This is a genomic window from Streptomyces sp. CT34 (genome assembly GCF_000805335.1).
In the GTDB taxonomy this organism is placed as follows: Bacteria; Actinomycetota; Actinomycetes; order Streptomycetales; family Streptomycetaceae; genus Streptomyces.
The window spans coordinates 4,734,501-4,789,182 of the sequence record NZ_KN708638.1; the positions used below are offsets into that span (position 1 = coordinate 4,734,501).

The following is a 54,682-nucleotide window of genomic DNA, read 5'->3' on the forward strand; positions in this document are numbered from 1 at the left end:
GTCCTGGCTGGTGCGGGCCCCGGGCGTGCCGGCGGCGGACACGGCACCGGCCGGCCGCGGCGGGGAGAGCGGCCCGGTGGTGGCCACGGAGCCGGCGGTGCGGCGGCACGACGAGGGGGACAAGGACCTGGCGGCCTGACGTCCGTTCGGTACGGGATGGCCTGATGGCCGCTCCGTACGGGAACGGCGCGGCGCAGACCTGGCGGACGCGGATGGCCCGGCCCCTCCCCTCCCGGAGGAGCCGGGCCATCCGTGTGCGCGGGTCCTCAGAGCGCCTGGGCGAAGGTGCTGAACAGCCGCTGCGGGTCGTAGGTCTGCTTGACCTGGGCGAGGCGGGTGGCGGCGTTGCCGTAGTAGGCGGACTTCCAGTCGGACAGACCGGGGTCGGTGTAGTTCTGGTATGCGGCGCCCGAGGAGTGGCGCTGCATCGCGCCGTGGAAGGCATCCAGCCAGGCGGTCCGCGCGCCGGGGGAGCCGTTGGCCGGCCAGGACGTCAAGTACTGGGCCAGGAACCGCGATCCGCGGTGGACGAAGGCGGTGTCCGAGGCGCCCACGCGGTTGATCGCGCCGCCCAGTGCGGTCAGCGCGACATTGCCGGCGACGCCCTTGCGCCCGCCGGTCTCGATCTGGGCGAGCAGGGTGTGGATGCCGTCCGCGGACAGCGAGCGGTCGAAGAAGTGCGAGCGGGCGGCGTAGGTCTCCCGGCCCAGCTTGCCGGATCCGGTGTGGCCGGGCAGCGAACCCGGCATGTGGCACTGGGCGTTCGACTTGGACGAGCAGCCCGCGTACGCCTCCATGGCGTCCAGGTAGCCGATCGGGGTGAGGTGCACGCTGGTGGCCCGGCCGGGGCCGCCCGGCTGGTCGGCGAGCTTGTCGACGGCGTTCTGGAGGTCGTCGTGGCTGCCGAGGGAGAAGGCCGCGACGGAGACGCCGGGGGTGCCGCCGGGCCGGGCATCGAAGTGGGCGGTGGACCATATCTCGTCGGCCTGCGCCGGGCCCCACTTCTGCCAGGAGCCCAGCACCGCCGCGGCCTTGGCCCACGGCCAGGTCATGTATGCCATGACCGCGCGGGGTGCCGGGTGGGTACGGAAGCGGAGTTCGGTGACCACGCCGAAGTTGCCGTTGCCGGCGCCGCGCAGCGCCCAGAAGAGGTCGGGGTGGTGGCTCTTGTCGCAGTCGACGGTCTTCCCGTCGGCCGTGACGACGGTGGCGCCGACCAGGCTGTCGCAGGTCAGTCCGTACGCCCGGGAGACCACGCCGTGGCCGCCGCCGAGGGTGAGGCCGGATATGCCGACGGTGGGGCAGGAGCCGCCGGGGACCGTCACCCCGTGCCCGGCCAGGCCCTGGTAGACGTCGATGAGCTTGGCGCCGGCGCCGATCCGGGTGACGCCGCCGGAGGGCGCGCCGACCTTGGCGAGCGAGGAGACGTCGATGATGAGCTTGCCGTTGCCGCTGGAGTAGCCGGCGTAGGAGTGGCCGCCGCTGCGGATGGCTATCGGGGCGTTGTAGCGGCGGGCGAAGGAGAGGCATTCGGCGATGTCGCCGGGGTGCTTCACATAGGCGATGGCGGACGGCTTGAGGCCGTCGTAGCGGGTGTTGTAGAGGCGCCGGGCGGTGGCGTAGGCCGCGTCCGAGGCACGTATCAACGGTCCGTCGAGGCTTTTGCCCAGTGCGCTCCAGGACGCCTGGGTGGCGGGGGCCTTGGCGGAGGCCGCGGTGTTCATGGTGCCCGCGGTGGTGCCGGAGGCGGCGTCGGCCTTGCCGGACGGGCCGTCGCAGCCGGTGGCCAGGGCGAAGGAGGTGGCCGCCAGGCCGCCGGCCGTGAGGAGTGTGCGCCGCTTCACTGGGATGAGTCCCCCTTGGTTGTCGTACGGTCCGGCCCCTGCCGGCCGGCGGGCGGCCGTGGTCGCGGGGGCGTCTGCCGGGACACCGCCCCCGGCGGGGCCGCGTTCCCCTGTGGCCGAAATCCGCCGGGGCACCACGCCGTCCGGATGCCGTGAGTGAAGACCGTTACCGCGCGGTGCTCTTGTGTCCCCCACCACTCAGATGCGGCACCGGGGGTGACGGGTTCCCGGAACGGACCGGCTCATTCCACGGGGCGCCCGGTGGCCGGTTCCGGACCGCCCCCGGCCGCGGCGAGATGGCGCTCGGCATCCGTACGCGCCTGGGAGCGGGCACGGCGGGCCATGCCGGTCCAGCCGCAGTCGCAGCGGGCCAGGCAGAAGGATCCGCGTTCGGTGGTGAAGACGCGGTGCGGGGGTCGGTCGGGCACCCCGCCACGGTACGCGCCCAAGGGGCGGTTGCGTGACGAGCCCCCGGAACGGTCGTTGAACGGATCGGTCGACGCACCGTCAGACGAGCGGAGCGGCGGAACGTCCGACCGTCCCGAGCGGACCGGCCGGCCCAGGCGGTCCCGGACACAGCGGCCGAGGGGGCTCGTACGCATGGTGGTACAGGACAGGCGAGGCGGCGGTGCGGTGGCCACGGCCGTGGTGTGCGGGACGGGACTGATGGCGGGGCTGCTGGCGACGGGCTGCTCGCCGAGCGGGGCCGCCGCGGACGACCAGGCGGCGCCTCCCCGGGCGGCAGCCGCCGAGGTGGTGCGGCACAGCGCCGACGCCCTCGCCAGGGCCGGCTCCGCCAAGGTCCGTACGGCGCTGGAGACGGTCAGCGGCGGCACCCGGGTGGCCATCCGGGGCGCCGGGAGCTACGACTTCGGGGCCGGCAGCGGGCAGCTGCGGGTGGTGCTGCCGGATCTGAAGGGCAAGCCGAGCGGTGGCCATCAGCCGATCACGGAAATCCTGGCGCCCGGTGCGCTGTTCATGAAGAACCGCGGTGCGGGGGTGCCGGCCGACAAGTGGGTGCGGGTGGACACCGCTTCGCTGGCCGACGGGAACCTGGTCACCGGCGGGGCGACCGATCCGCTGGCCGCCGCCGAACTGCTGCGCGGGGTGCGGAAGGTGACGTACCAGGGGCCGGAGCGGGTGGGCGGGGTCGCGGTGCGGCACTACCGCGGGACGACCGATCTGACCGCGGCGGCCGGCGGGGCGTCGGCGCGGTCCAGGCCGGCGCTGGTCGCGGCGGAAAAAGGGTTCACCACGGCGGTGGTGCCGTTCGACGCGTACCTGGACGAGGCCGGGCGGCTGCGCAGGGTGCGGGAGCGGTTCCGGTTCGCGAACGGTTCGCCGAAGGGGGCGTCGGTGACCTCGACGACCGAGTTGTACGGATTCGGTGCGAAGTCGGCGGTGCGGCTGCCGGACCGGCGGGACATCTACACCGGGAAGATCGCGGAGGCGAAGCCCTGAGGGTGCTGTCCGGGGGCCGCCTGCGGGCCCGTGGGCTTGCCGGGGGCATGCGCCGGCGGTCTTGGCCGGATGGCGGAAATGGTCCTTCCGTGCCATGTCGCGGAGCGTGCGGCCGTCCCTACGCTGGCGGGTAACCACCAGAGGCGTGGGAAGGCGCTCGAAAGAGGAGGTGTTGGACGTGCCCGCCCATCGCCACCCGACGGTTCAGGACCACGTGGCCCTCGCCGAGATCGACCTCACTGGTGAGTTGATGATCGCGGCGGCGGCTGCGAGCGAGGAACGGCTCAGTGCGGACCTGATCGACGAGGTGCTGCACGTGGAGGAGGCCGACCGCGAGGTGGCCGAGGCTCCCTGATCCGACCCGAATTGACCCGATCCGTCCAGACCGGACTCGAGCCGACCGGACTGACCGGACCGGCCGTCGGACGCTCAGGTGCGCAGCATCCGCTCGATGGCCTTGGTGGCCTCCTGGACCTTGGCGTCGATGGCCTCCGGGCCCTTCACGGCGCCCGGAGCGGAGCTCTCGATGACCGCAGCCGCGACGCAGTGCCGCAGGTGCTCCTCCAGCAGCTGGAGGCCGAAGGACTGCAGGCCCTTCGTGCTCGCCGAGACCTGGGTGAGGATGTCGATGCAGTAGACGTCCTCTTCGAGCATGCGCTGGAGCCCACGGATCTGGCCCTCGATGCGGCGCAGTCGCTTGATGTGCGCGTCCTTTTGCTTGGCGTAGCCGTGGGTGCCGTGCGCGGGGGTCTGCGCAGCGTTGTCGGTCACAGCGCCGGGGTCGTCGAGGGGGGCGGATGTGGGGCCTGGGCCGTGGCAGGCCGCGGCGGCTGCGGTGCTGCCGTTGGTGTCGGCGTCCGTGGTCGTCATGGCCATCTCCCGTGGTATTGAGGCGATCCGTATACCCCTGGTGGGTATATCGTAACGAAGTTCGCGAGGGTCCGAGGTACCCCGTGCAGAGCATGCTGCCCGATGGGCGACACTGAAGGAATGCCGGTTAGCTGTGGCTGGATGATGCGCCTAGCATCAACTCGACCGAATCCGATGCACCCCGAGGATTTCACGTGCGCTTTCGTCTGACCCCCAGGGAGACGAGCTTCTACGACATGTTCGCCGCGTCCGCGGACAACATCGTCACGGGCTCCAAGCTCCTGATGGAACTGCTCGGGGCGGACGCCTCCGGACGGGCAGAGATCTCCGAGCGGATGCGGGCGGCTGAGCACGCGGGGGATGACGCGACGCACGCGATCTTCCACCAGCTGAACTCCTCGTTCATCACGCCGTTCGACCGCGAGGACATCTACGCCCTCGCCTCGTCGCTCGACGACATCATGGACTTCATGGAGGAGGCCGTCGATCTGGTCGTCCTCTACAAGATCGAGGAACTCCCCAAGGGCGTCGAGCAGCAGATCGAGGTGCTGGCACGGGCGGCCGAGCTGACCGCCGAGGCGATGCCGAACCTGCGCACGATGGCGAACCTCACCGAGTACTGGATCGAGGTCAACCGCCTGGAGAACCAGGCCGACCAGATCCACCGCAAGCTGCTGGCCCACCTCTTCAACGGCAAGTACGACGCCATCGAGGTGCTCAAGCTCAAACAGATCGTGGACATCCTGGAGGAGGCGGCGGACGCGTTCGAGCACGTCGCCAACACGGTCGAGACCATCGCGGTCAAGGAGTCCTGAGCCCCGGCCATGGACACCTTTGCGCTCGTCGTGACCATCGCGGTCGCGCTCGGTTTCACCTATACCAACGGCTTCCACGACTCGGCCAACGCGATCGCGACCTCGGTCTCGACGCGGGCGCTGACCCCAAGGGCCGCGCTGGCGATGGCGGCCGTGATGAACCTGGCCGGTGCCTTCCTCGGCAGCGGCGTCGCCAAGACGGTCAGCGAGGGCCTGATCGCGACCCCGCACGGCAACAAGGGGATGGGCATCCTCTTCGCCGCGCTGCTCGGCGCGGTGGTCTGGAACCTCATCACCTGGTACTTCGGCCTCCCGTCGTCCTCCTCGCACGCACTGTTCGGCGGCATGGTCGGGGCGGCGCTGGCCGGCGGGACGCAGGTGATCTGGTCCGGCGTGATCGACAAGGTCGTCCTGCCGATGTTCATCTCGCCGGTGATCGGGCTGGTGCTCGGCTACCTCGTGATGGTCGTGATCCTCTGGCTGTTCCGTAAGGCCAATCCGCACAAGGCCAAGCGCGGTTTCCGTATAGCGCAGACCGTCTCGGCGGCGGGCATGGCCCTCGGCCACGGCCTCCAGGACGCCCAGAAGACCATGGGCATCGTGGTGATGGCGCTGGTCATCGCCGACGTCGAGAAGGCGAACGACGCCATTCCGCTGTGGGTCAAGCTGGCCTGCGCGATCACCATGTCGCTCGGTACGTACGCGGGCGGCTGGCGGATCATGCGGACGCTGGGCCGGCGGATCATCGAGCTGGACCCGCCGCAGGGCTTCGCCGCGGAGACCACCTCCGCCTCGGTGATGTACGTCGCGTCGTTCATGTTCCACGCGCCGATCTCCACCACGCATGTCATCACCGCCTCGATCATGGGCGTCGGCTCGACCAAGGGCCCGCGCGCGGTGCGCTGGGGCGTGGCCAAGAACATCGTGATGGGCTGGTTCATCACCATGCCGGCGGCGGCGCTGGTCGCCGGGCTCGCGTACTGGCTGATCCGGCTGGCCTTCGGCTGACGGGGCGTCAGCGCAGGCCGCCGGCCGCGGACAGCAGAATGGGCCCGCCCCCGGCAGGGGGGCGGGCCCTTCGTCATGCGGTGGCACCGCCATGCAGCACCGCAGGACGCGGAGGGGGCCGGGCGGGACCTCGCGGCCGGGCCCGGCGGTAGGCCGCCAGGGCCTGTTCTAGCCGAAGCGGCCGGAGATGTAGTCCTCGGTGGCCTGGACCGACGGGTTGGAGAAGATCCGCTCGGTCTCGTCGATCTCGATCAGCTTGCCGGGCTTGCCGACGGCCGCCAGGTTGAAGAACGCGGTGCGGTCCGAGACCCGCGCGGCCTGCTGCATGTTGTGCGTCACGATGACGATCGTGAAGCGCTCCTTCAGCTCGCCGATCAGGTCCTCGATGGCGAGGGTGGAGATCGGGTCGAGCGCCGAGCAGGGCTCGTCCATCAGCAGCACCTGCGGCTCGACCGCGATGGCGCGGGCGATGCACAGCCGCTGCTGCTGGCCGCCGGAGAGGCCGGAACCGGGCTTGTGGAGGCGGTCCTTGACCTCGTTCCAGAGGTTGGCGCCGATGAGGGACTTCTCGACGATGTCCTTGAGCCGGCTCTTCTTGTACGAGCCGTTCAGCCGCAGCCCGGCCGCCACATTGTCGAAGATCGACATCGTCGGGAACGGGTTGGGGCGCTGGAAGACCATGCCGACGGTGCGGCGGACCGCGACCGGGTCGACGCCGGAGCCGTAGAGGTTCTCGTCGTCCAGCATCACCTTGCCCTCGACCCGGCCGCCGGGGGTGACCTCGTGCATCCGGTTCAGGGTGCGCAGGAAGGTCGACTTGCCGCAGCCGGAGGGGCCGATGAAGGCGGTCACCGAGCGCGGCTCGATGGTCATCGAGATGTCGTCGATGGCCTTGTGAGCGCCGTAGTACGCGTTCAGGCCGCTGACGTCGATTCGCTTGGCCATGTCAATCACTGCTTCTTTCTCAGGCGGGGCGCCGCGGTTCAGTGCTTCGGTGCTTTCCAGCGGGCGATGCCGCGGGACACCAGGTTGAGGATCATGACGAAGGCGATGAGCACGAGTGCCGCGGCCCAGGCGCGGTCGTACGAGGCGTCGGAGCCCTGCTGCCACTGCTGGAACACATAGAGCGGCAGCGACTGCTGGGCGCCTTCGAAGGGGTCGTTGTTGATCGTCTTGGCGCCCCACACCAGGAGCAGCACCGGGGCGGTCTCACCGGTGATCCGGGCGATGGCGAGCATGACGCCGGTGGTGATGCCGCCGATCGAGGTGGGCAGGACGACCTTGAGGATCGTGCGCCACTTGGGGACGCCGAGGGCGAGGGACGCCTCGCGCAGCTCGTTCGGGACGAGCTTGAGCATCTCCTCGGTGGAGCGGACCACGACCGGCATCATCAGGATCGCCAGGGCCATCGAGCCGGCGAAGCCGGACGGGCCGAAGCCGAGGATCAGGATCCACACCGAGAGGACGAAGAGTCCCGCCACGATGGAGGGGATGCCGGTCATCACGTCCACGAAGAACGTGACGACCCGGGCGAGCTTGCCGCGGCCGTACTCGACCAGGTAGATCGCCGTCAGCAGACCGATCGGCGCGGCGATCAGGGTCGCCAGTCCGACCTGCTCCAGGGTGCCGATGATCGCGTGGTAGATACCGCCGCCGGGCATCGCGTCCGGGAGGGTGCCCATCGAGTGGGACAGGAAGTAGCCGTCCAGGACCTTGCTGCCGCGGGCGACGGTCTCCCACAGGAGGGAGGCGAGCGGTACGACGGCGAGCAGGAAGGCGATCCAGACCATGCTGGTGGCCAGCCGGTCCTTGGCCTGGCGGGTGCCCTCGACGGCGGCGGTCAGCAGGTACGTCCCGACGATGAAGACCAGCGCGGCGATCAGGCCCCACTGGACGGTGCTGTCCAGCCCGGCGGCCAGTCCGATGCCGCAGCCGGCGCCGACCGCGACCAGCGCGAGGACCGGCGAGGTCCAGCGGGGGAGCCGGGCCTGCTTGAGGGAGACGGTGCTGCGGGGCTCGGCGACCCGGCGGTGGCGGTGGCTTGTGGTGACAGTCATGCTGCGGCCCCCGAGTACTCCTTGCGGCGGGCGATGATCAGGCGCGCCGCGCCGTTGACGAGCAGCGTGATCACGAAGAGGACGAGGCCGGAGGCGATCAGCGCGTTCTGCCCGAAGGTGTCGGCCTCGCTGAACTTGCTGGCGATGTTCTGGGCGAAGGTGCCGCCGCCCGGGTCCAGCAGGCTGGCGTTGATCAGGAAGCTCGGGGAGAGGACCGTGGCGACGGCCATCGTCTCGCCCAGCGCCCGGCCCAGGCCCAGCATCGAGGCGCTGATGACGCCGGAGCGGCCGAAGGGGAGCACCGACATCCGGATGACTTCCCAGCGGGTGGCGCCGAGGGCCAGCGCGGCCTCCTCGTGCATCTTGGGGACCTGGAGGAAGACCTCGCGGCTGACGCTGGTCACGATCGGCAGGATCATGATCGCGAGCAGGATGCCGACGGTGAACAGCGAGCGGGCGGCCCCGTTGCCGTAGCTGAAGATCCCGGTCCAACCGAGGTAGTCGTTCAGCCAGCTGTAGAGGCCGCCGAGGTGCGGTACGAGGAAGAGCGCGCCCCACAGGCCGTAGACGATGCTGGGGACGGCCGCGAGCAGGTCGATGACGTAGCCGAGCGGCGAGGCCAGCCTGCGCGGCGCGTAGTGCGAGATGAAGAGCGCGATGCCGACCGCGACCGGGACCGCGATGAGCATCGCGATGACCGAGCTGACCACGGTGCCGAAGGCGAGCACCGCGATGCCGAACTTGGGCTCCAGGCCGGCGGCGTTCCAGTCGAGGGTGGTGAAGAAGTTGGCCTTGTCGCCGGAGATGGCGAGCACGGACCGGTAGGTGAGGAAGGCCCCGATGGCGGCCATGATCACCAGGAGGGCGATCCCGGAGCCCCGGGAGAGCCCGAGGAAGATCCGGTCACCGGGGCGGACCGCCTTGCCGGAGACCGAACTGGTCGCCGGTGGCGGCGTGTTGACTATCGGGGGCGCTGAGTAATCCATGGTTTCTCCGGTCTGCGGAGCCCGTGGGGGCTCCTGGCGCGGCGGTGCACCGGACGGGCGGCGGCCCCGTGGCTGTACGGACCGGAAGGCTCCGGTCCGTACGGGGGCTGGGGCCGCCGCCCGGGATGTCAGGAGAGCGAGGCGATGGTCTTGCGGACCTTGCCGATCGTCTCGTCGGGGATGGGGGCGTAGCCGAGGGCCTTGAGGGCGTCCTGGCCGTCCTTGCCGGAGATGTAGGTCAGGAAGGACTTGGTCGCGGCGAGGGTGTCGGCCTTGTTGCCCTTGTCGCAGGCGATCTCGTACGTCACCAGGGTGATCGGGTAGGCGCCCTCGGCCTTGGTTGCGTAGTTGAGCTTCACCGCCAGGTCGTTGCCCTGGCCGGCCGGCTTGGCCTCGGCGATCGCCTTGGAGGCGTTGTCGACGGTGGCCTCGACCGGGGCCTTGGCACCGGTGTTGATCTTGACCGTCGGGATCTTCTGGGACGTCGCGTAGGACAGCTCGAAGTAGGAGATCGCGCCGCTGGTCTGCTTGACCTGCGAGGAGACGCCCGCCGAGCCGGACGCCGCCTGGCCGCCGGTGCCCTCCCACTTCTTCCCCGGCTCGTGCTTCCAGGCGTCGGGGGCGGCGCCCTTGAGGTACTTGGTGAAGTTGTCGGTGGTGCCCGAGTCGTCCGAGCGGTGGAACGCCTGGATCTTGAGGTTCGGGAGCTTGGCGGCCGGGTTCAGCTTCTTGATCGCGGGGTCGTTCCAGTTGGTGATCTGCGAGTCGAAGATCTTCGCCAGGGTCGGCGCGTCCAGGACGAGGCTGTCGACGCCGGGGACGTTGTAGCCGACCGCGATCGGGCCGCCGACCATCGGCAGGTCGATCGCCTGGCCGCCCTTGCAGACGGCCTTCGACTTGGCGATCTCGTCCGGCTTGAGCGCCGAGTCGGAGCCGGCGAAGGCGGTCTGGCCCTGGAGGAAGGTGGTGACACCGGCGCCCGAACCCGTGGGCTGGTAGTTGATCTCGGTGCCCGAACAGGCGCCCGAGTATGCCTGCACCCAGACGTCCATGGCGTTCTTCTGCGCCGTCGAGCCGGACGCGAGGAGTTTGCCCTTGCCGTCGCACTTGATGTTGGCCGCCTTGGCGGAGCTGCCGCTGCCGCCGCTGGAGCCGCTGGTGTTGTCGGAGCCGCACGCGGTCAGGGCCAGGGCACCGGAGACGGCGAGAGCGCCAACGGCGAGGGCGCGAACCCGGTTCTTGCGCTGAAGCTTCACTGTCGAGAGTTCCTTCCTGGTGCGCGCCGTTTCCTCGGCGTGCGGTGGTGACGGGGTGAGGCGGCATCGCGCTGCCTGCCGGCGTGCCGCGCACTCGGTACGGCCGAAATTAGGCAGATCAGGTGAAGCGGCCGATGGAGCGGAGTGAACACGCGGTGAACCTCGGCCGTCGGCTGAGTGCGAGGCGAGAAGCCCTCCGTATCGAGGCGAGAAGCACTCCGTATCCCGTACGAAACGGCTCGTCGCTCTGTTGAAGTACCGGTCGGTATGGCAGCATCCGCGCCGAAGGAGCGCACACGAATCGGTGCGGAACGACCGGAGGTGACTGGTGGGGAGCCAGGGGGCACGGCAGGGCGTTCGGGACATGGGTGAGGATTGCGGCGCACGGGGCGAAACGTCGGTATCCGCCGTGCGGGCCGCGCGGGCGGTCAGGGGTGGCCGGCTGGCGGTCTGCATCGCGGTCGTCCTCTGCGCGACGGGGCTGCTCGGCGGCACGGCGACGGCGGCGCAGCGCAGCCCGGACCCGACCGGCGAGGCTCGGCACCTGGAGGACGTCCGCAAGGAGATCGACGGTCTCTACCGCAAGGCCGAGCAGGCCACCGACGCCTATGACGCCGCCGAGGAGCAGGTGCGGCTCCAGGAGAAGGAGATCGTCCACCTGGCCCGCACCATCGACGGCGCGCAGCGCAGGCTCGCCGCCCTCAAGCGCCAGGCCGGCGCGCTGGCCAGCGCCCAGTACCGCGCCGGCGGGATCCCCACCGAGGCGAAGCTGTTCCTCAATGCCGACCCGGAAGCCTTTCTCGACAATGCCGACCTGGCCCGCAAGGGGCAGCAGGCGGCCAAGGGCGTGATCGACCAACTCACGCACCTGAAGCGGGACTTGGAGGGGTACGCGCGGTCCGCCAGTGACCGGTGGGAGCGGCTGGAGGCCAACCGCGAGAAGAAGGACGCGGCCCGCAAGGAGATCAATAGCAAGATCGACGCGGCAAAAGCGCTGGAATCCCGGCTGGCCGCCAAGGAAAAGGACCGGCTGCAGAAACTGGAGGACGACCAGGCGCTGCTGGCCCAGCAGAAATGGCTCGACTCCGGCGTACTCAAAGACATCACCAACAAAGCGTCCGATCAGGGCAAGAAGGCGATTTCGTACGCGACCTCGCAGATCGGGAAGGATTACGTCTGGGGTGCGGTGGGCCCGGATACGTTCGACTGCTCCGGGCTGACCCTGCGGTCCTGGCAGGCCGCCGGCCGGACGATTCCGCGGACCTCGCAGGAGCAGTGGCGGCAGCTGCCGCGGGTCGCGCTCAAGGAAATGCGGCCCGGCGACTTGATCATCTATTTCTCCGATGCCAGCCATGTCGGCATGTATCTCGGCGACGGTGCGATCGTGCATGCGCCGCGGCCCGGACGGCAGGTGACGATCACCGGTGCCGGCTCGATGCCGATCCTCGGCGTGGTACGTCCCGACGGGGATTCCGACGGCGGTGTCAATAGCGGGGCGGAGTGATTCCGGACAATTTCCGTCGGCCGATATTCGCCGAATGACGGCACGAAGGACCGGATTGTTTAATTTCGGAGGACCGCCCACGGGGCGCGAACAGGTGCCCATCCGTAGTGGCGCCGTAGCTGAATGCGGTCGTCCGGGGTGATGTTCGTCATTCCGATTTCCGCCCGCCCCAGGTGAAATCGCTTATGGGGCGCGGCATATGACGTTGGCGGATTGCGGTGGCCCATTCCATGCCGGGCCGCAGTGACGCTATGGTCGCCATTCAATGCCCGGCAGCAACCCGCTCATTTGACCGACGAGCGGGGCCGATCCGGGCACGGTGAGGTGCCGGTCGGCGCATCACCGCACCCCTCGGGGGGAGGGAAGGAAGCAGACCCATGCCCGTACCCGTACCGCACCGGCGGGCGGTCGTGCTGCCGCATCAGGCGGCACCGGTGGACGACGGCTGCGCGGACGATGCCCGCGCGGCGGCCGTCGGCATGCCGGCGCACGGGGGCTGCCTCGGGGCTTCGCGCACGCCGCAGGACCCGCCGGAGGCGGCCGGTACGCCTCTGGAGGCGTCCCGTACGGCTGTCGGCACCTCCCCGCTGCCCAAGGACCTCCCGGAGTCCCGGCTTCCGCACCAGGACGCCGGGCGTCGACTTTCGGCCGAAGAGGCTGCTGCCCACGGGGGCGACGACCATGCGGCCGACCCCGCGACCGGGGTGGTGACCCGCGCCACGTCCGACGCCAAGGGCGCCGCCGGCGAGGAGCCCACCCGCGAGGAATCGGCCACCCCGGACTCCCGCCCCCAGGTGTCCACGCCCCAGGGCCTGACCCTGCTCCTCATAGGCGAGGACCCGAACAACCACGTCCCCGAGATGTGGGACTGGGCCGGCCGCAAGGTCCGGCTGCGCACCGCCCGCAACCTCACCGAGGCCGAGCGGCTGCTCACCGACGACGTGCACTGCATCCTGCTCGACCTCACCCCGGCCGACGGCGCGGAGCGAGCCACCGGCGCCGCCCCGGGCGACGAGCTGGGCGCGCTCCGCGACGTGCTGCGCATGGCCCCCGCGCACGCCGTCCTCGTCCTCACCTGCGAGACGGACGCCGAGCGGGCCGCCGACGCGGTGCGCGTCGGCGCCCAGGACTACCTCTTCCGCGACGAGCTGGACGGCGCGGTGCTCAGCCGCGCGGTGCGCTACGCCGTCGAACGCAAACGCGCCGACCTGGCCCAGCGCCAGCTCACCGAGTCCCGGTTGCGCGCCCAGGAGAACGCCCGTCTGGAGCGCGGCCTGCTGCCGACGCCCCTGCTGGACGGCTCCGACCTGCGGTTCGCCGCCTGCTACCGCCCCGGGCGCAGCCGTGCCCTGCTGGGCGGCGACTTCTACGACACCGTCCGCACTCCGGACGGCACCGTCCACGCCATGATCGGCGACGTCTGCGGCCACGGCCCCGACGAAGCCGCGCTCGGCGTCGAACTCCGCATCGCCTGGCGGGCGTTGACCTTCGCCGGGCTGTACGGCGACGAGCTGCTGGCCACCCTCCAGAAGGTGCTGGAGAACGAGCGCGCCGACGACGAGATCTTCGCGACGCTGTGCACCGTCGACATCTCGGAGGACGGCCGCCGCGCCGGCCTGTGCCTGGCCGGCCACCCCGCGCCCCTGCTGGCCCGCGCCGGGGAGCAGCCGCAGCTGCTGCCGTACGAGTTCGGCGGCCCGGCGCTCGGGCTGCTGCCCGACGCCCGCTGGCCGCGCCGTCAGGTCGAACTGGGCAGCGCCTGGAGCCTGATGATGTACACCGACGGCCTCATCGAGGGCCGTATCGGCGAGGGCAACCGGCGCCTCGGCCAGGAGGGCATGGCCGAACTCGTCACCCGCCAGCTGGCGGCCGGCCTCCAGGGAGAGGAACTGCTGGACGCCTCGGTCCAGGAGGTACGCGATCTGAACGGCGGGGAACTCACGGACGATCTGGCCGTGCTGCTGCTCGACCGCCGTTAGCCAGGTACCGGTGCTCGACCGCCGCTAGCCAGGCACCGGCCGGCGGACCGGTCCGGCAGCGGACGTACTGCCGACGTACCACCGCAGCATCGACAAAACCGGGCAGGTCCCTCGGGGGACTTGCCCGGTTTTGTTGTCAGTCGCCTGTTCCTGTCAGTCGCCCTTTGCCGTTGGCCGCCTTTTGCCGTCGGTCGCCGCGCTCGGGTGTGCTCAGCGGCGGCCGTTGTACGGCCCGTAGGGACCGTCCGAGCTGGAGCCGCCGCCGCGCCGCGGTCCGCGCCCGCCGCCGGTGACCTCGCGCAGCGCGGGACGGACGTCGACGGTGTAGACGATCACCGCGATCACGCCGATGATCGGCAGGAACGACATCAGCGGCAGCAGGAACAGCAGTGCCGTGGCGAGTCCCAGGAAGATCAGCCACATCCCCTTGTTCTGCTTGCTCGCCGCGCGATAGGCGTCCTCGCGGCGCACCGCCGCGTCGACGAGCATCACGGCGGCAAACACGCCGAGGGCGAGCTGCACCCAGTTCAGAATGCTGTGGAACCCGTAAATCAGCACGCCATTCACCGCCCGTTGGCCGTTCGCCAGGAATCTCGGTCTGTCACTCGGTCTCTCGGGGCCGCCAGAACTTCTGCCCGAACTTCTGCGCCCACCGTACCCGCACAACGGGCCGGACACGTGAGGAGTGCCCGGCCCGTTCGGATCCGTGGGAATCCACGACGCTCCGGGGGCGCCGCCGAGCGGTCAGCCGCGCGCAAGCGGCCGGCCGCTGCCGTTCCGTACTGTGCCGTGGCTCACTTCACTGTGCTGCGGCTCACTTCGAGGACGGCGGGGTGCTCTTCCGGGCCTGGCCCGACGCCGGCTTGCGCGGCGCGGCGGGCTTCTTGGTCCCGGCCGGCCGGGGCTGCGTCGACGCGGTGGCCTTGGCCTCGGGACGGGTCCCGTTGGCGGGCACGGTCTTCGGGCGGTCGGCGGACTCCGAGCCGTTCTTCGCGTCGCCCTTGTCCGCCTGCTCCGGCTCGATCGCCACCGGCCGCTCCTCGACCTGCTCGGCGGCCCCGCCGCGCCAGGTCTGCACGGCGCCCCGGCCGCGCTCGGCCAGTTCGTCGTACGTCTCGCGTGCCTGCACGGCGACCTCGGCGGCCCGGCCGACGCCGCGCAGCGCCAGCTCCTGGGCCTGGTCGCGGAACTTCTTCAGATCGCCGTCCAGCGAGCCCAGCAGCTCGGCGAGCCTGTCCTGGGCCTCCTTCGCCTGCTTGGCGACCAGCGCCTGGACTTCCTTGGGGTCGGTGCTGCGTACGGACTCGAAGCGCTTGGGCGCCTCGGCCCGGAACCGCTCGACCAGCTGCGGCACCTCGCCGAGCTTCTCGGCGGCGAGATCGGCGGTGCCGGCCAGCGCGTACAGCGGGGTCGCGTCGGTCAGGGCTTTGCGGAGGTCATCGGTGGTGATGGCCATGACGTGGTTCCTCCTGGAAACGAATGCGGTTGCTCAGGTGGCGTGCGGGCCGCCGTCGGCCTCTGCCTCATGGGGGTGTGCCGCGCCGGGGCCGTCCTCACGGCCGCCGGCGCCGCTGTCGTCCGCGCCGTCGCCGGCGATCCCGTTCTCCTTGCGGAAGGACTCGTAGATCTGGAGCAGCACCTGCTTCTGCCGCTCGTTCAGCGACGGGTCGGTGAGTATCGCGGTCTGCACCTCGACACCGTCCAGACCGCGCCGCTCGTCGAGGATCCCGGCCTGGACGTACAGCGTCTCCGCGGATATCCGCAGCGCCTTGGCCAGCTGCTGGAGGATCTCCGCACTCGGCTTGCGCAGGCCGCGCTCGATCTGGCTGAGGTACGGGTTGGACACCCCCGCGGCATCGGCCAGCTGCCGCAGGCTCAGCTGCGCGGTGCGCCGCTGCTCCCGCAGGAACTCGCCGAGATTGCCGACATTGAGTGATGCCATGCCTCGATGGTGCACGCTGGTGCTAACTTTTGCAAGCAAGCGCTAGCTGGAGTGCGTCCTGTGGCGTGTGACCTGTGGCGTGTGACCGAGCACGCTGAACGGCCACTGCCCACTTCGAGCAGCACGGCGGGCCGGGTCGGCCGGACTGCCCGACCTGACCCGGCTGCCGGATCTCGGCGGCCCGTTCGGCGCGGTCGCGGGCAGCATGGTGCTTCCGCCGTCCCGGGCCGAAAGCCCGTGATGCGGGCGGGTGTTCAGGCCCTGGCGCCGGTGCTGCTCGGCGGAGGGCGGACCCGTAGGGCCCGCCGCGCCTGCGCTACCCCTTTGCCGTCGGCCGGTACGTGCACACGTGGACGCCGGTGCTGCTGGTGACCGTGGAGACCAGCTCCAGCGGGCGCTGCGTGCCGTCGTCGGGGAAGATCGTCTTTCCGCCGCCGAGCAGCACCGGCATGATCACGAGCCGGAGTTCGTCGACCAGGTCCTCGCGCAGCAGGGTGCGGACGAGGGTGGGGCTCCCCATGACCAGCAGGTCGCCGCCCTCCGTGCCGCGCAGCTCCCGGATGCGGGCGACGGCCTCGTCACCGGGGATGCGGGTGGTGTGCTCCCACGTCAGCTCGTCGTCGCCGAGCGTGTGGGACACCACGTACTTCGGGATGCTGTTCATCCGGTCGGCGAACGGGTCGCCGGCCCGCTCGGGCCACGCCGCGGCCATCGTCTGCCACGTACGGCGCCCGAACAGCAGCGCCTCGGCCTTGGTGAGCGCCTCGGCGAAGGCGCCGCCCACGACCTCCGGGTCGAAGAACGGGTGCGACCAGCCGCCGTGGGCGAAGCCGCCGTCGGTGTCCTCCTCGGGGCCGCCCGGCGCCTGCACGACGCCGTCCAGGCTGATGAACTCGCTGATCACGATGCGCATGGACTCGCTCCTCGGGTCTTCGCTTCAGGTGACGGCAGGGGAGACTGCCGCGCCGCGCCGAAATCATCGCTCCTACGGGAACCCGCGGGTGTGCTGTGGCACACCCGCCCACCGGTCTCCTCGCACCACCACGTGTGCGCCGCCGCACCCGGCCTACCGTGGGCGGGTGAGAAGGGATCACCAACTCCGGCGGCTGACCGTCGGCGAGGAGTGCCGGCTGTGGTCGGTACGCCACGGGCACGACGGGCAGACCCCTGCCGCGAGGTCCTCTCGCTGCGCCGCGACGGCACCGGGCGGCGCTCCGTATCGTCTTCCGGGCCGGCCCGGGGCGATGGGTGCCCGACGGGCTGTTGCACTCCGGGGCGGCCAGGGACGATCGGCGCCGGGTGCTCAACCTGCACCAGCCGGGCGTCGTACGCCGCCTCCTCGACGAGGCACGATCGCGCGGCCGGCTGCCGACGACCCCTGGCGTGACGGAGCCCGTCGGTTGGCCGATGGTCGACGCGATCGCCGGAAGCAGACGCAACTGAGCGGTGAGGGAACGGAGTTGCCCGCATCGCACGCCCCGTCGCCCGCCACTCACTCCCGGAGCCAGAAGCCGGTGGTCTCCCGCCAGACGTCCAGCAGGCGCGTATCGCCGAGGACTTCGACGCCGTTGCCGCCGCTCCCGGCGGGAAGCCGGCTGTAGACGAGCAGGAGGAGGCCGGACAGCGGGCCGCGGACGGTGACGGTGGCGGGCCGGGCGGCGTCGGCCGGACGCTGCCAGGTGAGTGCATCGTCCCCGAGGGCGACCAGCCAGTCCGCCGCGGCCTCGGGGGCCGTGTCGGTGGCCTGGAAGCGGAGGGAGCGGCCACTGCCCATGAACTCCCGTATTTCGGGGCCGGATTCCAGTGTCACCGGCAGCGAGCCGAAGGACATCCACTCGTCGAGACCGTCGATGGCGAGGTCGTCGGCGACGGTGAACCGCTCGACGCGGGGGTGCGGGCCGGAGTCCGGGGCCGCCGCGAACGTCGCGTCCGCGCGGTGGACCACCGTCTCGTGCGCCATCCGGCGTGCCCAGAACACCGGTGTCCCACACGGGGCGACGGTCCACACCGCGGCGTGCGGTCCGGCGCCGCGCAGGGTGGCCGCCAGCTGCTCGGCGCCCTCGGTGAGCCAGGCGCAGAGCGCGGCCGGGTCCTCGTCCGGGTCGCCGGAGACGTCGTTGACCTGCTCCTCGGGGACGGGGGACGTCGCCCGGGTCCGTACGATCCGCTCCCCCCAGCGGTGGGCGCCGCCGATATGCCGTATCAGCTCGCGGAGCGTCCAGCCTGGGCAGCCGGGGACGGGCGCCGCGAAGTCCGCGCCGTCGACGTGGGACGTCAACAGCGCGGTCTGCGCGGTGATTTCGGCGCAGTGGCGGTCGAAGCTCAGCGAAGCCATGCCCCCACCGTAAATCGCGCCACTGACAGAGCTCAGCCGGTTTTCGCGGCTCCTGGGCCGTCCGGCTCCCGGCTGTCCGGCCGGGTGCCGATGACGACCGTGGCGTAGCGCTCGTCGCAGGTGGCCACCCTGGGGGGCAGGCCGTTGCGGACGAAGGTCTCGACGGCCCGCGGCGCCTGCAGTTCGCTGGTCTCGACCAGCAGATGGCCGCCGGGCGCCAGCCACTGCGGCGCCTCGGCGGTCACCCGCCGCAGCACATCGAGCCCGTCCGCGCCGCCGTCGAGCGCCACCAGCGGCTCGTACTCGCGTGCCTCCGGGGGCAGCAGCCCGACCTCCTCGGTGGGGACGTACGGCACGTTGGCCACCAGGACGTCGATACGGCCCCGGAGGCGGGCGGGGAGCGGAGCGAAGAGATCGCCCTCGTAGACCTGGCCGCCGGCCGCGGCCACGTTGCGGCGGGCACAGCGCACCGCCGCCGGCTCGATGTCGGCGGCGGACAGCTCGACCCCGTCCACCGCCGCGGCCAGCGCGGCACCCACCGCGCCGGAGCCGCAGCACAGGTCCACCGCGACCGTGCCGCGCCCGGTCCGTGCGGCGGACCGGCGGACCAGGTCGACGGCCTGGCCGAGCAGGAACTCGGTGCGCCGCCGCGGCACGAAGACCCCGGGGTCCACGGAGATCCGCAGCCCCCCGAACTCGGCCCAGCCGAGGACGTGTTCCAGCGGCTGACCGGCCGTCCGCCGCGCCACCATGGCGGCAAGGTCGGCCGGCGTGGCCGCGGTGGAGAACAGCAGCTCGGCCTCGTCCTCGGCGAAAACGCAGCCGGAGCCGCGGAGCGCGGTGACGACGGCGGAGCGGGAGAGACCGTCCGAGAGGGGCGGCGGAGAAGCAAGGTGTGATGACGAGGGTGACGACATGGGAAACCTTTCGGGACGCCGATGGGCGCTTCCCGGGTCACGTCTGTCGGTCGGTCACCTGAATCGGGTGAACACACGGACATGAGACGGGAGCACCTGCCTGGTCTGGCGGGGGATCGGTCTCACCTCCTCGGGTGGTGCGCTGCCGGCCTGCGAGTACCGGTGCGTGGCTGCACCGGTGGCCGGGGCAACAGTACCTGACCTGGGCAGTGTCCTCGTGTGCCGTTCGTGCAACGACCGGACCACGGCTGCTCCAACTCCCGCTATGCGCCGCTGTCCTGCGGAAGCACGTCCTGCAAAGTACGTCCTGCGAAAGTACTTGTCAGATTGGAAAGTACTTGGCAGCATGATGAGTGTCGGATGCGGGAGACCGCGACGAAGTAGTGAAGTAGTCAAGGGGAAGTGACATGGGGGAGTACGCCTCGAGCGACGCGGCAGCCGCGCTGGCCCGCGTGGAGGAGCTGGGTTCCACGGTCCGCAACGGCGGCAAGTGGTATGTGCGTTACCAGGTGATCTACGGTCTCGCCGCCGGCCTGGTGGTGCTGTCCATCGGTCTGGTGAAGCACCCGTACGGGGTCGCGGTCGGCGTTGGGTTCTGGTGCGCCACCGTCGCCGGGCTTTCGGTCTATGCGGCCCGGCAGCGCGTCTCCCGGCTGGGGTTCGGGAGGCGGCACGCAGCGATGATCATCCTGTGGGGGCTGCTCTATCTGGCCGTGCTGTTGCCCGGCACGTTCTGGTTCAAGGGAGCCGCGGCCTGGTGGGTGCCGGGAGCGGTGGTGGTTGCCCTTCCCGGCCTGATAGGCGGCTATCTGGAGGCCCGGCGGTGACGGAACAGCACCATGCGATCGACCCGCCGCCGGAGTCCGCGGCGCCGGACGGAGCGCCGGCCCCGCGCGCGGGAAGTGCCGGAAGTGCGGGAGGCGCGGGCAGCCATCCGCGTCATGGGCTCGACGAGGTCATCCACGCCCCGGTGCGCTTCTCCATCGTGGCGACCCTGGCGGCTGCCGACAAAGCCGAGTTCGCCTTCGTGCGGGACACGGTCGAGGTGAGCGATTCGGTCCTGTCGCGGCAGGTGGGCGTTCTGGAGAAGGCCGGCTATGTAGCGGTCACCAAGGGGTATGTGGGGAAGCGCCCGCGCACCTGGCTCTCCCTCACGGCGGACGGCCGGATCGTGTTCGCGGCACACTGCCAGGCGCTGCGGGCGATAGCCGGCGGTGACGGCTGACGGCTGACGGCTGACGGTTGCCGGGGCGGGGGTTCCGGTCCGCGGTTGACTTCGAGTGCTCTCCAACTCATACCGTCTGCAACGGAATGCGGAACACCCGCAGCCACAACGGAACACTCGCAGCCACAACACCGCGCTTTCGCCGTGGCCCTCGCCACCGCATGCGCAGCACGTGCCAGGAGGTAGCAGCATGCCGGAGATTTCCACCCGTCACCTCGGTGAACTGGCGGTTTCCGCCCAGGGGCTTGGCTGCATGGGGATGAGCCACGGGTACGGGTCCTCGGATGACGACCAGTCGATCGCGACCATCAACCACGCGCTCGACCTCGGTGTCAGCCTGCTGGACACCTCCGACTTCTACGGGGCCGGGCACAACGAAGAGCTGATCGGCCGGGCCATCGCCGGGCGGCGGGACGAGGTCGTGCTGGCGACCAAGTTCGGCTTCGCCAACCAGCTCGGCGAGCCGACCCTGATCCGCGGCGACGCCGCCTATGTACGCGAGGCGTGCGACGCGTCGCTGCGCCGGCTCGGCGTCGACTACATCGACCTCTACTACCAGCACCGCGTCGACCCCGACGTTCCGATCGAGGAGACCGTCGGGGCGATGGCCGAACTCGTCGCGGCGGGCAAGGTGCGGCACCTCGGGCTCTCCGAGGCGGGCGCGGAGACCATCCGGCGGGCGCACGCGGTGCATCCGATCGCCGCGCTGCAGAGCGAGTGGTCGCTGTGGACCCGGGATCTGGAGCGGGAGATCGCGCCGGTGTGCCGCGAACTGGGCATCGGCCTGGTGCCGTTCTCGCCGCTCGGCCGCGGCTTCCTGACGGGGCGTTATACCTCCGTCGAGGGGCTGGAGAAGACGGACGTGCGCCGCACCCAGCCGCGCTTCGCCGACGGCAACCTGGAGCAGAACCTCGCCATCGTGGCGAAGCTCAACGAACTCGCCGCCGAGAAAGGCGTCACCGCCGGGCAGCTGGCGCTGGCCTGGGTGCAGCACCGGGGCGACGACGTCGTTCCGATTCCGGGCACCCGCCGCCAGAAGTACCTGGAGGAGAACCTGGCCGCACTGGAAGTCACGCTGTCCACCGAGGAGTTGGACGCCATCGACGCCGCGGCCCCGCTCGACCGGATAGCCGGCACGCGCTATGACGAGGTGAACCTGACATTCGTCGGCCGGTGACGCACCGAGAGGAGTGAGCCCCGCGGGCGGCGGCCCGAGAGGCGATGCCCTCGCGCCATGGGCCGCCGGGCGTCAGTCCCTCGGTCCCAGGCGCAGAACTCGCGCAGAACCCGAGCCCGGTGCCCCGGCCCCGGACCGAGGCACCGGCTCCCGGACTGGAGGCGCCGCCCCCGGGACGGAGGCGCCGGCCCCCGACCGGGGCACCAGCTCCCGGACCGGAGACAGCGGTCCCCGGACTGGAGGCACCGGCCCCCGGACCGGAGACACCGGCACCCGGACCGGGGCACCAGCTCCCGGACAGGAGGCACCGGCCCCCGACCGGGGCACCAGCTCCCGGACCGGAGGCACCGGCCCCCGACCGGGGCACCAGCCCCCGGACTGGAGGCACCGGCCCCGGACTGAAGACACCGGCCCCCGGACCGGGGCCACCAGCCTCCCCACCCCCTCCGGCCCTCAGGCCGGGGACATCACTTCATAGAGATTGCGGTCGGCGTCGAGGAAGAACAGGCCGCGGGGGCACAGGGGGTGGTCGATGCGGTGGTTGTCCGGGTGGGCGGGGTCGTTGCCGTAGGGGATGCCCGCGGACCGGAGGCGGGCCAGGACCGCGTCGAAGGTTTCCGGGTCGACGTCGAAGGCCAGGTGATGCCCTTCGGGGTCCGGGACGGCCATGAAGTCGAGGGTGAGTGCCTCGTTCACCCGGACCGGGGCGAAGTGGCCGTTGCGGCCGGCCGGCGGGAGCTCCGGAAGGCCCATGACCGAGGCGAAGAAGCGGGCCGCCGCGCGGTGGTCGGTGGCCGGGACGATGGTGTGGTTCAGGGTGACGGCCATCAGTTGCCCCCGGGGCTCTTCAGGGTGCCGTGGAGGAGTACGGAGACGAGTTCCTGGGGGGTGAGCTGAGCGTCGGGCTCGTTCACCGGTGCGGTCCTGCGGGTGAAGAGCAGGCCCATAAACGCGGAGGCGACGCGTTCGGGGCTCAGGCGCAGCGCGTCCCGGTCGGCTTCGATCAGCTCGGCCACGGCCTCGCGCAGCGCGGCGAGAGACTCCGCCCGGCTGTCCTGCGGGGGGCGTTCACCGGGCCCGCCGTCGGGCGTACGGTCGCGGCCACGGCGGTACCCGGAGGCGTAGAGACTGCCGACGACGGCGCCCATCCGCTCCATATGGGCGCAGAGCGCCTCGGCGGCGTCGGTGAGCCGTACGTCCAGCGGTTCGTCGAGAGGGATGGAGGCCAGCTCGCGCAGCACGTGTTCCGTGCCGACCGCCTCTGCCACGCAGGCGTCCAACACCTCGTCCTTGTCCTTGAACGCGCGGAAGATGGTCGCCTCGCCGATACCGGCGGCGCGGGCGATCTGACTGGTGGTGACCGCCGCACCGAACTCCGCTACGAGGGGCAGCGTCGCCGCGACGATCATGGCCCGGCGCTGCTCGACGTTCATGCCCGGGGCACGGCGTCGGGGCGCAGGGGACTCCTGAGGAGCTGTGGGTGGTGTCATGCGTTCCACAGTACGGAGTGAGTGCTCACTCCGTCAATGGTTTTGCGCAGTGGGCGTGCCCACGCGCACATCCCTAAACTCTTTGCAGCGACGCTTTCCCGTGCGACTCCATCCCGCCCCCTGCGAGCCCCCGACCGAATGGGAGGACGGCACACCATGGACTGGAAGCTGGAGCTGGTGCCGATTCCGGTGAGCGATGTGGAACGGGCGAAGCGCTTCTACAGCGAGCAGGTGGGGTTCGTCGTCGACCACGACATCTCGCTCGGCGACGGTGTGCGCATCGTGCAGCTGACACCGCCGGGTTCCGGGTGCTCGATCGTCCTCGGCGCCGGCAGCGGCGTGGCCGGGTCGAGCCCCGGGTCGGTGCAGGGCGTGCAGCTGGTGGTGTCCGATGTGGCAGCGGCGCGGGGCGAGTTGATCGAGCGCGGGGTGGCGGTCGGGCCCGTACAGCACGTGGAGAATGGGGAGATGGCCGACGGGCCCGGCGGCGCGTGGAATACGTTCGTCTACTTCCGCGACCCGGACGGAAACGGCTGGGCGGTGCAGCAGCGGCCGTCCGAAGGGGAAGAGTGAGCGATCACGCGCCGCACAGTCCCTGAGCGGCCATCCAGTCCGGATCGGGGTCGATGGTCTGGAGTATCTCGATCAGGGTTCCTTCCGGGGCCCATACGTTGAAGCGGCGCTGACCCCAGGGCTCGTCCCGCAGGGGTTCGGCGATGGGGACGCCCTTGGCGCGCAGCGCGACCTCCTCGGCGACGGCGTCCGCCACCAAGAACCCCAGCAGCACCCCGCCGGTCTCCTGCGCGCGGAACCGCTCGGGCATGGACTCGTGCCCGCGCACCATGAAGTCCAGTGCGAAGTCGGCGTGTTGGGGGTGCTGAAGGCTGGCGTACCAGCCGAGGTCGACCAGCGGCTCGAAGCCGAAGTGGTCTACGTAGAAACGGACACTGGCGGCCAGGTCGTCGGTGAGCAGGGCGGTGCCGAGTTTGGTGAAGCGCATAAGGGTCCCCTCCGTCATGAGTGCCACACAACCGCAACAACTCCAGTTGTAGTACTCTAACTGTAGTGGTTGCAAGCCCCTTTGGTGCTTTGACGTGGCAAGAGGAGGTCCGCATGGTGCGAAACCCGGAGCGGCGTACGGCGTTGGTGGACGCCGCGATCGAGGTGCTGGCGCGGGACGGGGCGCGGGGGCTGACCTTCCGCGCCGTCGACGCGGAAGCGGCGGTGCCGGTGGGCACCGCCTCCAACTACTTCACCGGCCGGGACGATCTGCTGGCCCAGGTCACCGGGCAGATCCACCAGCGCATCGCGCCCGACCCGGCCGAGGTGACCGCGGTGATGCAGGCGCCGCCGACCCGGGCGCTGGTCGCCGAGTTGATGCGCTGGATCAATCGCCGGGTTGCCGAGAACCGCACCGGATACCTGGCGATGCTGGAACTGCGGCTGGAGGCGACCCGGCGGCCGGAGCTGCGGACGGCGCTGACCCAGGTCATCCGCGAGACGCTGGACGACGACATCCGCTTCCACCTGGAGGGCGGACTGCCGGGCGACCGTACGGCCGTGGTGCTGTTCTATCTCGCGATGACCGGACTGATGCTGGAGCAGCTCACACTGCCCGGGGTGGTGCCGGAGGCGGAGGCCGACGGACTGATCACGGCGCTGGTCGACCGCACGATCGGGGCCGACTAGGCAGCGTACGGGCGCACCGTACGAGCTTCCCTCAGGGCCACCGCCCACCAGGTCAGCTGGCGGAGCAGGGCGTCGGCGGCCTCGGTCACAGGCGCCGGGTCACGCAGCTGTCCCGCCTCGTCGAAGGGCTTGTCGGCGAGCGCGAAACTGACCGTCTCGCGAACCGTCGTGGCATGCAACTCGGCGAAAACCAGACGCAGTTGCTCGACCGCGCGGAGGCCGCCGGAAATCCCGCCGTACGAAACGAAGCCGACCGGCTTGGCCCGCCACTGCGCGTACAGCAGGTCGATGGCGTGCTTGAGCGGCGCCGGGAAGGAGTGGTTGTACTCCGGCGTGATCACCACGTAGGCGTCCGCCTGCTCGACGCGCTTCGCGAAGGACTCGAACTCCTCGCTGCCGGGCCGGAGTTCGTAGGGGCGGATGACGTCCAGGTCGATGACGTCGAGGTCGATCTCCGGGTGGGTCGAAGCGTGCCGGGCAAACCAGTTCGCGACAATCGGGGCGAACCGGCCCTCCCGGGTGCTGCCGACGATGACGGCGAGGGTGTAGCGGAGCGCGGACATGCAGGGCCCTTCGTCAGGAAGTACACGGCGCTGTCGCCGCGTCACACCCAGACGCTAAAACCCCAACTGAACTTGAGGTCAAGGGCGGGGATGCGGCATACCCGCCCCGCCCTCACTCCGCGCCGAACAGCTTCAGCAACTCCGTCTTCTGGAACATCCGGGCCGTGTCGATCGCCGACGGCGTCCCGGCCGCCGGATCCGCACCGTGCTCCAGAAGGACCCTGACGACCTCGTCCTCCCCCTTGAACACCGCGCCGGCGATGGGGGTCTGCCCCCGGTCGTTGGCCCGGTCGGCATCGCCGCCGCGTTGCAACAGGGCCTTCACGGTGTCGGGGTGGCCGTGGTACGCGGCGAGCATCACCAGGGAGTCGCCCTTGTCGTTCGTCAGGTTGGCGGGCACGCCCGCGTCCACGTACGCGGCGACGGTATCGGTGTCACCGTGCCGCGCCAGGTCGAACACCTTGGCCGCGAGTTGCAGCACCTCGGGGTCATGCGCGTGCTCGATCGCCTCGGGCCCCTGCGGCTCGCTGTTCGCGTCGCTCATGGTCGCCGGCCTCCTGCTGTGGTGGATGGTGCGCTGTCTCATCGCCACTTTATGCAGGTCACCACCGCCGCGGCAGCGGTGACGCAACGCCGTTTGCGCACACTGACACCACCATCGGTCGGAGCCACTGTCCGTCCGCCGGTCGAACGGCACCGGTGACGGAACGCCGTTTGCGCGTAACGCCCTGTGGGCGGTCGGAGCCACCGCCCGACGGTCGGCGACGGCGCAGGGCCGGAGGGATGTACCGGAGTGCGCCCGCAGGACCTGGAGCGAACGCCGGGGTATGCGTCATCCACGTACCAGATGCGCCCGCGCCGAGGACGTACTCCGGTGCAGCCCTCCGGCCCCCACGCACCGGGCGAAACCGAGGCCACGCCAGCCCCACCCACCGGCGACACCCGCAACGAGCCAAGCCCCCACCCGCCGGGCGCACACGAGGCCACGCCCGCCCCCACCAGTCGGAGCCCACAAGGCGCTCGCCCCACCCACCGGACACGACCCGCAACGAGGCCAGCCCCACCCACCGGCAGCAACCGAGGCCACGCCAGCCCCACCCACCGCACAGAACCCGCAACGAGGCCAGCCCCACCCACCGGGCGAACGGGGCAGCCACGCGCGGGCACCGCCCAACCGCAAGCGCGCCCCTCAGAACGCCGCGCGTATCTCCCCCACGCGCATGCCCCCGCCATGCAGCGGCACATCCTCGATGCGCGACAGCACCGGATCGTCGATCCCCAGGCGGCGCAGGACGCGGGCCAGCACCGGCCCCAGCGTGCGCGTGGCACCGTCGTCGATCTTGAACGCGAGGGCCCGCCCATCGGGCAGGGCCACCGCCTGAACGGCCTCGGCGCCCATCTTGGACAGGGTGCCCGGCAGCGCCTGCATCAGCCAGGTGTCCGGCCGGCGCGTCCCCGCGACGTACTCGGGATGGGCCCGCATCGCATCGGCGACCCGGCGCTCCGGCGTCCCCGGCTCCGCGCACACGAAGTACCGGAACGCTCGCGCCAGACCGGTGAGCGACAGCGACATCAGGGGCGCGCCGCACCCGTCGGTACCGATGTGCGCGACATCCTCGCCACCGGCCGTGCGCACCACGTCGAGGATCAGCTGCTGGAGCGGGTGCCCCTGCTCCAGGTACGTGTCCAGCGGCCAGCCGTTCAGCGCGCACGCGGCGAGCATCGCGGCGTGCTTGCCGGAGCAGTTCATCGTGAGCCGCTCACGGACGTTGCCCGCCGCGAGGTAGCGCTCCGCCTCCTCCGGATCCAGCGGCAGGTCCGGCGGCGTCCGCAGGTGCTCGGAGGCGAGGCCGTTCTCGGCGAGCATGGTGCGCACGAGATCGAGATGGAACGTTTCTCCAGAGTGGCTCGCGGCGGCCAGCGCGAGCCGCTCACCGGAGAGGTCGAGCCCCGCGCGCAGGACGGCCGCGGCCTGCATGGGCTTGTTCGTGGAGCGCGGGAAGACGGGCGCGGTGACATCGCCGAGGGACCAGTCCACACTGCCGTCGGCCGCCAGCACCACCAGCGAGCCGCGGTGCCGCCCCTCGACGAAGCCGGAGCGAAACACCTCGGCGAGCACCGGGGACGGCACGACCGGCACCGACGGCACGACCGGCACCGACGGCACCGACGGCTCGGGTATCGGGGTGGGCGAGGACGAGGTCATCGGCGGCCTTCCGGGGAGGGGACATGACCCACGCCCCGGAGGCTTGTGGCCCGGTCAGGACAGCAGGTCGTCGACTTGCGCTTCTCCTTCACGGTACCTGCGGGCGATTTCGGCGCTGCAATCGTCCGTGGTGCGCTGCAAGGACTGACGGCGCTGGGAGATCTGCCGCTCGTAGCGGATCAGCCGCCCCATCGCGTCGTGCAGCTCGTCGTCCGTTCGGGCCGTGAGGTCCGACAGCTCGACCTCGCCGAGCATCTCGTCCGCCAGCCGCCGGTACTCCTCGCTGTGCGGGGTGCCGAGCGTCACATGCCGGGCCGACGAGCGCTGCCGCGACGGGACGTCCGTGAGGATCTCCGGGAGCCGGTCGAGGACCGGCGAGTGCGGCGCCGTACGGCGGGCGATCTCCGCCCGGAGGATGTCGATCCGGCCCTGCAGCAGCCGCCGCAGATAGCTGAGGTCGGCCTCTTCCTGCTGGGAGTCGCGGCGCACGATGCGGAGCTCGGGCAGGCCCAGGCCGGACAGCTCCGGGGTGTCGGCCGGCCGGAAGCGGTCGCGCTGCTGCGGAGGGCGGGGTGGCTGCGCCTGGCCTGCCTGGAGCATGGGGCCATCCTTGGTGCGGGCGGGCTCGCCGCGAGCCGGCGCCGGGGTCGTAGTGGTGGTCGGGGCGGCCGGGGCCTCCGGGGCGGTCGGTCTCGTACGACCGGACGGCGGGGTGGCGTCGCCGGGCGCCGTACGGCCGGAGGATGGCGTGGCTCCGCCGGGAGTCGTACGGGCGGGTGGTACGGGGCCGGGTGTCTGTCCGGCGCCGATGGTGCTCATGAATCGTTCCGTCCCCTCGTCCGGTGCCGCATCCAGGGCATGTTGTCCGTGAAACGCACCGCGTGCACGCATCGTGCCACTCTGCGAGGTCCATGTGCAGGGCCATGGCACCCGAACGGCCCTTGTGGGGGTACCCGTCCCGGAGGCCCGGGGCCGCCCGGCATGATGGCGGGTATGCGAGCTGTGGTGCAGAGAGTGGATGGCGCGCGCGTCGTGGTGGCGGGCGAGACGGTCGGCGAGATCGTCGGAGAAGGGCTGTGCGTGCTGGTGGGGGTCACGCATGACGACACCCCGGAGAAGGCCGCGCAGCTCGCCCGCAAGCTGTGGTCGCTGCGGATTCTCCAGGGGGAGAAGTCCTGTTCGGACAATGGGTCGCCGCTGCTGGTGATCAGCCAGTTCACTCTCTACGGTGACGCCCGCAAGGGCCGCCGTCCCACCTGGCACGCCGCCTCCCCCGGGCCGGTCGCCGAACCGCTGGTCGACGAGGTCGTGGCGCAGCTGCGGGCGCTCGGTGCGCAGGTGGAGACCGGGCGGTTCGGCGCGGACATGAAGGTGTCGCTGACCAACGACGGTCCGTTCACGGTGCTGTTGGAGGTCTGAGAGGTCTGAGAGGTCTGAGAGGTCTGCGGGGTCTACGAGGTCCGGGGCCCGGCTACGACTCGCCGGACAGGCCCCACCCCACCCCACCCCGGCCTCCGAAGTCCCGCCCCGCTCGCGAGCCGCGCGACCCGGTTCCGGAGGTCCGTCCGCCCCTCCCGCGCCGGCCGCTACGGCTCGACGACGACCTCCTGGGCCGCCGCGGTACTGCCCGCCAGCAGCTGGGCGTCGGTCGGTACGTTCCGCTTGACCAGCGCCAGCGCGATCGGGCCGAGCTCGTGGTGGCGGGCCGAGGTGGTGACGAAGCCGAGCTGGCGGCCCTCCTCGCCGTCCGCGGCCAGCCGTACGGGCGTGCCGTGCGGCGGGAGATGGACCTCGCTGCCGTCCAGGTGGAGGAAGACCAGCCGGCGCGGCGGCTTGCCGAGGTTCTGGACCCGGGCGACGGTCTCCTGGCCGCGGTAGCAGCCCTTCTGGAGGTGCACGGCGACGCCGATCCAGCCCAGCTCGTGCGGGATGGTGCGGTGGTCGGTCTCCAGGCCCAGCCGCGGGCGGTGGGCCTCGACGCGCAGTGCCTCCATGGCCAGGATGCCGATCGCCGGGCCGTTGGCGGCGGCGAAGGACTCCAGCTGCTCGCGGGGGAGGAAGAGGTCGCGGCCGTGCGGGGTTTCGCGGACGACGGTGCCTTCGGGGGCGTCGGTGATGGAGCCGGCCGGCAGGTGCACCACGGCGATCTCGCCGGTGCGGTCGGCGATCTCGACGCGGTAGAAGAACTTCATGCTGTCCAGGTAGGCGAGCAGCGCCTCCTGGTTGCCGGGCTCGGTGTGCATCCAGGTCGTCTCGCCGTCGTCGACCAGGTAGAGCGCGTGCTCGATGTGGCCGTGCGCGGAGAGGATCAGCGCCTCGGTGGCCTGGCCGGGTGGCAGGTCGCTGACGTGCTGGGTGAGCAGCAGGTGCAGCCAGCTCAGCCGCTCGGGGCCGGAGACGGTGACCACGCCGCGGTGCGAGAGGTCCACGAAGCCGGAGCCGTCGGCGAGCGCACGTTGCTCCCGGAAGAGGTCGCCGTAGTGCGCGGCGACGCCTTCGTCGGGGGCCTCGGCGGGGACGGCGCCGGGCAGCGACAGCAGGGGGCTGGCGGATGAAGGTCGCAGCATGGGGCCAGCCTACGACCAGGGAGCGCGGGCGCTAGCCGGCGCCCTGGGCGGGCCGGGCGCCGTGCGCGGGCCGGGCGTCCCGGGCGGGCCGGGTGCCCTGGGCGGGCCGGGTGCCCTGGGCGGGCCGGGTGCCGTGCGCCGGCCGGTCGTCCTGGGCGGGGCGGGCCGCCTTGGCGGCGCAGTCCGTGCACCGTCCGAAGATCGCGAAGTGCTTCATGTCCGTCTCGAAGCCGAACTGCTCGCGGAGCGTGGCGGCGAACGGTTCGGCGACCGAGAGATCGGCCTCGATGACGTCGGTGCAGTCCCGGCACACCAGGTGGATGTGGTGGTGCCGGTCGGCGAGGTGGTACGTCGGGGCGCCGTGCCCGAGGTGGGCGTGGCTGACCAGGTCCAGTTCCTCCAGCAGCTCCAGGGTGCGGTAGACGGTGGAGATGTTGATGCCGCCCGCGGTCTTGCGCACCTCGTTGAGGATGTCGTCGGGGGTGGCGTGCTCCAGTCTGTCCACCGCCTCCAGCACGAGTTGCCGCTGCGGGGTCAGGCGGTACCCGCGCCTGCGGAGGTCGCTCTGCCAGTCGGTGGTCACCACACGGCCAGTGTAGGAGGGCGGTCAGTGCGGGTGCACGCCCCGCAGATAGCGGGCGAGGTCGCTGATGGCGGTGGGGTTGCGGGGGCTCTCGACGAGGTCGGCGTAGTCCATGACGTAGATCCGGTGGTGCCTGATCGCGGAGACGTTCGCGAGCGGCGGGTAGGACTCCAGGAACGCCTTCTTCTGCGCGGCTGAGGTCTCGCCGTAGTTGTTGATGACGATGACGTCGGGGTCGCGGGCGACGACGGTCTCCCAGCCGACGGTGGTCCAGGAGTTCTCGAGGTCCTTCATGACGTGGTCGCCGCCGGCCTTGGTGATGATGTCGTGCGGTCCGGCGTACTTGCCGGCGGTCAGCGGCTTGTCGCGGCCGTCGTCGTAGAGGAAGACGGAGGGGCGGTCGGCGGGGGCGGGGGCCTTCGCGGCGGCCTCGGCGACCTGGGCCTTGTACCGCGTGATCAGGGCGTTGGCGCGGTCCTCGACGTGGAAGAGCTTTCCGAGCGCCGCCAGGTCGGTGTAGAGCGCCTCCAGGGGCGGCATCACCCCGCGGGCGCTCCCGGCGGGGCCCTTGCGGCAGGACTCGGTCAGGACGTAGCTGTCGATACCGACCTTCTTCAGGGCGGCGGGGGTCAGGCCGTTGCCCTCGCCGAAGCCGTAGTTCCAGCCGGCGAAGACCAGGTCGGCACGGGCGTCCAGGGCCATCTCCTTGGTGATGGCCTTCTTGGACAGCCAGGGGACCCTGTCGTACGCGGCCTTCCACGGGACGTGGGTGAGATCGCCCTTGTCGTCGGGCATCACGTAGCCGGCCATCCGGTCCTCCAGGCCGAGCGCGAACATGATCTCGGTGATGCCGACGTCGTTGGTGACGACCCGGCGCGGCGGGCGGGAATAGGTCGTCTGCGTACCGCAGTTGGTGAGGGTGACGGGAGAGTCGTCCGAGGAGCGGTGAGCGGCGGTGCCGGTGTCGGGAGCCACATGCGCGCCGCAGCCGGTGAGCGCGAGGGCGAGGACGGCGAGCAGGGCGGCGGGGCGGCGGATGCGCATGACGCTCCTCATGACGGGGACGGGGACGGCGGCGGGGGCGTGTCCAGGCGGTCGAACAGCAGCTGGAGCGCGCCCGATTCGGGATGGCGTACGCGGTGCGCGCGCACGCCGAATACGCCGGCCAGCAGCTCCGGCGTGAGGACGTCGTGCGGCGGCCCGGAGGCGGCGATCCGGCCGCCGGCGATGACGTAGAGCTCATCGCAGTGCACGGCGGCCAGGTTGAGGTCGTGCAGCGCGGTCAGTACGGTCGGCCGTTCCTTGGGCTCCGTCCGGACGGCGGTCCCCGCAGCGGTAGTCGGGGGAGCGCCCCCGCCGCGGACCAGCGCCAGGATCTCCAACTGCTGGGCGATGTCCAGGTGGTTGGTGGGTTCGTCGAGGACGAGCACCCGCGGTTCCTGGGCGAGCGCGCGGGCGATCAGTACGCGCTGCTTCTCGCCGCCGGAGAGGCCGAGGAAGCCGCGGCCCGCGAGGTGGGCCGCGCCGACCCGGGACAGCGCCCGTGCGCAGATCTCGGTGTCCGCGGCGCTCGCCCGGCCCGAGCCGCGCTGGTGCGGCAGCCGTCCCATCGCGACGACCTCGGCCGCGGTGAAGTCGAAGTCGGTGCCCGCCTCTTGGGGGAGCGCGGCCAGCAGCCGGGCGCCCTCGCGAGCGGTCATGGCGTGCAGGTCGCTGCCGTCCAGCCGTACGGTCCCGGCCGCCGGGCGCAGCGCCCGGTAGACGCAGCGCAACAGGGTCGATTTCCCGCTGCCGTTGGGGCCGACGAGCCCGATGAGCCGGCCGCTGTCGGCGCTGAGGTCGATGTCGTGGACCAGGCGCCGCCCGGCCACCTCCACCGACAGGCCGGTGATGTCGATCCGCATCAGGCGCCGCCTCCGAAGGAGTAGCCGCGCCGCCGCATCAGCAGCACGAAGCAGGGCACGCCGATGACCGCGGTGATGACCCCGACCGGCAGTTCCACCGGCGCCAGCAGCACCCGCGAGAGCAGGTCGACCCACACCAGCAGCACCGCGCCGAGCAGCGGGGCGACGGCCAGCACCCGGCGGTGGTCGGCGCCGACCAGCATCCGGGTCACATGCGGCACCATCAGCCCGACGAAGCCGATCGCACCGCTGACCGCGACCACCGCGCCGGTGACCGCGGCGGCCGCCACGAACAGTTCGCGGCGCAGCCGCCCGGCGTCCACGCCCAGCGCGGCGGCGGTCTCGTCGCCCATGGCCAGCGCGTTCAGCCGGCCCGCGGAGAGCGAGAGGTGGGCCAGTGCCGCGGCGACCGCGACCGCGGCGATCGGCACCGAGGCCCAGCCGGCCCCGCTCAGGCTGCCGAGCAGCCACATCATCGCCGAGCGGGCCGCCTCGCCGCGGTCGGCGGTGAACACCATCAGCGTGGTGATCGCGGAGAAGCCGTAGTACATCGCGGTGCCGGTGAGCACCAGCCGCAGCGGGGTCAGCCCGTGGGCCGTGCGGGCGGCGGCGTAGACCAGGGCCATGGCGGCCAGTGCGGAGACGAAGGCCGACACCGACAGCGCCCAGACGCCGAGCGCGGCCAGCGCCCCGAAGAGGAGGACCGCGTTGGCGCCGACCGCCGCGCCGGAGGAGATGCCGAGGACGAAGGGGTCGGCGAGCGCGTTGCGGACCAGTGCCTGGACGGCGACGCCGATGGCGGAGAGGCCGGCGCCGACGACCGCGGCGAGCACGGCGCGGGGGAAGCGCAGCTCCCAGACGATGGTGTACGCGGAGACCTCGTCGGCGCGGATGGTGCCGCCGGTCAGCCCGGCGCCCAGATAGCGCAGCACCTGCGGCCAGCCGACGCCGGCGGCGCCGAGGCCGACCCCGCAGAGAACGGAGCCGATGAGGACGACGACGAGGGCGGCCACCAGAGGGGTGGTGCGGGCGGGAGGTGCCAAGGGGCGCACACCTTCGGCTCGGGCCGTGCGTACGGAGACCCGTACGGAAGGAGCGGCGGCCCGGAGCGCGAGGCAGGGCGGCGTCCCCTCGCAGTCCACGGCGAGTTGTCAGGATCCTGCGCCGCCGCGGGCGATCGGGCTTGCGGAAGGGGCTTCCGCTTACCGTTGCGGGTCAGCGCCGGACTCTCACCGGACTTCCCCCGCGGGGCGCGGCCACGGCCTGCCCGATGGGTCAGGCCGTGGCGGGTGGTGTCGGTCAGCCCTCGTAGGGCGTGCCGTCGGGGCGGAAGAAGGCGACCCCGTCCGGCATGTCGTCGGGCAGGCTCTCGGCCCACTCCTTGAGGTCGGTGACCTTCTTGAGGTGCGCGGACATGTACGGGCGCAGCGGCACGTCCGGGGTGGTCTTCTCGCCGACCCACATCAGGTCGCTGTTGACGTAGCCGTAGAGCCGCTTGCCGCCGCTGTACGGGCCGGCGACGGCGGTGCGCGCGACGGCATCGGTGGCCAGGTCGATCTGCGGCTTCTTGTCGGCGAGTTCGCCGTACCAGACCTCGGCCACGCCCTGGTCGCGGATCATCACGACCTCGACCTTGCGGTCCGCGTCGATGCGCCAGTAGCCGGTCTCGCTCTCCAGCGGGCGGACCTTCTTGCCCTCGCTGTCGAGCACCCAGCTGTGCGAGGTGTATTCGAGGAAGTCGCGGCCGTCGTGGGTGAAGGTGACCTCCTGGCCGAAGTTGCACTTCTCGGCGCCGGGGAAGTCGGAGACGCCCGCGCCCTCCCAGCGGCCGAGGAGGAAGGCCAGCGGCACGAGGGACGGGTTCAGGTCGGACGGGATCTCGATCATGAGCTCAGGCGATCTGGTAGGGGATCGGCGGGAGCGCGCGGGGCGCTCCCGTGAAGGGCGGGGTGGCCGGTCGGTCAGCGCTGGCCCTGGTACAGCTTCTTCCAGGTCAGGCCGGCGAAGGCGATCACGCCGACGGCGACCAGGACGAGCAGGGTGGTGAAGACTGCCTCAAGCACGAGCGCGCTCCTTGGGCGGAGTGACGTAATACGGACCGCCTGCGAGTCTAGTCGGCGCCGCCGACCGCGGCGCTGTGAGGTCCACCGCGCACGGTGCGGCCCCGTGACCGGCCCGGACCCACCCCGCAGACCCTAGTCTTTCCCCATGGCGAAGAAGCTCGTGATCAAGGTGACGGCGGGTGCGGACGCGCCCGAGCGGTGCTCGCAGGCGTTCACGGTGGCGGCGGTGGCGGTGGCCAGCGGTGTCGAGGTGTCGCTGTGGCTGACCGGGGAGTCGGTGTGGTTCGCGCTGCCGGGGAAGGCGGCGGAGTTCGAGCTGCCGCACGCCGCGCCGCTGCCGGAGCTGATCGACGGGATCCGGGCGGGTGGCGGGTCGATTACCGTCTGCACGCAGTGCGCGGCCCGGCGCGGCGTCGAGCAGAAGGACCTGATCGACGGGGCACGCATCTCGGGCGCCCAGGTCTTCGTCAGCGAGATCATGCCGGACGGCGTCCAGGCACTCGTCTACTGAGCCGGCCCGCCGGGCGCGTGCCCGTACCGGCGCCCTGCGCCGCTGCCGCTACTGCTGCCGGCGCTGCTGGTCGTCCCGGTCGTCCAGCTCGCGCCACCAGCGGTCGGACTCCGGGTCGCCGCACTCGTCCCACCAGCGCTCGCCGGGCTCCCGGCGGTTGCCGACGACCGCGGCGACGGGCGGGATGACCATGGCGACCACGCACATGGCCACCGCGGCCGGCACCGACCACAGCCGCACCACGCTCCAGGCCAGCACGAACAGCACCAGGCAGACGCCCATCATCACGAAGTACCTGCGATGCCGGCGCTGCGGTGCGGTCAGCGGGCGGTGCGCATGCGCGTACATACGTCCACGGTAAGTCCGCGGCGGTCCGGAAAGAAGCCCGGGAAGGCCGCCGAGCCGCCCGGGAACCGGTCCCGGGACGGCGCGGAGGGCCGCACCCCCAGCCAAGGCGTCCAAACCCCTGGAGTGCGGCCCTCCGGCCTTGCGGACCCGTGGACCGGATCCGTCATCGCGTGCCGTCAGACGGCGATGGCGACCTCCGCCAGTCCGCCCTTCTGGGCGACGACCGTACGGTCCGCGGTGCCGCCCGGGACGAGCGCCCGCACGGTCCAGGTGCCCTCGGCCGCGTAGAAGCGGAACTGTCCGGTCGCGGAGGTGGGAACCTCGGCGGTGAACTCGCCGGTGCTGTCCAGGAGTCGGACGTAACCGGTGACGGGCTCGCCGTCGCGGGTCACGCTGCCCTGGATCGTGGTCTCACCGGGCTTGATCGTCGAGGCGTCGGGGCCGCCGGCCTGTGCTCCACACATAGGGGTACTTCCTTGAGGGGTAAGGGAGAAAGCTCTCTCGGTTACTTGTTGGCGCCGAGCTCGATCGGGACGCCGACCAGCGAGCCGTACTCGGTCCAGGAGCCGTCGTAGTTCTTGACGTTGCTCTGGCCGAGCAGCTCGTGCAGCACGAACCAGGTGAGCGCGGACCGCTCACCGATGCGGCAGTAGGCGATGGTGTCCTTCGCGAGGTCGACGGACTCCTCCTCGTAGAGGGCCTTCAGCTCCTCGTCGGACTTGAAGGTGCCGTCGTCGTTGGCGTTCTTCGACCACGGGATGTTGCGGGCACTGGGCACGTGGCCGGGGCGCTGCGACTGCTCCTGCGGGAGGTGGGCGGGCGCGAGCAGCTTGCCGCTGAACTCGTCGGGCGAGCGGACGTCGACCAGGTTCTTGTCGCCGATCGCGGCGACCACGTCGTCACGGAAGGCACGGATCGAGGTGTCCTGGGCCTTGGCCTTGTACTCGGTGGCGGGGCGCTGCGGCACCTGCGCGCCGTCGACCAGGTCGCGGGAGTCCAGCTCCCACTTCTTGCGACCGCCGTCGAGCAGCTTGACGCTGTCGTGGCCGTAGAGCTTGAAGTACCAGTAGGCGTAGGACGCGAACCAGTTGTTGTTGCCGCCGTAGAGGATGACGGTGTCGTCGTTGGCGATGCCCTTGGCGGACAGCAGCTTCTCGAAGCCCGCCTGGTCCACGAAGTCGCGGCGCACCGGGTCCTGGAGGTCCTTCTTCCAGTCGATCCGGACGGCGTTCTTGATGTGGTTCTTGTCGTAGGCCGAGGTGTCCTCGTCGACCTCGACGAGGACGACCTTGGGGTCGTCGATGTGGGCCTCGACCCAGTCGGCGTCTACGAGGACGTCGCTGCGGCTCATGTTCTTCTCCTCCGGGGCAGTTGCGGGGGCGGGTTGAGGGGTGCGCACGGGTACTCCCGAGGGAGCGCGGCGTGGCCAGGGGCACGCGGCGCTGTGCGGGATTCGTGAGGGGGACGGCCTCTGGGGGCGGGCCGGCCGGCTGACGACGGGAGCAGACGGCCCGTCAGGCAGGGCGACAGAGCATGGCGGCGACGCGGCACAGGTCGACTGCCCGCCGCTTCGTGAGTACCGCCTGTCCCCGTGGACGGAGACCGCTCAATGCGCTCTGCATGGCACCGATCGTAGGGACGGAGAGCGGGGCATGTCACCGGTGTGTCATATGGCGAGATGTGATTGTCCGCGATGCGGGACACGCATGCCGCGGGCGCGGGCGGGAACCGCCACGCGGGGGGTCGGTGCAGGTGGGGGGTCTGGCCTGCGGACCGGGGTGTCTCAGGGTGTGGACGGGTGGCGGTCCGGTGGGGCGGTCCGCCACCCGTACGGGCGGGTCAGCCGGTGAGCTTGACGTTGGTGCCGGACGCGGTGACGGTGATGCCCTGCGCGGTCGTGGTCACCTTGTCCAGCTTCAGGTTGCCGGGCAGCTGGTCCAGCTTCCAGGCGTGGTCGGTCTGCGAGCGGACCGACTTCTCGCAGCCGGGGATGGCCCGGCACATCGCCGGGATGCCGTCGGCGCGCACCTGCACGGAGTCGCCGTGGACGATGTTGATCGAGCCGGTGACGTCCAGCGAGTTGAGGATCGGGACGTTGGGCGAGATCTTGACCTGGGCGCGGCCGTTCTTCTCGCCGCCGTAGCCGATCTTGACGCCGCCACCCGCCGCGTTGGTCAGGTCCGCGAAGCTGATCTCGGCGGTGGCGGTGGCCGAGCCGGCACTCTCGATGGAGGAGTAGTCGCTGGTCAGCGCGACGTCGTGGAACTGCGCCGACAGATGCTTGAGGGTCAGCGTGCGGCCCGCGGACTTGGCCGCGAGGTGGTCGAGGTCGGCGTCGACCTCCTGGAGGTTGCGGCCGGCGACCTGGGTCAGGAACGGGAAGCCCTTGATGGAGACGTCGGGGGTCGAGGAGATCCCCTGCATGTTGCGGAGCTTGTCCGCGGCCTTGCCCTCGGCGATATTGACCGCGACGCGGTCGGCGGCCACGAACAGCCCCCCGAATATGATGACGAGGACCAGCAGCACCTTGAGTGCGCGCATCGAACCACTACCCCACATATGACAGTTGGGCCGGTCGCCCCGGCCGTTGCGTCTACTCCGTCTACGCAGACCCCCCGGCCCGCGCTTCCCGGCACCCTAGACGACCCGATCGGCGTAACGGGAGCGGCGGCCGTGCCGAGCGCGGAATGGTGCGCTCGGCACGGCCGCCGAGGTGTGCGCGGGGTACGGGGCCCGCGGGGTACGGGGCCTGTGGGCCGGCCGTACGGCCGGGGGTCAGCCCAGGGCGCGCCCGAGGACGTACACCGCGGGTGCCGCGAGGGCCAGCGGCAGGGCGACGCCGGCCGTCATGTGGACGAAGCGGGAGGGGTAGTCGTAGCTGGCCACCCGCAGGCCGATCAGGGCGCAGCCGCCGGCCGCCAGGCCCAGCACGGCGCCGGACGGTCCCAGCCCGGTCAGCTGCCCGGCCGCGATGCCGGCGCCGGCCGCGGCCAGCAGGGCGATGACGAGGGACAGCACGGAGGGCAGCGGCACCGCGCGGGCGAGGGCGGCCAGCGCGACCGCGGCGGCGCCGACCACCACCGCGTCCGGATCGGCGGCCAGCTGGCCGGAGGCGAGCACCACCAGCGCGGACGAGGTCAGGCCCGCGGTGAGCGCGTACATCCGCTCGTCCGCGCTGCTGCGGTTGCGCAGCTGGAGGACGAGCACCAGCAGGCACCACACGCCGAGCGTGCCGAGGGCCACCAGCGGCGCGTCCTCACGGGGCGTCGCCAGCAGCGCGACATCGGTGGTCACACCGCCGAGGAAGGCTAGCGCGATGCCCTGGCGGGCGGGCCACATGCCGTTCAGCCGGAACCAGCCGGCGGCGGTGACGGCCTGGAGCAGCACCACCGGCACGAGGAGCGCCGGGCGGGCGACCGGCGCGGCCACCGCGATCAGCAGCGCGAGCAGGGCGGTGAGCGCGGCCGGCTGGATACCGGGCGGGATGATCGGCGAGCGGCCCTCGGCGCGGGCGATCTGGTGGGGCTTGAGCGGCGCGGTGGTGACGGGTGCGTCGCGGGCGGTGGTGGCGGCCGGTGCGGGCCCGGTCTGTGCGGGGCCGGCCGGTGTCATGGCGGCGGTGACCGTGGTCTGGTGCTGGGGTGGGACCTGCGTGGCGTACGGGTCCGGCACGTAGGGGGCCTGGTGCGGCTGCGCGTACGGGTCGGGACCGCCGTAGCCGTAGGGCTGCTGCGGCTGATGCCGTGGCGGCTGCTGGACGTAGGCGTCGTACGGCTGGTGCCCGTACGGGTCGCCGTAGATCCGCTGCGGGTCGTACCCGGGGTGCGGGGGCTGGGGTGCGTAGCGGGAGTTGTCGCCGCGCAGCGGGGTCGTCGGGGGGCGATTGTCGGGTGACGGGGGAGCGTAGCGGGGGGTGTCGCCGCGTAGCGGGGGCGGTGACGGGTGGGCGTACGGGTCGTACGGGTACTGCTCGGGGTGCTGCGGCTGGTTGTCGCTCATGATCGGGTGCTCATCCTCCGGCGAACGGCGGCAGGACCTCGACGGTGCCGCCCTGGGGCAGCGGCACGTCCGCGTGGTCGCGGGTGCCGACCTGAACGCCGTCCACCAGGAAGGAACAGCGCAGCAGGACGCGCGCGAACTCCGGGTTCGCGGCATGCGCTCGCCGGGCCGCGTCGAGCGCCTCGGCGAGCGTCGCCGCCGCGTACGGCTCCTCTGCCGTACCGGCGGCGGCCTTGGCCGCGGCCCAGTAGCGCACGGTGCCTGTTGTTGTCACGGCGGCCTCTTCGTGTCGGGGGCTCTTGCCGCCTCCATGATGGCCTACGCGGCGGCCGGTCCGGATGCGGGCAAGTTCCGGCGAAGGCCGTCCGCGCGTCACGGCGTTTCCGGCATACATCGGAGAAATTCGGTTGCCGAGGGCAAGTGTTCGCATAGGCTCCCGGATGTGTTGGTCCGACTCGCGCGGGCGCATCTGCGGCCCTACAGGCGCTCGATATCCCTGATCGTCCTGCTCCAGCTGATCCAGACGTTGGCAACCCTCTATCTGCCCACCCTCAACGCCGACATCATCGACGACGGTGTCGTGAAGGGCGACACGGGCTACATCCTCCGCACCGGCGGATTCATGATCGTGGTGACCGCCCTGCAGATCGTGTGCGCCGTCACCGCGGTCTACTTCGGCGCCCGTACGGCCATGGGGCTCGGCCGGGACGTCCGGGCCGCGGTCTTCGACCAGGTGCAGTCCTTCTCCGCGCGGGAAGTGGGCACGTTCGGCGCGCCGTCGCTGATCACCCGCACCACCAATGACGTCCAGCAGGTGCAGATGCTGGTGCTGATGACCTTCACGATGATGGTCTCGGCGCCGATCATGTGCGTCGGCGGCATCCTCATGGCGCTCAACCAGGACGTGCCGCTGTCGGCCCTCCTCCTGGTCATCGTCCCGGTCCTCGGGATCCTCGTCTCACTGATCGTGCGCCGGATGCGTCCGCTGTTCCGCGGGGTGCAGACCCGCATCGACACCGTCAACCGCGTGCTGCGCGAGCAGATCACCGGTATCCGGGTCATCCGCGCCTTCGTCCGCGACCGGCACGAGCGTGCGCGGTTCGGCGCCGCCAACCACGATCTGTTCGACGTGTCGCTGCGCGCCGGGCGGCTGATGTCGATGATGTTCCCGCTGGTCATGCTGATCGTGAACCTCTCCAGCGTGGCCGTGGTGTGGTTCGGCGGACTGCGCATCGACAGCGGTCGGATGCAGATCGGCGCACTGACCGCGTTCCTCAGCTACCTGATGTACATCCTGATGTCGATCATGATGGCGACGTTCATGGTGATGATGCTGCCGCGGGCGGAGGTCTGCGCCGAGCGCATCCAGGAGGTGCTGACCACCGACTCCAGCGTCACCCCGCCCGCGAACCCGGTCACCGCGCTGCGCCGGCACGGTGAACTGGAGCTGCGCAACGTCGAGTTCCGCTTCCCCGGTGCCGAGCAGCCGGTGCTCAGGGACGTCTCGCTGCTCGCCCGCCCCGGCGAGACCACCGCGGTCATCGGCTCGACCGGATCCGGCAAGTCGACCCTCCTCGGGCTGGTACCGCGGCTGTTCGACGCGACCGGCGGCACGGTCCTGGTGGACGGCGAGGACGTCCGCACCCTGGACCAGGAGACGCTGGCCACCCTCATCGGCCTGGTCCCACAGAAGCCGTACCTCTTCTCCGGGACGGTCGCGAGCAATCTGCGGTACGGCAATCCGGAGGCGACCGACGACGAGCTGTGGCACGCGCTGGAGGTGGCCCAGGCCCGCGAGTTCGTCGAGCGGATGGACGGCGGGCTGGCCGCGCCCATCGCGCAGGGCGGCTCCAACGTCTCCGGCGGCCAGCGGCAGCGCCTGGCCATCGCGCGGGCACTGGTCCGCTGGCCGGAGATCTACCTCTTCGACGACTCCTTCTCGGCGCTGGACTACGCCACGGACGCGGCCCTGCGCGCCGCGCTGTCCCGTGAGACGGGCCGGGCCACCGTGGTGATCGTCGCCCAGCGGGTCGCGACGATCCGCGGTGCCGACCGGATCGTGGTCCTCGACGAGGGCCGGATCGTCGGCACCGGTACCCATGCCGAGCTGATGGCCGGCAACGAGACCTACCGGGAGATCGTGCTCTCCCAGCTCACCGAGCAGGAGGCGGCGTGACCACCGCGGACAAGAGGGCGGCCGGTACGGGGACGGCCGCCGAGGGGGCTCCCGCAGCGGCGCCCGACGGGGCCCCGGCGTCGGCCCCGCGGCGCGGCCCGGCCCCCGGCGGCGGCCCGATGGCCCGCATGATGAGCGGCCCGATCGAGAAGTCCCTCAACTTCAAGGGCTCCGGCAAGCGGCTGCTGGCCCAGATGCGGCCGGAGCGCGGGATCATGGCCGTCGCGCTGCTGCTGGGCGTCCTGAGCGTGGCGCTGACGGTCGTCGGGCCCAAGATCCTCGGCCGGGCCACCGACCTGATCGTGGCGGGGGTCATCGGCCCCCGGGTGCCCGACGGCCTCACCAGGGCGCAGGCCGCCGACTGGCTGCGGGCGCGCGGTCAGGGCGGGCTCGCCGACATGCTCGGCACCATGCCGGTGGTCCCGGGCCACGGCATCGACTTCGGCGCCGTCGGCACCGTCCTGCTCTGGGTGACCCTCATCTACGCGGGCTCCGCGCTCTTCGGCTTCGTCCAGGCCCGGATCGCCACCCTGGTCGTGCAGCGCACCGTCTTCCGGCTGCGCGAGCAGGTCGAGGAGAAGCTGGCCCGGCTGCCGCTGAGCTACTTCGACCGGCAGCAGCGCGGCGAGGTGCTCTCCCGCGCGACCAACGACATCGACAACATCCAGCAGACGCTCCAGCAGACCCTCAGCCAGATAGTGACCTCGCTGCTGACGATCCTGGGCGTGCTGGCCATGATGTTCTGGATCTCGCCGCTGCTGGCGCTGGTCGCGCTGGTCACCGTGCCGGTCTCGGTCCTCGTCGCGGCCAGGATCGGCAAGCGCGCCCAGCCGCAGTTCGTCCAGCAGTGGAAGACGACCGGCAGGCTGAACGCGCACATCGAGGAGATGTACACCGGCCACTCGCTGGTCAAGGTCTTCGGCCGCCGGCGGGAGTCCGCCGAGCTGTTCCGCGAGCAGAACGAGGCGCTCTACGAGGCCGGGTTCAGGGCCCAGTTCATCTCCGGGATCATCCAGCCCGCGATGATGTTCATCGGCAACCTCAACTACGTCCTGGTGGCGGTGGTCGGCGGCCTCCGCGTCGCCGCCGGCGCGCTGTCCATCGGTGATGTGCAGGCGTTCGTCCAGTACTCCCGCCAGTTCAGCCAGCCGCTGACCCAGGTCGCCTCGATGGCCAACCTGGTCCAGTCCGGCGTCGCCTCCGCCGAGCGGGTCTTCGAACTCCTCGACGCCCGGGAGCAGGACCCGGACCCCGAGCGGCCGGCCCGCCCCGACGAGGTCCGGGGCCGGGTCGCCTTCGAGGACGTGTCCTTCCGCTACGACGAGAACAAGCCGCTCATCGACGGTCTCTCGCTGGCCGTCCACCCCGGCCAGACCGTCGCGATCGTCGGCCCGACCGGCGCGGGCAAGACCACCCTGGTCAACCTGCTGATGCGGTTCTACGAGGTCAGCGGCGGCCGGATCACCCTGGACGGGGTGGACATCGCCGGGATGTCCCGCGAGGAGCTGCGCGGCAACATCGGCATGGTCCTCCAGGACACCTGGCTGTTCGGCGGCACCATCGCCGAGAACATCGCCTACGGCGCCCCCGAGGGCACCTCCCTCGACAAGGTCGTCGAGGCTGCCCGGGCCACCCACGTCGACCGGTTCGTGCGCACCCTGCCGGACGGCTACGACACCGTCATCGACGAGGAGGGCGGCAATGTCTCGGTCGGCGAGAAGCAACTGATCACCATCGCGCGGGCGTTCCTCGCCGAGCCGGCCATCCTCGTCCTGGACGAGGCCACCAGCTCGGTCGACACCCGCACCGAGGTCCTCATCCAGCACGCGATGGCCCAACTCCGCACCGGCCGCACCAGTTTCGTCATCGCGCACCGGCTCTCCACCATCCGCGACGCGGACGTCATCCTGGTGATGGAGAACGGCGCGATCGTCGAACAGGGCTCGCACGACGCCCTGTTGGCGGCCGGCGGCGCCTACGCCCGGCTGTACGCGGCGCAGTTCGCGGAGGCGGTGGCGGAGACCGAGTGACCCGCAGCAGCGTGCGCGCCGCCGCCCGCCGTGCGCGTGATCGCCGCCGAACCCCCGCCGGGTCGGCGGCGATCGCCGTACCCGGCGCGGTCCGCGACGGTCGGCGGCCGGCTCAGCCGGTGCGCGCCGCCACCCAGGCGCCGATCCGTCCCGGCAGCGCGTCGTCCGCCGCGTTCTCCGCGTGCCCGAAGCCCCGCTCGCTCCACGGCTCGGCGGTGGCGGGGGCGGCGGCCAGCAGTATGCGGGGGTGGCCGAGGGGGAAGTACGGGCCGCGGTCGCCGTGGACGAGGAGGAGGGGAGTGGGGGCGATCAGCGGGACGGCGCCGGTGGGGGAGAGCGGTACCGGGTCCCGGTCCTCGGGGTGGATTCCGGTCCGCAGGCCGAGGCGGGAGACCAGGCGGCCCATGGGGGGAGTGACGGCCCGGTGGAGCCGGCGCATGGCCGCGGTGCCCTGGTAGGACCGGCGGGCGGGGGCGCTGACGGCGACGACGTCGTCGGGGCGCGCAACCGTGCGCTCCCCGTGCTCCCCCTGGCCGGAAATCGACCCCTGTGGCCCGTACGGCGCGGTCTGCCGCAGGACGACCGAGCCGCCCATGGAGAAGCCGACGGTGGCGACCCGGCGGTGGCCCAGGGCGCGGGCCCGGCGGACCGCGGCGGGCAGGTCCAGGACTTCCCGGTCGCCGACGGTGGAGCGTCCGCCGGAGCCGCCGTGGGCCGGGAAGGAGAACGTGATCACGTCCGCATACTGGGAAAAGGCGACCGCGGCGCGACGCGGTGCGGGTTTTTCCGGGGAGCCGGCGAAGCCGTGCGCGAGGACGATCGCGAGGTCGCCGGCGGGCGCCGCGGCGGGCTCAGGAGGCGCCTGTGCAGGGGCTATTCGGGGGTGTGGACGGCCTCGATCCGTACGCCGCCGTCCGTCAACAATGCCGCGCGGTGACCACTCGAAGTGATCGACGGAACACAAGAACGCGCAAAATCGGCCTCGGGTCCGCAACTCATGTGAGCTATTCTGCTGGGCAAGAAGGATCCGGGCAGCGTCGCCCCCGGGTCCTTTTGTGCTTTCACGCATGCACAGCGCTGTGACCGGAAGCACCCTGTACGAAGCAGAGCCGCAGACTCCCCCCGGCCGGGCCGGGTGGTGCCCCCGTCGCAGGGACCGAGGAGGAACCAGACGTCATGGGCAAGCGAAGCGAGCAGGACAGCGAGCCGCACAGGATGAAGCTCGCCGGAAACCGGGTAGGTGGTCGGAAGTGAGTTCGCTCCTGCTGCTGACCAACGCACTCCAGCCGTCGACGGAGGTGCTTCCGGCGCTCGGCCTGCTGCTGCACAGCGTCCGGGTCGCCCCCGCCGAGGGCCCGGCCCTGATCGACACCCCCGGGGCCGACGTCATACTGATCGACGGCCGCCGCGATCTTCCGCATGTGCGGTCCCTGTGCCAGCTGCTGCGGTCCACGGGCCCGGGCTGTCCCCTGGTGCTGGTGGTGACGGAGGGCGGGCTGGCCGCCGTGACCGCCGACTGGGGCGTCGACGACGTGATGCTCGACACGGCGGGCCCCGCCGAGGTGGAGGCGCGGCTGCGGCTGGCGATGGGCCGCCAGCAGATCACCACCGACAACGGTCCGATGGAGATCCGCAACGGTGATCTCTCGGTGGACGAGGCCACCTACAGCGCCAAGCTGAAGGGCCGCGTGCTGGACCTGACCTTCAAGGAGTTCGAGCTGCTGAAGTACCTGGCGCAGCACCCGGGCCGGGTCTTCACCCGCGCCCAGCTCCTCCAGGAGGTCTGGGGCTACGACTACTTCGGCGGTACCCGCACGGTCGATGTGCACGTCCGGCGGCTGCGCGCCAAGCTCGGCCCAGAGCACGAGTCGCTGATCGGCACGGTCCGCAACGTCGGCTACCGCTTCGTCACGCCGGAGAAGGTGGAGCGGGCGGCGGCCGAGTCCAAGGCCAAGGCGAAGGGCGACGCCGGCCGGGCGGCCGGGGCCGGCGGCGGGGACTCCGCCGCTGGTGACGGCGCTCGCCAGGCGCCCGCGAGTGCGTCCCGGCCGGGTACCGAATCCGCGTCCACAGAGCCTGCCCGCCGGTAGGACCACCCGCGTAGACTGCCGCGCGTGGCCAAGGTGACGCGGGATGACGTAGCAAAACTGGCGGGGACTTCCACTGCCGTTGTCAGTTACGTCATCAACAACGGACCGAGGCCGGTCGCCCCGGCCACGCGCGAGCGGGTGCTCGCCGCCATCAAGGAGCTCGGCTACCGGCCCGACCGGGTCGCGCAGGCGATGGCGTCCCGGCGTACGGACCTCATAGGTCTGATCGTGCCGGACACCCGGCAGCCGTTCTTCGCGGAGATGGCGCACGCCGTCGAGCAGGCCGCCTCCGAGCGCGGAAAGATGGTGCTGGTCGGCAACGCCAACTACATCGACGAGCGCGAGGTGCACTATCTGCGCGCGTTCCTCGGGATGCGGGTCTCCGGGCTGATCCTGATCAGCCAGGGGCCCAGTGAGCACGCCGCCGCCGAGATCGACGCCTGGGACGCCCGGGTGGTGCTGCTGCACCGGCGGCCGGACGCCATCGACGACGTCGCGGTGATGACCGACGACATCTGGGGCGCGCAGCTGGCCACCCGGCATCTGCTGGAGCACGGCCATCCGTACGTGGCCTTCCTGGGCGGTACGGAGGAGACGCCGAAGTCCGGCGACCCGGTCACCGACCACGTGGAGGGCTGGCGGCGGGCCATGCTGGAGTCCGGGAAGGCGACGGAGGGCCGCTACTTCGAGGCCCCGTACAACCGCTATGACGCCTACGACGTCGCGCTGCGGGTGCTGTCCGGGCCGGACCGGCCGCCGGCCATCATGTGCGCCACCGACGACCAGGCGATCGGCGTGCTGCGGGCCGCCCGCGAGCTGCGGATCGACGTACCGGGCGAGCTGGCGGTCGCGGGCTTCGACGACGTGAAGGAGGCCGCGCTCACCGATCCGCCGCTGACCACGGTCGCCTCGGACCGGCAGGCGATGGCGCGGGCGGCGGTCGACCTGGTGCTGGACGACGGGCTGCGGGTGGTCGGCTCGCGCCGGGAGCGGCTGCGGCAGTTCCCGTCGCGGCTGGTCGTCCGGCGGTCCTGCGGCTGCGGGAGCTGAGCGGGCCGGAGGGTGCCCGCGCCGCCGGCCGGGGACCAGTCCCGGCGCCCGGTCGCCGAACCGGGCCGCACCGGGGGCGCCCTTATACCGGGCATACCGACTTCTGTCGGGTCTCTCAGGGCGTTCTCAGACGGTTCTCATGCAGCGCCCCCAAAGTCATAGCCATGACCGAGAGCTACCGCCGCAGCGGCGATGAGATGCCCCAGGACCGGCCGTACGCATACGGCACCGAGTACGGCAGCACCCACGGCGGCGGCCGGGGTGCCGACCAGAGCGGGATGTACGCCGCCGCCGGCGAGTCGGGCACCGTACCGCCGCCCCCGCCGTACGCACCGGGGCACGCGGACGCGGCCGACGCCGGGGCGGCCGAGCCGCGGCGCCGGGCCCGCCGGCCGATCGCGCTGATCGCGGCGGTGGCGCTGGCCTCCGGTCTCATCGGCGGCGGCAGCGCGGCGCTGATCGCCGGCGCCACGCAGAACAGCGCGCAGTCCAGTGGCGTCTCCACCCCGCTCGTCAACGCCGGGCAGAACTCCGGCAGCGGCGTCGCCGGGGTCGCCAAGGCGGTCAGCCCGGCCATAGTGGAGATCAAGGCCCGGTCGGCGGGCGGCGAGTCCACCGGCTCGGGTGTGGTCATCACCAGCAGCGGCGAGATCATCACCAACAACCATGTGGTGTCCGGCGCCCGCAAGGTGACCGTCACCTTCAGCGACGGCAGCCGGAAGACCGCGACGGTCACCGGCACCGACCCCGCCAAGGACCTGGCGCTGATCAAGGTCCAGGGCGCCAGTGGGCTGACCCACGCCCAGCTCGGCGACTCCGGCAAGCTCGCGGTCGGCGACCCGGTGGTGGCGATCGGCTCGCCCGAGGGCCTGACCGGCTCGGTGACCAGCGGTATCGTCTCCGCGCTCAACCGCGATGTGACCGTCCCCAAGGAGAGCGGCCAGGGCCAGGACCAGGGGCAGGGACAGGGCGGCGGCTTCGGCGGCCGGGGCGGCTGGCCGTTCGAGTTCGGCGGCAACCAGTACAACGGCGACACCGGCTCGTCCAAGACCTCGTACAAGGCGATACAGACCGACGCCGCGCTCAACCCCGGCAACTCCGGTGGTGCCCTGATCAACCTCCAGGGGCAGGTCATCGGCATCAACTCGGCGATGTACTCCCCGAGTTCGTCGGACAGCAGCCAGGCGGGCAGCGTCGGCCTGGGCTTCGCGATACCGATCAACACCGTCAAGGCCGACCTGGCCTCGCTGCGCAGCGGCGGCAGCCGCGGCGACAACAGCGGGGTCTGACCGCCCCGCGTCGACCGGGGTGTACGGGCGCCCGTACACCCGGCAGCCCGGGATCCGTGCCAGGCTGAAGGTGAGGAAGGTCCAGCCGGTCCGCCACGCACCCCGAGGTAGCCACGCACATGAGCCCCGCCGAGCACGGTGATCACCCCGCCCGCATCCTGATCGTCGACGACGAGCCCGCGGTCCGCGAGGCCCTGCAGCGTTCGCTCGCCTTCGAGGGGTACGGGACGGAGCAAGCGGTCGACGGCCTGGACGCGGTGGAGAAGGTCGCCGGGTACGACCCCGAACTGATCGTGCTGGACGTGCTCATGCCCCGGATGGACGGGCTCACGGCCGCCCGCCGGCTGCGGGCGAGCGGGGTGACCGTACCGATCCTGATGCTGACCGCCCGGGACACCGTCGGCGACCGGGTCACCGGCCTGGACGCCGGCGCCGACGACTACCTGGTCAAGCCCTTCGAGCTGGACGAGCTGCTGGCCCGTATCCGCGCGCTGCTCCGCCGCAGCTCGTACGCGGCGGCGGCCGGCGCCACCCAGCCCGACGAGAGCGAGCTGCTGACCTTCGCCGACCTGCGGATGAACCTGGGCACCCGCGAGGTCGTGCGCGGCAGCCGCCCCGTCGAGCTGACCCGCACCGAATTCACCCTCCTGGAGATGTTCCTGGCCCATCCGCGCCAGGTCCTCACCCGCGAACAGATCCTGAAAGCCGTATGGGGCTTCGACTTCGAACCGACCTCCAACTCCCTGGACGTATACGTGATGTACCTGCGCCGCAAGACGGAGGCGGGCGGCGAGCCGCGGCTGGTCCACACCGTCCGGGGGGTCGGCTACGTCCTGCGGCTGGACGGCGGCGCGGAATGAGCGCCACCGGCGAGCCGAACGGGCCGGACGACACCGGCCGTTCCCGGTACGGCCTGACCCGCTACCACCAACTGCCGCTGCGCTCCCGGCTGGCGCTGCTCACCGCGGTCGCGGTCGCCTTCGCGGTGGCCCTGTCGGCCGCCGCCTGCTGGCTGATCACCCGCGACCGGCTCACCGAGCAGCTCGACACGACGCTGAGCACCGTCGACGTGAACTCCGACTACGTCCAGGCGCTCAGCGCCCGCTGCGTCACCGGCACGCTGCCCAACGTCCGCTTCCAGCCCACCCCGTACACCATCCAGCTGGTCACCCCGTCCGGCTATGTCTGCACCTCGCCGGACAAGTGGCAGATCCCCGCCCAGCGCAAGGACGAGGCGGTCGCCGACGGGCGGCTGGCCGGCGCCGTGCACACCACCAAGGACGTGAACGGCACCGAGATGCGGGTCTCGACCGTGCCCTACCGCGGGCCGGGCACCGACATCCAGGGCAACCACCTGGCGATCTCCGTGGCCGCGCCGATGGACCAGGTCACCGACCCGCTCAACCAGCTCGCGCTGGTACTGCTGGTCGTCGCCGGGGTCGGGGTGCTGGGCGCCGCCACCGCCGGCCTGTGGGTGGCCCGCGCGGGCCTCAAGCCGGTGGACCGGCTGACCGACGCCGTCGAGCATGTCGCCCGCACGCAGGACCTGACCATCCGCATCCCCACGGACGGCGAGGACGAGATCGCCCGCCTCTCCCGGTCCTTCAACGCGATGACCGCCGCGCTGGCCGCCTCCCGCGAGCTCCAGCAGCAGCTGATCGCCGACGCCGGTCACGAACTCCGTACGCCGCTCACCTCCCTCCGTACCAACATCGACCTCCTGGAGCGCAGCGAACGCTCCGGCCGGCAGATCCCGGCGGCCGACAAGGCGGCCCTGCTGACCTCGGTCAAGGCCCAGATGGGCGAGCTGGCCGCCCTCATCGGCGACCTCCAGGTGCTCTCCCGCCCGCCCGAGAACGGCCCCGGCGCCCCCTCGGCGGCGATCCGCGTCGTGGCGCTTCACGACATCGTCGGCTCCGCCCTCGAACGCGCCCGGCTGCGCGGCCCGTCGCTGGCCATCACCGCCGACCTCGACCCCTGGTACGTACGCGCCGAACCGGCCGCCCTGGAGCGCGCGGTGGTCAACCTCCTCGACAACGCCGTCAAGTTCAGCCCGTCCGGCGGCACGGTCGAGGTCCGCCTGAAGAGCGGCGCGCTGACGGTACGGGACCACGGCCCCGGCATCCCCGAGGACGAACTCCCGCATGTCTTCGAGCGCTTCTGGCGCTCGCCGTCCGCCCGCAGCCTGCCCGGCAGCGGTCTGGGCCTGTCCATCGTGGCCCGCACGGCGGAACAGGCGGGCGGCGGGGTACGCCTGCGCAACGCACCGGGCGGCGGTACGGAGGCCCTGCTGACCATGCCGGGGGCGGCCACTCCGCCACCGGAGACGCCGGGGGCGTCGGGTGGGGCGCCGGGGGAGCCGGGGGCGCCCGACGAGAAACCGGGCACACCGGACGCACCGGACGCACCGGGGTCGGCGTAACGGGGCCGGGGCCGGGGCCCGTCAGGATCCGCGTCAGCGCATCCGGAACACCTGGTTGGGCCGGCCGTTGCACTCCCACTGGATGATCGGCGTCTCGTCCGCCGGGCTTCCGCCGCGCACGTCAAGGCACTTGCCGGCGAAGGTGCCGATCTCGAAATACCCGTCGCCGACCTCCCGGATCCGGAACAGCTGGTTGTGTCCGCCGTTGCACCCCCACTGGATGATCGGTGTTCCGTCCGCCGGGTTCGCACCCCGCACATCGAGACACTTGTCCGCGAAGGTGCGGATCTCGAACGTGTCCCCACCGCGGGGGACGAACCGGAATTCCTGGTTGGGTCCCCCGTTGCATTCGTACTGGATGACGGGGACATCGTCCGCGGCGCTGCGCCGCGCGACATCCAGGCACTTGTGCGCGAACGTCTCGATCCGGTGCTGCCCGGCCTCCTCCGGAGCCCGCGCCCTGCTCTGCGCACCGGCGCCGGGAGCCACCACCGCAACCGAGGCCGTCACGGCCAGAACGGCCAGGGCCCGCCCCCAGGTCTTTCCGCGAGAACGCACGACGCCCACCTCTTCCCTGTTTTCCGGGATGTGTTTCGGACGCGGCCAGAGTGCCAACGAATGCGGCGGTCCGGTGGGCTCGTTATCGGCGTTCACCCCAACGCGTGGCGCGGGCCTCGGCAAACTCGAAACCGGCAATTGTCCGATTCAGCCGCCCCGTGATCCCGTCCCCTGCTTTCCTCCCTTCCCCGCTTCCCCCGCTCTCCCGGCTCCCCCTATTTCCCCTTCTTCCCCTTCTTCGCCGCATCGCCGAACGGCAGGTGCGCCCCCGTCAGATCGGCCCGGATACCGTCGCTCTCCACGGAGATGTTCCGCAGCCGGATATCGCCCGGCGTCTTCGGGAGCTGGAAGGAGAGCGACAGCCGGTCGGCGATCTGCGGCTTGGTCAGACCGGTCAGCGCGCCGAGCACCTTCGGGTCGATGCCGACCTTCTGGAGCAGCCAGGGGTGGTCCGTCACCACGTCGACCAGGTTGACCTGCATCAGCTGGTGGATGAAGTGCGGCGACCCGATCAGCTCGTGCAGCTTGTCGTCGCTGCGGAGCGCCGCGTCGATGTATTCCTTCGGGATTCCGATGCGTTCCGCGATGGCCGGAATACTCAGCATCGCCTTCACCTTGGCGGCCTGCCGGCTGACCTCGGCGGCGGCCTTGGGGGTCAGCCGCAGCCCCTCGTCCTTTCCGGTGCCCGGACGGTAGACGGCGACATCGCCGATGTCGAGCTGCATCCGGCTGATGTCGGTGGAGATTCCCCGTTCGCCGTTGCGCTGAATGCGTGCCTCGGCGTGAACGCGCAACTTGTAGCCCGCGATGGGCAGTTCGCCGACCGCCCGGACGCCGTTCGTGCCCATTCCGCTGAACTTCACCTGGGAGGCGCCGAGTTCACGATTCATGTCATCGAAGGCCAGCAGCACACTGCCGTGCATGGCGCCGATGGTGGCGCCCTTGATATCGGACGGCAGATCCCCGTCCAGCCGGATGTCCTTCGCGGTCGCCTCGACCTTCGCCAGCGAGACGCGGTCCGCGGCGACGTTGGGAACCACGACGTCCACCTGGTCCAGCCGCTTGTCCAACACCTGGGTGAGGAAGGGGAATCCCTTGATGTCGACCTCCGGCCTGGCCTGGAGGTGCAGCGCCTTCTTCACCTCCTCCTCGGCCTTGTTCTGCGCGTAGAGGACGGCGAATCGGTCGCCGAGGGTGAGCACTCCGGCGCACAGCGCCAGGGCGACCAGCAGCTTGATGGTGCGCGGTACGGCCGCGAACCGGCTGATCCCGCGTTTCATCCGGCGGTGGTTGGGCGGCGCCCACTGCTCGTCGTCGTCATCCGGGCGCAGCCCCAGACCCAGCGGGTCGTCGCTGTCATCACGCTCGTTGAGATACGCACGCCGTCGGGATCCCGCCGGATACTCCGCGGCGTATCCCGGCTCCGGCCGCGGCTCCGGATCCGCCAGGGCGGCCAGATCCGCGTACGGATTGACCTTTTCGAGCTCTCTGGTGTCGCCCTGGGAGTCGTCCCGGCCGCCCGGCGCAGGGGAATGGGGGGACTGCTGAGCGGCGGGTACCGGCGAGGGTGAAGATATGCGTATGGGGGTTCGCATCCGAACATCCCACCATGAGCGGGACCCCGCAGCGCAAGTCTTACCCGCGGAATGTGAGATACACGAAAGTTGTCCGGACGGCCTTGGCGAAAATTTACCGCGCTCCGGCCCGGACCTGAACTAGCGTCACACCTCCGGGCGGTGTGCGCCACGCCACGCCCTGCCCGCTGATTTTCCAGACCTCTCTGGCACTTCCGAATCCTTTGAAGGAGTCCCCGTGATCGTGGTAACCGGAGCAACCGGCAATATCGGCCGCAGTCTTGTCGCCCGCCTCCTGGAGGAAGGCGCCGACGTCCGCGCGCTGACCCGCGACCCGGCGCGGGCCGGGCTTCCGGAGCGGGCCGAGGTGGTCCGCGCCGACCTCGGCGAGGACACCGACCTCACTCCGCTCCTCGCCGACGCCGACGCCCTCTTCCTCAACCTCGCGGCCGGCGGCAGCGAGGCCGCGTCCCGGCTGATCGACGCCGCGGTCAAGGCCGGCGTGCGCCGTATCGTCCTCAACTCCTCGCTGTCGGTGACCGATACGCCCGCCGACGAGACCGACTTCATCGCCCGCAACCACGCCGCGCTGGAGCGCGCGGTACGCGACTCCGGCCTGGAGTGGACCTTCCTCCGTGGCGGCAACTACGCCACCAACGCGCTCAATTGGGCCCCGGCCATCCGTGAGTCGGGCGTGGTCCGCGACCCGCACCCGGGCGCCCAGGGCGTCCCCGTCCACGAGGCCGACCTCGCGGACGTCGCCGCCGTCGCCCTCCTGGACCGCACCGGCGCCCACCGGAACCAGACCTACCTGCTGACCGGCCCCGAGCCGCTCACCAGCGCCCAGCAGGTCGCCGCCATCGGCGAGGCGATCGGCCGGCCGACCCGCATCGAGCAGATCTCGGAGGACGAGGCCGCCGAGGCCATGGCCGGCCCCCACTTTCCGGTCGAGGCCGCCCGCGAACTCATCCGCCTCTTCGGACAGTCGGTCGACGCCCCCCTCTTCCCCGTCTCCGACACCGTCGAGCGCCTCACCGGGCACCCGGCCCGCCCCTTCGCCCAGTGGGCCCGGGACCATGCGGGGGACTTTTCCTGAGCGGAGTTTTCCCGGGCGGGACTCTTCCCGAGCCGGACTTTTCAAGATCGATCGGGCGTCATTCGTCCGTAGCTCCGGTATCCGATGTGCGGCGCGGCGGCCCCGGCCGCTCGTCGTGGCGCACCCGGAGGCCGGCGCCAGGGGCCGGTTGCGGGTGGGCGGCCGGGGGCGGTACGCGGCGGCGTCCGCGACACCCCCGTGGCCCGGCGGCATCGTCGTACGCTTCACACATGACTGACGCTGCACAGGAGATGGGCCGGACCGGCCGCAGGATCCAGGTGGTCGACGAGGTCGCGCCGGATGAGGTCGCGGCCGTCCTCGATCTGATCGAACGGGCCGCGCGGACGGACGGGCAGCCGGCCGTGTCCGAGCAGGGCCGCCTCCAGTTGCGGGGCGGCAAGCGGGAGGGCGTCCGGCATGTGCTGGTGTACGTGCCCGGGGACGACGGCGGGCAGCTGGTCGCGTACGGGCAGCTGGAGGACACCGACCCGGTGGAGGCGCCGGCCGCCGAGCTGGTGGTGCATCCGGGGCACCGCGGCCGGGGGCACGGCCGGGCGCTGGGCGGTGAGCTGATGGAGCAGTCCGGGCGCCGGCTGCGGGTGTGGGCGCACGGCGGGCACCCGGCCGCCCGGCATCTCGCGCAGACCCTGGGGCTGACGATGTTCCGGGAGCTGCGGCAGATGCGGCGCTCGCTCGCGGACCTGGACCTGCCGGAGCCGGTGCTGCCGGAGGGCGTGACCGTCCGCACCTTCCAGCCGGAGACCGATGACGCGGCGTGGCTGGAGGCGAACGCGGAGGCGTTCGCGCACCACCCCGAGCAGGGCTCGCTGACCCAGCGGGACCTGGACGACCGCAAGGCCGAGCCGTGGTTCGACCCGAAGGGCTTCTTCCTGGCGGAGAAGGACGGCCGGGTGGTCGGCTTCCACTGGACCAAGGTGCACGCCGAGGAGGGCCTCGGTGAGGTCTACGTCGTCGGCGTGCGGCCGGCCGCGCAGGGCGGCGGGCTGGGCAAGGCGCTGACCACGATCGGGCTGCGGCACCTGGCGGGGCAGGGGCTGGCGACCGTGATGCTGTACGTGGACGCGGACAACCTGGCGG

Annotated in this window: 58 protein-coding genes and 1 riboswitch (1 of these 59 running past the window's edge); of the genes, 23 read left to right on the forward strand and 35 right to left on the reverse strand. The window is 71.5% G+C overall.

Features of this window, described 5'->3' with window-relative positions:
* Positions 1-266 precede the first annotated feature (266 nt).
* Both RZ84_RS20715 and RZ84_RS20720 read right to left on the reverse strand, forming a co-directional pair.
* Positions 267-1,844, reverse strand: coding sequence for an FAD-binding oxidoreductase (locus tag RZ84_RS20715; RefSeq protein ID WP_043265541.1), 1,578 nt, complete (start codon positions 1,842-1,844; stop codon positions 267-269).
* Between the two features lie 242 nt (positions 1,845-2,086).
* On the reverse strand, positions 2,087-2,272 hold the full coding sequence (locus RZ84_RS20720) for a hypothetical protein (protein ID WP_043270414.1): 186 nt from the start codon (positions 2,270-2,272) through the stop codon (positions 2,087-2,089).
* 172 nt (positions 2,273-2,444) lie between these two features.
* Here RZ84_RS20720 and RZ84_RS20725 point away from each other — a divergent pair, with 172 nt between their 5' ends.
* Both RZ84_RS20725 and RZ84_RS20730 read left to right on the forward strand, forming a co-directional pair.
* Complete coding sequence (locus RZ84_RS20725) at positions 2,445-3,305, forward strand: SCO4651 family lipoprotein (RefSeq protein ID WP_043265542.1); 861 nt, start codon at positions 2,445-2,447, stop codon at positions 3,303-3,305.
* A 169-nt stretch (positions 3,306-3,474) separates the two neighbouring features.
* Entirely contained in the window at positions 3,475-3,660 is a 186-nt protein-coding gene (locus tag RZ84_RS20730; protein WP_043265543.1) for a hypothetical protein, read from the forward strand.
* Between the two features lie 74 nt (positions 3,661-3,734).
* On the opposite strand, the gene RZ84_RS20735 is transcribed toward RZ84_RS20730, so the two are convergent.
* Positions 3,735-4,175 carry a metal-sensitive transcriptional regulator gene (locus tag RZ84_RS20735; protein WP_043270416.1) on the reverse strand — a complete coding sequence of 147 codons (441 nt, stop codon included), beginning with the start codon at positions 4,173-4,175 and terminating at the stop codon, positions 3,735-3,737.
* A 194-nt stretch (positions 4,176-4,369) separates the two neighbouring features.
* On the opposite strand from RZ84_RS20735, the gene RZ84_RS20740 reads away from it, so the two are divergent.
* Together RZ84_RS20740 and RZ84_RS20745 are read left to right on the forward strand one after the other, a co-directional pair.
* Positions 4,370-4,990 (forward strand): DUF47 domain-containing protein, encoded by a 621-nt coding sequence (locus RZ84_RS20740; protein ID WP_043265544.1) that lies wholly within the window; start codon positions 4,370-4,372, stop codon positions 4,988-4,990.
* A gap of 9 nt (positions 4,991-4,999) precedes the next feature.
* Positions 5,000-5,998, forward strand: coding sequence for an inorganic phosphate transporter (locus tag RZ84_RS20745; RefSeq protein WP_043265545.1), 999 nt, complete (start codon positions 5,000-5,002; stop codon positions 5,996-5,998).
* Between the two features lie 168 nt (positions 5,999-6,166).
* Here the strand turns inward: RZ84_RS20745 and pstB are convergent, their stop codons facing one another.
* From pstB to pstS, 4 genes are all read right to left on the reverse strand, one after another.
* Positions 6,167-6,943, reverse strand: a complete 777-nt coding sequence (pstB, locus tag RZ84_RS20750; RefSeq protein WP_043265546.1) for a phosphate ABC transporter ATP-binding protein PstB — start codon at positions 6,941-6,943, stop codon at positions 6,167-6,169.
* Positions 6,944-6,981: 38 nt separating this feature from the next.
* Complete coding sequence (gene pstA / locus RZ84_RS20755; RefSeq protein WP_043265547.1) at positions 6,982-8,055, reverse strand: phosphate ABC transporter permease PstA; 1,074 nt, start codon at positions 8,053-8,055, stop codon at positions 6,982-6,984.
* On the reverse strand, positions 8,052-9,041 hold the full coding sequence (gene pstC / locus RZ84_RS20760) for a phosphate ABC transporter permease subunit PstC (RefSeq protein WP_043265548.1): 990 nt from the start codon (positions 9,039-9,041) through the stop codon (positions 8,052-8,054). Before pstC ends, pstA begins: the two co-directional genes overlap by 4 nt.
* A gap of 128 nt (positions 9,042-9,169) precedes the next feature.
* On the reverse strand, positions 9,170-10,297 hold the full coding sequence (gene pstS, locus RZ84_RS20765) for a phosphate ABC transporter substrate-binding protein PstS (RefSeq protein WP_043265549.1): 1,128 nt from the start codon (positions 10,295-10,297) through the stop codon (positions 9,170-9,172).
* A 409-nt stretch (positions 10,298-10,706) separates the two neighbouring features.
* Here pstS and RZ84_RS20770 point away from each other — a divergent pair, with 409 nt between their 5' ends.
* Both RZ84_RS20770 and RZ84_RS20775 read left to right on the forward strand, forming a co-directional pair.
* Positions 10,707-11,801: a C40 family peptidase gene (locus RZ84_RS20770; protein WP_241777787.1), complete on the forward strand. Its 1,095-nt coding sequence runs from the start codon at positions 10,707-10,709 to the stop codon at positions 11,799-11,801.
* A gap of 377 nt (positions 11,802-12,178) precedes the next feature.
* Positions 12,179-13,780 carry a PP2C family protein-serine/threonine phosphatase gene (locus RZ84_RS20775; protein ID WP_043265550.1) on the forward strand — a complete coding sequence of 534 codons (1,602 nt, stop codon included), beginning with the start codon at positions 12,179-12,181 and terminating at the stop codon, positions 13,778-13,780.
* Positions 13,781-13,990: 210 nt separating this feature from the next.
* On the opposite strand, the gene RZ84_RS20780 is transcribed toward RZ84_RS20775, so the two are convergent.
* The 4 genes from RZ84_RS20780 to RZ84_RS20795 all read right to left on the reverse strand — a co-directional run bounded on the left by RZ84_RS20780 (position 13,991) and on the right by RZ84_RS20795 (position 16,635).
* Positions 13,991-14,338: a DUF2516 family protein gene (locus tag RZ84_RS20780; RefSeq protein WP_043265551.1), complete on the reverse strand. Its 348-nt coding sequence runs from the start codon at positions 14,336-14,338 to the stop codon at positions 13,991-13,993.
* 256 nt (positions 14,339-14,594) lie between these two features.
* Positions 14,595-15,236, reverse strand: coding sequence for a hypothetical protein (locus RZ84_RS20785; RefSeq protein WP_043265552.1), 642 nt, complete (start codon positions 15,234-15,236; stop codon positions 14,595-14,597).
* 33 nt (positions 15,237-15,269) lie between these two features.
* Positions 15,270-15,722: a helix-turn-helix domain-containing protein gene (locus RZ84_RS20790; protein ID WP_043265553.1), complete on the reverse strand. Its 453-nt coding sequence runs from the start codon at positions 15,720-15,722 to the stop codon at positions 15,270-15,272.
* Positions 15,723-16,038: 316 nt separating this feature from the next.
* Positions 16,039-16,635 carry a dihydrofolate reductase family protein gene (locus RZ84_RS20795; RefSeq protein ID WP_043265554.1) on the reverse strand — a complete coding sequence of 199 codons (597 nt, stop codon included), beginning with the start codon at positions 16,633-16,635 and terminating at the stop codon, positions 16,039-16,041.
* Positions 16,636-16,970: 335 nt separating this feature from the next.
* Between RZ84_RS20795 and RZ84_RS41465 the strand changes: the two genes are divergently transcribed.
* Entirely contained in the window at positions 16,971-17,165 is a 195-nt protein-coding gene (locus tag RZ84_RS41465; protein WP_241777788.1) for a hypothetical protein, read from the forward strand.
* Positions 17,166-17,214: 49 nt separating this feature from the next.
* On the opposite strand, the gene RZ84_RS20805 is transcribed toward RZ84_RS41465, so the two are convergent.
* Together RZ84_RS20805 and RZ84_RS20810 are read right to left on the reverse strand one after the other, a co-directional pair.
* Complete coding sequence (locus RZ84_RS20805) at positions 17,215-18,057, reverse strand: maleylpyruvate isomerase N-terminal domain-containing protein (RefSeq protein WP_043265555.1); 843 nt, start codon at positions 18,055-18,057, stop codon at positions 17,215-17,217.
* Positions 18,058-18,089: 32 nt separating this feature from the next.
* A complete protein-coding gene (locus RZ84_RS20810) occupies positions 18,090-18,974 on the reverse strand; it encodes a putative protein N(5)-glutamine methyltransferase (protein WP_052230058.1) in 885 nt (294 codons plus the stop codon).
* A gap of 407 nt (positions 18,975-19,381) precedes the next feature.
* On the opposite strand from RZ84_RS20810, the gene RZ84_RS20815 reads away from it, so the two are divergent.
* The 3 genes from RZ84_RS20815 (at position 19,382) to RZ84_RS20825 (ending at position 21,376) form a co-directional block, all read left to right on the forward strand.
* Positions 19,382-19,801 (forward strand): hypothetical protein, encoded by a 420-nt coding sequence (locus RZ84_RS20815; protein ID WP_043265556.1) that lies wholly within the window; start codon positions 19,382-19,384, stop codon positions 19,799-19,801.
* Positions 19,802-19,932: 131 nt separating this feature from the next.
* On the forward strand, positions 19,933-20,199 hold the full coding sequence (locus RZ84_RS20820) for a winged helix-turn-helix domain-containing protein (protein WP_052230519.1): 267 nt from the start codon (positions 19,933-19,935) through the stop codon (positions 20,197-20,199).
* Positions 20,200-20,389: 190 nt separating this feature from the next.
* Positions 20,390-21,376 carry an aldo/keto reductase gene (locus RZ84_RS20825; protein WP_043265557.1) on the forward strand — a complete coding sequence of 329 codons (987 nt, stop codon included), beginning with the start codon at positions 20,390-20,392 and terminating at the stop codon, positions 21,374-21,376.
* A 453-nt stretch (positions 21,377-21,829) separates the two neighbouring features.
* On the opposite strand, the gene RZ84_RS20830 is transcribed toward RZ84_RS20825, so the two are convergent.
* Together RZ84_RS20830 and RZ84_RS20835 are read right to left on the reverse strand one after the other, a co-directional pair.
* A complete protein-coding gene (locus RZ84_RS20830; protein WP_043265558.1) occupies positions 21,830-22,204 on the reverse strand; it encodes a VOC family protein in 375 nt (124 codons plus the stop codon).
* Complete coding sequence (locus RZ84_RS20835; RefSeq protein ID WP_078894702.1) at positions 22,204-22,785, reverse strand: TetR/AcrR family transcriptional regulator; 582 nt, start codon at positions 22,783-22,785, stop codon at positions 22,204-22,206. The genes RZ84_RS20830 and RZ84_RS20835 overlap by 1 nt, the downstream gene beginning before the upstream one ends.
* A gap of 237 nt (positions 22,786-23,022) precedes the next feature.
* On the opposite strand from RZ84_RS20835, the gene RZ84_RS20840 reads away from it, so the two are divergent.
* Positions 23,023-23,439, forward strand: a complete 417-nt coding sequence (locus tag RZ84_RS20840; RefSeq protein WP_043265560.1) for a VOC family protein — start codon at positions 23,023-23,025, stop codon at positions 23,437-23,439.
* Positions 23,440-23,443: 4 nt separating this feature from the next.
* On the opposite strand, the gene RZ84_RS20845 is transcribed toward RZ84_RS20840, so the two are convergent.
* Entirely contained in the window at positions 23,444-23,884 is a 441-nt protein-coding gene (locus RZ84_RS20845) for a VOC family protein (RefSeq protein ID WP_206743094.1), read from the reverse strand.
* A 95-nt stretch (positions 23,885-23,979) separates the two neighbouring features.
* On the opposite strand from RZ84_RS20845, the gene RZ84_RS20850 reads away from it, so the two are divergent.
* Entirely contained in the window at positions 23,980-24,555 is a 576-nt protein-coding gene (locus tag RZ84_RS20850) for a TetR/AcrR family transcriptional regulator (RefSeq protein ID WP_043265562.1), read from the forward strand.
* Here the strand turns inward: RZ84_RS20850 and RZ84_RS20855 are convergent.
* The 4 genes from RZ84_RS20855 to RZ84_RS20870 all read right to left on the reverse strand — a co-directional run bounded on the left by RZ84_RS20855 (position 24,552) and on the right by RZ84_RS20870 (position 28,143).
* Positions 24,552-25,118, reverse strand: a complete 567-nt coding sequence (locus RZ84_RS20855) for an NADPH-dependent FMN reductase (RefSeq protein ID WP_043265563.1) — start codon at positions 25,116-25,118, stop codon at positions 24,552-24,554. The genes RZ84_RS20850 and RZ84_RS20855 overlap by 4 nt on opposite strands.
* 112 nt (positions 25,119-25,230) lie before the next feature.
* A complete protein-coding gene (locus RZ84_RS20860) occupies positions 25,231-25,662 on the reverse strand; it encodes an ankyrin repeat domain-containing protein (protein WP_043265564.1) in 432 nt (143 codons plus the stop codon).
* A 645-nt stretch (positions 25,663-26,307) separates the two neighbouring features.
* Positions 26,308-27,324: an asparaginase gene (locus RZ84_RS20865; RefSeq protein ID WP_043265565.1), complete on the reverse strand. Its 1,017-nt coding sequence runs from the start codon at positions 27,322-27,324 to the stop codon at positions 26,308-26,310.
* A gap of 54 nt (positions 27,325-27,378) precedes the next feature.
* Positions 27,379-28,143 (reverse strand): RsiG family protein, encoded by a 765-nt coding sequence (locus RZ84_RS20870; protein WP_078894019.1) that lies wholly within the window; start codon positions 28,141-28,143, stop codon positions 27,379-27,381.
* A gap of 174 nt (positions 28,144-28,317) precedes the next feature.
* Here RZ84_RS20870 and dtd point away from each other — a divergent pair, with 174 nt between their 5' ends.
* Positions 28,318-28,743, forward strand: a complete 426-nt coding sequence (dtd, locus tag RZ84_RS20875) for a D-aminoacyl-tRNA deacylase (protein ID WP_043265567.1) — start codon at positions 28,318-28,320, stop codon at positions 28,741-28,743.
* 167 nt (positions 28,744-28,910) lie between these two features.
* Here the strand turns inward: dtd and RZ84_RS20880 are convergent, their stop codons facing one another.
* From RZ84_RS20880 to RZ84_RS20905, 6 genes are all read right to left on the reverse strand, one after another.
* On the reverse strand, positions 28,911-29,891 hold the full coding sequence (locus RZ84_RS20880) for a CAF17-like 4Fe-4S cluster assembly/insertion protein YgfZ (protein WP_043265568.1): 981 nt from the start codon (positions 29,889-29,891) through the stop codon (positions 28,911-28,913).
* A 31-nt stretch (positions 29,892-29,922) separates the two neighbouring features.
* Positions 29,923-30,477: a Fur family transcriptional regulator gene (locus RZ84_RS20885; protein ID WP_078894021.1), complete on the reverse strand. Its 555-nt coding sequence runs from the start codon at positions 30,475-30,477 to the stop codon at positions 29,923-29,925.
* Positions 30,478-30,498: 21 nt separating this feature from the next.
* Entirely contained in the window at positions 30,499-31,518 is a 1,020-nt protein-coding gene (locus tag RZ84_RS20890) for an ABC transporter substrate-binding protein (protein WP_043265569.1), read from the reverse strand.
* 8 nt (positions 31,519-31,526) lie between these two features.
* Positions 31,527-32,378, reverse strand: coding sequence for an ABC transporter ATP-binding protein (locus tag RZ84_RS20895; protein WP_043265570.1), 852 nt, complete (start codon positions 32,376-32,378; stop codon positions 31,527-31,529).
* Entirely contained in the window at positions 32,378-33,421 is a 1,044-nt protein-coding gene (locus RZ84_RS20900) for a FecCD family ABC transporter permease (protein WP_043265571.1), read from the reverse strand. The genes RZ84_RS20895 and RZ84_RS20900 overlap by 1 nt, the downstream gene beginning before the upstream one ends.
* Before the next feature lie 107 nt (positions 33,422-33,528).
* Positions 33,529-33,657, reverse strand: a riboswitch (cobalamin riboswitch).
* A 20-nt stretch (positions 33,658-33,677) separates the two neighbouring features.
* Positions 33,678-34,265, reverse strand: coding sequence for a heme-binding beta-barrel domain-containing protein (locus RZ84_RS20905; protein WP_043265572.1), 588 nt, complete (start codon positions 34,263-34,265; stop codon positions 33,678-33,680).
* 321 nt (positions 34,266-34,586) lie between these two features.
* On the opposite strand from RZ84_RS20905, the gene RZ84_RS20915 reads away from it, so the two are divergent.
* Positions 34,587-34,952 (forward strand): DsrE family protein, encoded by a 366-nt coding sequence (locus RZ84_RS20915; RefSeq protein WP_043265573.1) that lies wholly within the window; start codon positions 34,587-34,589, stop codon positions 34,950-34,952.
* Positions 34,953-35,000: 48 nt separating this feature from the next.
* Here RZ84_RS20915 and RZ84_RS20920 read toward each other — a convergent pair whose 3' ends face one another.
* The 6 genes from RZ84_RS20920 to RZ84_RS20945 all read right to left on the reverse strand — a co-directional run bounded on the left by RZ84_RS20920 (position 35,001) and on the right by RZ84_RS20945 (position 39,555).
* Complete coding sequence (locus tag RZ84_RS20920; RefSeq protein ID WP_078894023.1) at positions 35,001-35,300, reverse strand: DUF3099 domain-containing protein; 300 nt, start codon at positions 35,298-35,300, stop codon at positions 35,001-35,003.
* 176 nt (positions 35,301-35,476) lie between these two features.
* Entirely contained in the window at positions 35,477-35,764 is a 288-nt protein-coding gene (locus tag RZ84_RS20925; RefSeq protein WP_016579053.1) for a DUF1416 domain-containing protein, read from the reverse strand.
* Positions 35,765-35,805: 41 nt separating this feature from the next.
* Positions 35,806-36,651, reverse strand: a complete 846-nt coding sequence (locus RZ84_RS20930) for a sulfurtransferase (RefSeq protein ID WP_043265574.1) — start codon at positions 36,649-36,651, stop codon at positions 35,806-35,808.
* Positions 36,652-37,139: 488 nt separating this feature from the next.
* A complete protein-coding gene (locus RZ84_RS20935; protein ID WP_043265575.1) occupies positions 37,140-37,841 on the reverse strand; it encodes an LmeA family phospholipid-binding protein in 702 nt (233 codons plus the stop codon).
* 234 nt (positions 37,842-38,075) lie between these two features.
* Entirely contained in the window at positions 38,076-39,299 is a 1,224-nt protein-coding gene (locus tag RZ84_RS20940; protein ID WP_043265576.1) for a membrane protein, read from the reverse strand.
* Positions 39,300-39,309: 10 nt separating this feature from the next.
* Entirely contained in the window at positions 39,310-39,555 is a 246-nt protein-coding gene (locus RZ84_RS20945; protein WP_043265577.1) for a MoaD/ThiS family protein, read from the reverse strand.
* Between the two features lie 186 nt (positions 39,556-39,741).
* Here RZ84_RS20945 and RZ84_RS20950 point away from each other — a divergent pair, with 186 nt between their 5' ends.
* Positions 39,742-41,475, forward strand: coding sequence for an ABC transporter ATP-binding protein (locus RZ84_RS20950; protein WP_043265578.1), 1,734 nt, complete (start codon positions 39,742-39,744; stop codon positions 41,473-41,475).
* A gap of 128 nt (positions 41,476-41,603) precedes the next feature.
* Entirely contained in the window at positions 41,604-43,505 is a 1,902-nt protein-coding gene (locus tag RZ84_RS20955; protein ID WP_078894704.1) for an ABC transporter ATP-binding protein, read from the forward strand.
* 112 nt (positions 43,506-43,617) lie between these two features.
* Here the strand turns inward: RZ84_RS20955 and RZ84_RS20960 are convergent, their stop codons facing one another.
* Positions 43,618-44,382, reverse strand: coding sequence for an alpha/beta fold hydrolase (locus RZ84_RS20960; RefSeq protein ID WP_043270425.1), 765 nt, complete (start codon positions 44,380-44,382; stop codon positions 43,618-43,620).
* A gap of 373 nt (positions 44,383-44,755) precedes the next feature.
* Here RZ84_RS20960 and RZ84_RS20965 point away from each other — a divergent pair, with 373 nt between their 5' ends.
* The 5 genes from RZ84_RS20965 to RZ84_RS20985 all read left to right on the forward strand — a co-directional run bounded on the left by RZ84_RS20965 (position 44,756) and on the right by RZ84_RS20985 (position 50,356).
* Positions 44,756-45,595, forward strand: a complete 840-nt coding sequence (locus RZ84_RS20965) for a response regulator transcription factor (protein ID WP_043265580.1) — start codon at positions 44,756-44,758, stop codon at positions 45,593-45,595.
* A gap of 24 nt (positions 45,596-45,619) precedes the next feature.
* A complete protein-coding gene (locus tag RZ84_RS20970) occupies positions 45,620-46,645 on the forward strand; it encodes a LacI family DNA-binding transcriptional regulator (protein ID WP_043265581.1) in 1,026 nt (341 codons plus the stop codon).
* A gap of 164 nt (positions 46,646-46,809) precedes the next feature.
* Positions 46,810-47,934, forward strand: coding sequence for a S1C family serine protease (locus tag RZ84_RS20975; protein WP_043265582.1), 1,125 nt, complete (start codon positions 46,810-46,812; stop codon positions 47,932-47,934).
* 119 nt (positions 47,935-48,053) lie between these two features.
* Positions 48,054-48,794 carry a response regulator transcription factor gene (locus RZ84_RS20980; protein ID WP_043265583.1) on the forward strand — a complete coding sequence of 247 codons (741 nt, stop codon included), beginning with the start codon at positions 48,054-48,056 and terminating at the stop codon, positions 48,792-48,794.
* A complete protein-coding gene (locus tag RZ84_RS20985) occupies positions 48,791-50,356 on the forward strand; it encodes a HAMP domain-containing sensor histidine kinase (RefSeq protein WP_078894025.1) in 1,566 nt (521 codons plus the stop codon). The genes RZ84_RS20980 and RZ84_RS20985 overlap by 4 nt, the downstream gene beginning before the upstream one ends.
* Positions 50,357-50,389: 33 nt before the next feature.
* Here the strand turns inward: RZ84_RS20985 and RZ84_RS20990 are convergent, their stop codons facing one another.
* Together RZ84_RS20990 and RZ84_RS20995 are read right to left on the reverse strand one after the other, a co-directional pair.
* Complete coding sequence (locus RZ84_RS20990) at positions 50,390-50,914, reverse strand: RICIN domain-containing protein (RefSeq protein WP_157878869.1); 525 nt, start codon at positions 50,912-50,914, stop codon at positions 50,390-50,392.
* A 215-nt stretch (positions 50,915-51,129) separates the two neighbouring features.
* A complete protein-coding gene (locus tag RZ84_RS20995) occupies positions 51,130-52,509 on the reverse strand; it encodes an LmeA family phospholipid-binding protein (RefSeq protein WP_043265584.1) in 1,380 nt (459 codons plus the stop codon).
* 223 nt (positions 52,510-52,732) lie between these two features.
* Here RZ84_RS20995 and RZ84_RS21000 point away from each other — a divergent pair, with 223 nt between their 5' ends.
* Together RZ84_RS21000 and mshD are read left to right on the forward strand one after the other, a co-directional pair.
* Positions 52,733-53,584 carry an NAD(P)H-binding protein gene (locus RZ84_RS21000; protein WP_347232774.1) on the forward strand — a complete coding sequence of 284 codons (852 nt, stop codon included), beginning with the start codon at positions 52,733-52,735 and terminating at the stop codon, positions 53,582-53,584.
* Positions 53,585-53,814: 230 nt separating this feature from the next.
* A protein-coding gene (gene mshD / locus RZ84_RS21005) for a mycothiol synthase (RefSeq protein WP_043265586.1) crosses the window boundary here: on the forward strand, positions 53,815-54,682 show its 5' portion. The gene runs 71 nt beyond the window's last position; only the first 868 of its 939 coding nucleotides appear in the window; it begins with the start codon at positions 53,815-53,817; its stop codon lies beyond the right edge, outside the window.

What these genes read in the sequence shown, in the direction of transcription:
- RZ84_RS20725 (WP_043265542.1), top strand. Translation starts at nt 2,445, where the DNA reads ATGGTGGTACAGGACAGGCGAGGCGGCGGTGCGGTGGCCACGGCCGTG.
- RZ84_RS20735 (WP_043270416.1), bottom strand. Translation starts at nt 4,175, where the DNA reads ATGACGACCACGGACGCCGACACCAACGGCAGCACCGCAGCCGCCGCG.
- RZ84_RS20745 (WP_043265545.1), top strand. Translation starts at nt 5,000, where the DNA reads ATGGACACCTTTGCGCTCGTCGTGACCATCGCGGTCGCGCTCGGTTTC.
- pstB (WP_043265546.1), bottom strand. Translation starts at nt 6,943, where the DNA reads ATGGCCAAGCGAATCGACGTCAGCGGCCTGAACGCGTACTACGGCGCT.
- pstA (WP_043265547.1), bottom strand. Translation starts at nt 8,055, where the DNA reads ATGACTGTCACCACAAGCCACCGCCACCGCCGGGTCGCCGAGCCCCGC.
- pstC (WP_043265548.1), bottom strand. Translation starts at nt 9,041, where the DNA reads ATGGATTACTCAGCGCCCCCGATAGTCAACACGCCGCCACCGGCGACC.
- RZ84_RS20775 (WP_043265550.1), top strand. Translation starts at nt 12,179, where the DNA reads ATGCCCGTACCCGTACCGCACCGGCGGGCGGTCGTGCTGCCGCATCAG.
- RZ84_RS20785 (WP_043265552.1), bottom strand. Translation starts at nt 15,236, where the DNA reads ATGGCCATCACCACCGATGACCTCCGCAAAGCCCTGACCGACGCGACC.
- RZ84_RS20790 (WP_043265553.1), bottom strand. Translation starts at nt 15,722, where the DNA reads ATGGCATCACTCAATGTCGGCAATCTCGGCGAGTTCCTGCGGGAGCAG.
- RZ84_RS20795 (WP_043265554.1), bottom strand. Translation starts at nt 16,635, where the DNA reads ATGCGCATCGTGATCAGCGAGTTCATCAGCCTGGACGGCGTCGTGCAG.
- RZ84_RS20805 (WP_043265555.1), bottom strand. Translation starts at nt 18,057, where the DNA reads ATGGCTTCGCTGAGCTTCGACCGCCACTGCGCCGAAATCACCGCGCAG.
- RZ84_RS20810 (WP_052230058.1), bottom strand. Translation starts at nt 18,974, where the DNA reads ATGTCGTCACCCTCGTCATCACACCTTGCTTCTCCGCCGCCCCTCTCG.
- RZ84_RS20815 (WP_043265556.1), top strand. Translation starts at nt 19,382, where the DNA reads ATGGGGGAGTACGCCTCGAGCGACGCGGCAGCCGCGCTGGCCCGCGTG.
- RZ84_RS20825 (WP_043265557.1), top strand. Translation starts at nt 20,390, where the DNA reads ATGCCGGAGATTTCCACCCGTCACCTCGGTGAACTGGCGGTTTCCGCC.
- RZ84_RS20830 (WP_043265558.1), bottom strand. Translation starts at nt 22,204, where the DNA reads ATGGCCGTCACCCTGAACCACACCATCGTCCCGGCCACCGACCACCGC.
- RZ84_RS20835 (WP_078894702.1), bottom strand. Translation starts at nt 22,785, where the DNA reads ATGATCGTCGCGGCGACGCTGCCCCTCGTAGCGGAGTTCGGTGCGGCG.
- RZ84_RS20840 (WP_043265560.1), top strand. Translation starts at nt 23,023, where the DNA reads ATGGACTGGAAGCTGGAGCTGGTGCCGATTCCGGTGAGCGATGTGGAA.
- RZ84_RS20845 (WP_206743094.1), bottom strand. Translation starts at nt 23,884, where the DNA reads ATGACGGAGGGGACCCTTATGCGCTTCACCAAACTCGGCACCGCCCTG.
- RZ84_RS20850 (WP_043265562.1), top strand. Translation starts at nt 23,980, where the DNA reads ATGGTGCGAAACCCGGAGCGGCGTACGGCGTTGGTGGACGCCGCGATC.
- RZ84_RS20855 (WP_043265563.1), bottom strand. Translation starts at nt 25,118, where the DNA reads ATGTCCGCGCTCCGCTACACCCTCGCCGTCATCGTCGGCAGCACCCGG.
- RZ84_RS20860 (WP_043265564.1), bottom strand. Translation starts at nt 25,662, where the DNA reads ATGAGCGACGCGAACAGCGAGCCGCAGGGGCCCGAGGCGATCGAGCAC.
- RZ84_RS20865 (WP_043265565.1), bottom strand. Translation starts at nt 27,324, where the DNA reads ATGACCTCGTCCTCGCCCACCCCGATACCCGAGCCGTCGGTGCCGTCG.
- RZ84_RS20870 (WP_078894019.1), bottom strand. Translation starts at nt 28,143, where the DNA reads ATGAGCACCATCGGCGCCGGACAGACACCCGGCCCCGTACCACCCGCC.
- dtd (WP_043265567.1), top strand. Translation starts at nt 28,318, where the DNA reads ATGCGAGCTGTGGTGCAGAGAGTGGATGGCGCGCGCGTCGTGGTGGCG.
- RZ84_RS20880 (WP_043265568.1), bottom strand. Translation starts at nt 29,891, where the DNA reads ATGCTGCGACCTTCATCCGCCAGCCCCCTGCTGTCGCTGCCCGGCGCC.
- RZ84_RS20890 (WP_043265569.1), bottom strand. Translation starts at nt 31,518, where the DNA reads ATGCGCATCCGCCGCCCCGCCGCCCTGCTCGCCGTCCTCGCCCTCGCG.
- RZ84_RS20895 (WP_043265570.1), bottom strand. Translation starts at nt 32,378, where the DNA reads ATGCGGATCGACATCACCGGCCTGTCGGTGGAGGTGGCCGGGCGGCGC.
- RZ84_RS20905 (WP_043265572.1), bottom strand. Translation starts at nt 34,265, where the DNA reads ATGATCGAGATCCCGTCCGACCTGAACCCGTCCCTCGTGCCGCTGGCC.
- RZ84_RS20915 (WP_043265573.1), top strand. Translation starts at nt 34,587, where the DNA reads ATGGCGAAGAAGCTCGTGATCAAGGTGACGGCGGGTGCGGACGCGCCC.
- RZ84_RS20920 (WP_078894023.1), bottom strand. Translation starts at nt 35,300, where the DNA reads ATGTACGCGCATGCGCACCGCCCGCTGACCGCACCGCAGCGCCGGCAT.
- RZ84_RS20925 (WP_016579053.1), bottom strand. Translation starts at nt 35,764, where the DNA reads ATGTGTGGAGCACAGGCCGGCGGCCCCGACGCCTCGACGATCAAGCCC.
- RZ84_RS20930 (WP_043265574.1), bottom strand. Translation starts at nt 36,651, where the DNA reads ATGAGCCGCAGCGACGTCCTCGTAGACGCCGACTGGGTCGAGGCCCAC.
- RZ84_RS20935 (WP_043265575.1), bottom strand. Translation starts at nt 37,841, where the DNA reads ATGCGCGCACTCAAGGTGCTGCTGGTCCTCGTCATCATATTCGGGGGG.
- RZ84_RS20940 (WP_043265576.1), bottom strand. Translation starts at nt 39,299, where the DNA reads ATGAGCGACAACCAGCCGCAGCACCCCGAGCAGTACCCGTACGACCCG.
- RZ84_RS20955 (WP_078894704.1), top strand. Translation starts at nt 41,604, where the DNA reads ATGATGAGCGGCCCGATCGAGAAGTCCCTCAACTTCAAGGGCTCCGGC.
- RZ84_RS20975 (WP_043265582.1), top strand. Translation starts at nt 46,810, where the DNA reads ATGACCGAGAGCTACCGCCGCAGCGGCGATGAGATGCCCCAGGACCGG.
- RZ84_RS20980 (WP_043265583.1), top strand. Translation starts at nt 48,054, where the DNA reads ATGAGCCCCGCCGAGCACGGTGATCACCCCGCCCGCATCCTGATCGTC.
- RZ84_RS20985 (WP_078894025.1), top strand. Translation starts at nt 48,791, where the DNA reads ATGAGCGCCACCGGCGAGCCGAACGGGCCGGACGACACCGGCCGTTCC.
- RZ84_RS20995 (WP_043265584.1), bottom strand. Translation starts at nt 52,509, where the DNA reads ATGCGAACCCCCATACGCATATCTTCACCCTCGCCGGTACCCGCCGCT.